Annotated in this window: 54 protein-coding genes and 3 tRNA genes (1 of these 57 cut by a window edge); 24 read left to right on the forward strand and 33 right to left on the reverse strand. The window is 52.6% G+C overall.

What is annotated here, in order from left to right; all coding sequences use genetic code 11:
- Positions 1-256 precede the first annotated feature (256 nt).
- From MO867_RS05180 to MO867_RS05195, 4 genes are all read right to left on the reverse strand, one after another.
- Positions 257-3031 carry a valine--tRNA ligase gene (locus MO867_RS05180; RefSeq protein WP_252465176.1) on the reverse strand — a complete coding sequence of 925 codons (2775 nt, stop codon included), beginning with the start codon at positions 3029-3031 and terminating at the stop codon, positions 257-259.
- Between the two features lie 148 nt (positions 3032-3179).
- On the reverse strand, positions 3180-4037 hold the full coding sequence (locus MO867_RS05185) for a hypothetical protein (protein ID WP_252465177.1): 858 nt from the start codon (positions 4035-4037) through the stop codon (positions 3180-3182).
- Between the two features lie 15 nt (positions 4038-4052).
- A complete protein-coding gene (locus tag MO867_RS05190) occupies positions 4053-4484 on the reverse strand; it encodes a DNA polymerase III subunit chi (protein WP_252465178.1) in 432 nt (143 codons plus the stop codon).
- A gap of 129 nt (positions 4485-4613) precedes the next feature.
- Positions 4614-6080, reverse strand: a complete 1467-nt coding sequence (locus MO867_RS05195) for a leucyl aminopeptidase (protein ID WP_252465179.1) — start codon at positions 6078-6080, stop codon at positions 4614-4616.
- Between the two features lie 189 nt (positions 6081-6269).
- Between MO867_RS05195 and lptF the strand changes: the two genes are divergently transcribed.
- Positions 6270-7403: an LPS export ABC transporter permease LptF gene (lptF, locus tag MO867_RS05200; RefSeq protein WP_252465180.1), complete on the forward strand. Its 1134-nt coding sequence runs from the start codon at positions 6270-6272 to the stop codon at positions 7401-7403.
- A complete protein-coding gene (lptG, locus tag MO867_RS05205; protein ID WP_252465181.1) occupies positions 7396-8457 on the forward strand; it encodes an LPS export ABC transporter permease LptG in 1062 nt (353 codons plus the stop codon). The genes lptF and lptG overlap by 8 nt, the downstream gene beginning before the upstream one ends.
- Before the next feature lie 161 nt (positions 8458-8618).
- Here lptG and MO867_RS05210 read toward each other — a convergent pair whose 3' ends face one another.
- From MO867_RS05210 to MO867_RS05220, 3 genes are all read right to left on the reverse strand, one after another.
- Entirely contained in the window at positions 8619-9113 is a 495-nt protein-coding gene (locus tag MO867_RS05210; RefSeq protein ID WP_252465182.1) for an RDD family protein, read from the reverse strand.
- A gap of 76 nt (positions 9114-9189) precedes the next feature.
- Positions 9190-9678: a hypothetical protein gene (locus tag MO867_RS05215; protein WP_252465183.1), complete on the reverse strand. Its 489-nt coding sequence runs from the start codon at positions 9676-9678 to the stop codon at positions 9190-9192.
- A 354-nt stretch (positions 9679-10032) separates the two neighbouring features.
- On the reverse strand, positions 10033-10731 hold the full coding sequence (locus MO867_RS05220) for a class I SAM-dependent methyltransferase (RefSeq protein WP_252465184.1): 699 nt from the start codon (positions 10729-10731) through the stop codon (positions 10033-10035).
- An 83-nt stretch (positions 10732-10814) separates the two neighbouring features.
- Here MO867_RS05220 and MO867_RS05225 point away from each other — a divergent pair, with 83 nt between their 5' ends.
- The 4 genes from MO867_RS05225 (at position 10815) to MO867_RS05240 (ending at position 14209) form a co-directional block, all read left to right on the forward strand.
- Complete coding sequence (locus MO867_RS05225) at positions 10815-12452, forward strand: GMC family oxidoreductase (protein WP_252465185.1); 1638 nt, start codon at positions 10815-10817, stop codon at positions 12450-12452.
- Positions 12449-13252 (forward strand): putative RNA methyltransferase, encoded by an 804-nt coding sequence (locus MO867_RS05230; protein WP_252465186.1) that lies wholly within the window; start codon positions 12449-12451, stop codon positions 13250-13252. The genes MO867_RS05225 and MO867_RS05230 overlap by 4 nt, the downstream gene beginning before the upstream one ends.
- A 77-nt stretch (positions 13253-13329) precedes the next feature.
- A complete protein-coding gene (gene tadA, locus MO867_RS05235; protein ID WP_252465187.1) occupies positions 13330-13785 on the forward strand; it encodes a tRNA adenosine(34) deaminase TadA in 456 nt (151 codons plus the stop codon).
- Positions 13772-14209: a potassium channel family protein gene (locus tag MO867_RS05240; RefSeq protein WP_252465188.1), complete on the forward strand. Its 438-nt coding sequence runs from the start codon at positions 13772-13774 to the stop codon at positions 14207-14209. Before tadA ends, MO867_RS05240 begins: the two co-directional genes overlap by 14 nt.
- Position 14210: 1 nt before the next feature.
- Here the strand turns inward: MO867_RS05240 and MO867_RS05245 are convergent, their stop codons facing one another.
- On the reverse strand, positions 14211-15143 hold the full coding sequence (locus MO867_RS05245; RefSeq protein WP_252465189.1) for a glycosyltransferase family 25 protein: 933 nt from the start codon (positions 15141-15143) through the stop codon (positions 14211-14213).
- Between the two features lie 442 nt (positions 15144-15585).
- On the opposite strand from MO867_RS05245, the gene MO867_RS05250 reads away from it, so the two are divergent.
- The gene (locus MO867_RS05250) at positions 15586-15753 is read left to right on the forward strand and encodes a hypothetical protein (RefSeq protein ID WP_252465190.1); all 168 of its coding nucleotides are present in this window, start codon (positions 15586-15588) and stop codon (positions 15751-15753) included.
- A 9-nt stretch (positions 15754-15762) separates the two neighbouring features.
- Positions 15763-16782: a multidrug effflux MFS transporter gene (locus MO867_RS05255; protein WP_309143295.1), complete on the forward strand. Its 1020-nt coding sequence runs from the start codon at positions 15763-15765 to the stop codon at positions 16780-16782.
- A gap of 70 nt (positions 16783-16852) precedes the next feature.
- On the opposite strand, the gene MO867_RS05260 is transcribed toward MO867_RS05255, so the two are convergent.
- On the reverse strand, positions 16853-17353 hold the full coding sequence (locus MO867_RS05260; RefSeq protein WP_252465192.1) for a lactoylglutathione lyase family protein: 501 nt from the start codon (positions 17351-17353) through the stop codon (positions 16853-16855).
- A gap of 93 nt (positions 17354-17446) precedes the next feature.
- On the opposite strand from MO867_RS05260, the gene MO867_RS05265 reads away from it, so the two are divergent.
- Positions 17447-18316: a LysR family transcriptional regulator gene (locus MO867_RS05265; RefSeq protein WP_252465193.1), complete on the forward strand. Its 870-nt coding sequence runs from the start codon at positions 17447-17449 to the stop codon at positions 18314-18316.
- Between the two features lie 31 nt (positions 18317-18347).
- Positions 18348-19181 (forward strand): nucleoside deaminase, encoded by an 834-nt coding sequence (locus MO867_RS05270; protein ID WP_252465194.1) that lies wholly within the window; start codon positions 18348-18350, stop codon positions 19179-19181.
- Between the two features lie 24 nt (positions 19182-19205).
- On the opposite strand, the gene MO867_RS05275 is transcribed toward MO867_RS05270, so the two are convergent.
- Positions 19206-20114, reverse strand: a complete 909-nt coding sequence (locus MO867_RS05275; RefSeq protein ID WP_252465195.1) for a LysR family transcriptional regulator ArgP — start codon at positions 20112-20114, stop codon at positions 19206-19208.
- Positions 20115-20243: 129 nt separating this feature from the next.
- On the opposite strand from MO867_RS05275, the gene MO867_RS05280 reads away from it, so the two are divergent.
- Positions 20244-20864, forward strand: a complete 621-nt coding sequence (locus MO867_RS05280) for a LysE/ArgO family amino acid transporter (protein WP_252465196.1) — start codon at positions 20244-20246, stop codon at positions 20862-20864.
- A gap of 247 nt (positions 20865-21111) precedes the next feature.
- Here MO867_RS05280 and MO867_RS05285 read toward each other — a convergent pair whose 3' ends face one another.
- The gene (locus MO867_RS05285; RefSeq protein WP_252465197.1) at positions 21112-22233 is read right to left on the reverse strand and encodes an acyltransferase family protein; all 1122 of its coding nucleotides are present in this window, start codon (positions 22231-22233) and stop codon (positions 21112-21114) included.
- 592 nt (positions 22234-22825) lie between these two features.
- On the reverse strand, positions 22826-23845 hold the full coding sequence (locus tag MO867_RS05290; protein ID WP_252465198.1) for a Vgb family protein: 1020 nt from the start codon (positions 23843-23845) through the stop codon (positions 22826-22828).
- A 469-nt stretch (positions 23846-24314) separates the two neighbouring features.
- Between MO867_RS05290 and MO867_RS05295 the strand changes: the two genes are divergently transcribed.
- A complete protein-coding gene (locus tag MO867_RS05295; protein WP_252465199.1) occupies positions 24315-25496 on the forward strand; it encodes an MFS transporter in 1182 nt (393 codons plus the stop codon).
- Between the two features lie 216 nt (positions 25497-25712).
- Here the strand turns inward: MO867_RS05295 and MO867_RS05300 are convergent, their stop codons facing one another.
- Both MO867_RS05300 and MO867_RS23925 read right to left on the reverse strand, forming a co-directional pair.
- The gene (locus MO867_RS05300; RefSeq protein ID WP_252465200.1) at positions 25713-26273 is read right to left on the reverse strand and encodes a disulfide bond formation protein B; all 561 of its coding nucleotides are present in this window, start codon (positions 26271-26273) and stop codon (positions 25713-25715) included.
- Positions 26274-26285: 12 nt separating this feature from the next.
- Positions 26286-26441 carry a DUF5993 family protein gene (locus MO867_RS23925; RefSeq protein WP_373565868.1) on the reverse strand — a complete coding sequence of 52 codons (156 nt, stop codon included), beginning with the start codon at positions 26439-26441 and terminating at the stop codon, positions 26286-26288.
- A 403-nt stretch (positions 26442-26844) separates the two neighbouring features.
- Here MO867_RS23925 and MO867_RS05305 point away from each other — a divergent pair, with 403 nt between their 5' ends.
- Together MO867_RS05305 and MO867_RS05310 are read left to right on the forward strand one after the other, a co-directional pair.
- A complete protein-coding gene (locus tag MO867_RS05305) occupies positions 26845-27552 on the forward strand; it encodes a SapC family protein (protein WP_252465201.1) in 708 nt (235 codons plus the stop codon).
- A gap of 152 nt (positions 27553-27704) precedes the next feature.
- Positions 27705-28778 carry a sulfite exporter TauE/SafE family protein gene (locus MO867_RS05310; protein ID WP_252465202.1) on the forward strand — a complete coding sequence of 358 codons (1074 nt, stop codon included), beginning with the start codon at positions 27705-27707 and terminating at the stop codon, positions 28776-28778.
- 125 nt (positions 28779-28903) lie between these two features.
- On the opposite strand, the gene MO867_RS05315 is transcribed toward MO867_RS05310, so the two are convergent.
- The 11 genes from MO867_RS05315 to MO867_RS05365 form a co-directional block, all read right to left on the reverse strand.
- Positions 28904-28978 (reverse strand) — tRNA-Gln (locus MO867_RS05315).
- Positions 28979-29017: 39 nt separating this feature from the next.
- Positions 29018-29094: transfer RNA gene (locus tag MO867_RS05320), tRNA-Met, on the reverse strand.
- 85 nt (positions 29095-29179) lie between these two features.
- Positions 29180-30139, reverse strand: coding sequence for a DMT family transporter (locus MO867_RS05325; RefSeq protein WP_252465203.1), 960 nt, complete (start codon positions 30137-30139; stop codon positions 29180-29182).
- Between the two features lie 58 nt (positions 30140-30197).
- On the reverse strand, positions 30198-31289 hold the full coding sequence (gene ychF, locus MO867_RS05330; RefSeq protein WP_252465236.1) for a redox-regulated ATPase YchF: 1092 nt from the start codon (positions 31287-31289) through the stop codon (positions 30198-30200).
- A 205-nt stretch (positions 31290-31494) separates the two neighbouring features.
- Entirely contained in the window at positions 31495-32091 is a 597-nt protein-coding gene (pth, locus tag MO867_RS05335) for an aminoacyl-tRNA hydrolase (protein WP_252465204.1), read from the reverse strand.
- 5 nt (positions 32092-32096) lie between these two features.
- A complete protein-coding gene (locus tag MO867_RS05340; RefSeq protein WP_252465205.1) occupies positions 32097-32717 on the reverse strand; it encodes a 50S ribosomal protein L25/general stress protein Ctc in 621 nt (206 codons plus the stop codon).
- Positions 32718-32901: 184 nt separating this feature from the next.
- Positions 32902-33831: a ribose-phosphate pyrophosphokinase gene (locus tag MO867_RS05345; protein WP_256473808.1), complete on the reverse strand. Its 930-nt coding sequence runs from the start codon at positions 33829-33831 to the stop codon at positions 32902-32904.
- Between the two features lie 328 nt (positions 33832-34159).
- A tRNA-Gln gene (locus MO867_RS05350) sits at positions 34160-34234 on the reverse strand.
- The gene (ispE, locus tag MO867_RS05355) at positions 34225-35151 is read right to left on the reverse strand and encodes a 4-(cytidine 5'-diphospho)-2-C-methyl-D-erythritol kinase (RefSeq protein ID WP_252465207.1); all 927 of its coding nucleotides are present in this window, start codon (positions 35149-35151) and stop codon (positions 34225-34227) included. The genes MO867_RS05350 and ispE overlap by 10 nt, the downstream gene beginning before the upstream one ends.
- Positions 35152-35215: 64 nt before the next feature.
- A complete protein-coding gene (gene lolB, locus MO867_RS05360; RefSeq protein WP_252465208.1) occupies positions 35216-35860 on the reverse strand; it encodes a lipoprotein insertase outer membrane protein LolB in 645 nt (214 codons plus the stop codon).
- Positions 35844-37652: a tetratricopeptide repeat protein gene (locus tag MO867_RS05365; RefSeq protein ID WP_252465209.1), complete on the reverse strand. Its 1809-nt coding sequence runs from the start codon at positions 37650-37652 to the stop codon at positions 35844-35846. The genes lolB and MO867_RS05365 overlap by 17 nt, the downstream gene beginning before the upstream one ends.
- A 236-nt stretch (positions 37653-37888) precedes the next feature.
- Here MO867_RS05365 and hemA point away from each other — a divergent pair, with 236 nt between their 5' ends.
- From hemA to MO867_RS05385, 4 genes are read left to right on the forward strand one after another with little or no spacing between them, the layout of a single operon-like run.
- A complete protein-coding gene (gene hemA, locus MO867_RS05370; protein WP_252465210.1) occupies positions 37889-39166 on the forward strand; it encodes a glutamyl-tRNA reductase in 1278 nt (425 codons plus the stop codon).
- Positions 39163-40245 (forward strand): peptide chain release factor 1, encoded by a 1083-nt coding sequence (gene prfA / locus MO867_RS05375; RefSeq protein WP_252465211.1) that lies wholly within the window; start codon positions 39163-39165, stop codon positions 40243-40245. The genes hemA and prfA overlap by 4 nt, the downstream gene beginning before the upstream one ends.
- A gap of 48 nt (positions 40246-40293) precedes the next feature.
- Positions 40294-41121 carry a peptide chain release factor N(5)-glutamine methyltransferase gene (prmC, locus tag MO867_RS05380; protein WP_252465212.1) on the forward strand — a complete coding sequence of 276 codons (828 nt, stop codon included), beginning with the start codon at positions 40294-40296 and terminating at the stop codon, positions 41119-41121.
- Between the two features lie 41 nt (positions 41122-41162).
- A complete protein-coding gene (locus tag MO867_RS05385; protein ID WP_252465213.1) occupies positions 41163-42065 on the forward strand; it encodes a cation diffusion facilitator family transporter in 903 nt (300 codons plus the stop codon).
- Between the two features lie 9 nt (positions 42066-42074).
- On the opposite strand, the gene MO867_RS05390 is transcribed toward MO867_RS05385, so the two are convergent.
- The 3 genes from MO867_RS05390 to MO867_RS05400 all read right to left on the reverse strand — a co-directional run bounded on the left by MO867_RS05390 (position 42075) and on the right by MO867_RS05400 (position 45970).
- A complete protein-coding gene (locus tag MO867_RS05390; protein WP_252465215.1) occupies positions 42075-43544 on the reverse strand; it encodes a succinylglutamate desuccinylase/aspartoacylase family protein in 1470 nt (489 codons plus the stop codon).
- A gap of 120 nt (positions 43545-43664) precedes the next feature.
- Entirely contained in the window at positions 43665-45095 is a 1431-nt protein-coding gene (locus MO867_RS05395) for an MATE family efflux transporter (RefSeq protein WP_252465216.1), read from the reverse strand.
- 161 nt (positions 45096-45256) lie between these two features.
- A complete protein-coding gene (locus tag MO867_RS05400; protein WP_252465217.1) occupies positions 45257-45970 on the reverse strand; it encodes an alpha/beta fold hydrolase in 714 nt (237 codons plus the stop codon).
- A 145-nt stretch (positions 45971-46115) separates the two neighbouring features.
- Between MO867_RS05400 and MO867_RS05405 the strand changes: the two genes are divergently transcribed.
- From MO867_RS05405 to MO867_RS05415, 3 genes are all read left to right on the forward strand, one after another.
- Positions 46116-46733 carry an HvfX family Cu-binding RiPP maturation protein gene (locus MO867_RS05405; RefSeq protein WP_256473809.1) on the forward strand — a complete coding sequence of 206 codons (618 nt, stop codon included), beginning with the start codon at positions 46116-46118 and terminating at the stop codon, positions 46731-46733.
- A 47-nt stretch (positions 46734-46780) separates the two neighbouring features.
- Positions 46781-48301 (forward strand): ATP-dependent RNA helicase RhlB, encoded by a 1521-nt coding sequence (rhlB, locus tag MO867_RS05410; RefSeq protein WP_252465219.1) that lies wholly within the window; start codon positions 46781-46783, stop codon positions 48299-48301.
- 607 nt (positions 48302-48908) lie between these two features.
- Positions 48909-50057, forward strand: a complete 1149-nt coding sequence (locus MO867_RS05415; RefSeq protein WP_252465220.1) for a hypothetical protein — start codon at positions 48909-48911, stop codon at positions 50055-50057.
- Positions 50058-50259: 202 nt separating this feature from the next.
- On the opposite strand, the gene cysZ is transcribed toward MO867_RS05415, so the two are convergent.
- The 5 genes from cysZ to gatC form a co-directional block, all read right to left on the reverse strand.
- On the reverse strand, positions 50260-51090 hold the full coding sequence (gene cysZ / locus MO867_RS05420; protein ID WP_252465221.1) for a sulfate transporter CysZ: 831 nt from the start codon (positions 51088-51090) through the stop codon (positions 50260-50262).
- A gap of 36 nt (positions 51091-51126) precedes the next feature.
- The gene (locus MO867_RS05425; protein WP_252465222.1) at positions 51127-51423 is read right to left on the reverse strand and encodes a PA4642 family protein; all 297 of its coding nucleotides are present in this window, start codon (positions 51421-51423) and stop codon (positions 51127-51129) included.
- A 66-nt stretch (positions 51424-51489) separates the two neighbouring features.
- A complete protein-coding gene (gene gatB, locus MO867_RS05430) occupies positions 51490-52941 on the reverse strand; it encodes an Asp-tRNA(Asn)/Glu-tRNA(Gln) amidotransferase subunit GatB (RefSeq protein ID WP_252465223.1) in 1452 nt (483 codons plus the stop codon).
- A gap of 11 nt (positions 52942-52952) precedes the next feature.
- Positions 52953-54398: an Asp-tRNA(Asn)/Glu-tRNA(Gln) amidotransferase subunit GatA gene (gene gatA / locus MO867_RS05435; RefSeq protein WP_252465224.1), complete on the reverse strand. Its 1446-nt coding sequence runs from the start codon at positions 54396-54398 to the stop codon at positions 52953-52955.
- Between the two features lie 71 nt (positions 54399-54469).
- Positions 54470-54757: an Asp-tRNA(Asn)/Glu-tRNA(Gln) amidotransferase subunit GatC gene (gene gatC, locus MO867_RS05440; protein WP_252465225.1), complete on the reverse strand. Its 288-nt coding sequence runs from the start codon at positions 54755-54757 to the stop codon at positions 54470-54472.
- A gap of 357 nt (positions 54758-55114) precedes the next feature.
- Between gatC and MO867_RS05445 the strand changes: the two genes are divergently transcribed.
- The 3 genes from MO867_RS05445 to mreD form a co-directional block, all read left to right on the forward strand.
- A complete protein-coding gene (locus MO867_RS05445) occupies positions 55115-56149 on the forward strand; it encodes a rod shape-determining protein (RefSeq protein ID WP_252465226.1) in 1035 nt (344 codons plus the stop codon).
- A gap of 140 nt (positions 56150-56289) precedes the next feature.
- Complete coding sequence (gene mreC / locus MO867_RS05450) at positions 56290-57132, forward strand: rod shape-determining protein MreC (RefSeq protein ID WP_252465227.1); 843 nt, start codon at positions 56290-56292, stop codon at positions 57130-57132.
- Positions 57119-57340, forward strand: partial view of a rod shape-determining protein MreD gene (gene mreD / locus MO867_RS05455; RefSeq protein ID WP_252465228.1) — the beginning only. It continues 258 nt past the right edge of the window; the window shows 222 of its 480 coding nt (coding positions 1-222); its start codon is at positions 57119-57121; the stop codon falls past the right edge of the window. The genes mreC and mreD overlap by 14 nt, the downstream gene beginning before the upstream one ends.

The raw sequence follows: 57340 nt of genomic DNA on the forward strand, positions 1-57340 counted from the left end.
CGAGCGGTACAGTGACTATGGGGCTATAGCTGCATGAAACTGTCCGAAGTGTTGACTTAGGTAATACTGATTTTGGAGCTGACAAACCCATAAGCGATGCAGGTACATTGCGCACATACTCGGGTTCTGAAATTGATAGAAAATCGAAAGACACTAGGGCAAGGGGGGGTTGCTTGATTTATATCAAAAAAAGGGGGCCGGGCCCCCTTTTTTTAAACTCAGATCCGCTCTTTATCGGAGCAGATTACCAGAACCATTAAAGGTTGCTGATTTCCTCAAGTTGCTGTTGCAAACGCTCTTGGGCACCTTTCATTTCTGCGAGCTTGTCCTTTTCCTTGGCAACAACGGCTTCGGGGGCTTTGTCTACAAACTTGGGATTGTTGAGTTTGCCTTCAACTCGTGCGAGTTCTTTAGATAGCTTATCAATCTCTTTTTGCAGACGCGCGCTTTCGGCTTTAACGTCGATCAGGCCGGCCATGGGTACTAGCAGTTCTAGTTCACCTACCAGGGCGGTAGCGGAAGCGGGTGCGGATTCGCCGCTTTCCAGCCAGGTGATCTCCTCAAGGTTTGCCAATTTGGTCAGAAGGTTACGGGATTGCTCTAGTAGTTCTTGATCTCTAGGAGAGCCATTTTTGAAGAAGAGAGGAATGTTCTTTTTCTCTGCGATCTTCATTTCACCGCGAATATTACGGATGCCATCAGTTACTTGCTTCAACCAGGCAATAGCCGCTTCGGCTTCCTCGTCGATCTTGCTGTTATCGGCCTCTGGGTACTGTTGCAGCATAATGGTGTCACCCTCGGCCCCGGCGAGGGTTTTTACACGCTGCCAGATTTCTTCGGTGATAAACGGCATCAGTGGGTGCGCCAGGCGCAAAATGGTTTCCAGCACGCGGATCAGGGTACGGCGAGTGCCTTTCTTGACTGCGTCGGAGGCGTTGTCGTCCCACAGTACCGGCTTGGACAGTTCCAGGTACCAGCTGCAGTATTCGCTCCAGATGAAGTCGTACAGGGCCTGGGAGGCGAGGTCGAAGCGGTAGGTGTCCATGGCTTCGCGCACGGTGATCTCGGTGCGCTGCAGCTGGGAAATAATCCAGCGGTCGGCGATGGTCAGTTCAAAATCCGTGCTGCCGTCCTGTCCACAATCGTGCTCTTCGCAGTTTTGCAGTACGTAACGGGAGGCATTCCAGATCTTGTTACAGAAATTGCGGAAGCCTTCGATACGGCCCACGTCAAACTTGATGTCGCGGCCGGTGGAGGCGAGGGAGTAGTAGGTGTAGCGCAGGGCGTCGGTGCCAAAAGCAGAGAAGCCTTCGGGGAAGTCCTTGCGGGTTTGCTTTTCGATCTTCTCGCGCAGGTGCGGTTGCATCAGGCCTGAGGTGCGCTTCTCTACCAGGGGTTCCAGGTCGATACCGTCGATGAGGTCGATAGGATCGATTACGTTGCCCTTGGATTTGGACATCTTCTGGCCGTGGTTATCGCGCACCAAGCCGTGTACGTACACGGTGCTGAAGGGCACTTCCTTCTTGAAGTAGAGGGTCAGCATCATCATGCGTGCAACCCAGAAGAAAATAATATCGAAGCCGGTGACCAGTACGGAGCTGGGGTGGAAGGCTTTCAGCGCTTCGGTATCTTCGGGCCAGCCCAGGGTGCCGAAGGTCCACAGGCCGGAGGAGAACCAGGTGTCGAGTACGTCGTCGTCCTGGCGCAGGCTGATGTCGGCGCCCAGGTTGTGCTTCTCGCGCACTTCTTCTTCGCTGCGGCCCACGTAGACTTTGCCTTCGTTGTCGTACCAGGCGGGGATGCGGTGGCCCCACCACAGCTGGCGGGAAATACACCAGTCCTGGATATCGCGCATCCAGGAGAAGTACATGTTTTCGTAGTTTTTCGGTACGAACTCGACGCTGCCATCTTCAACAGCGGCGATAGCCTCATCGGCCAGCGGCTGGGTTTTTACGTACCACTGATCGGTGAGCCAGGGCTCGATCACGGCACCGGAGCGGTCGCCATGGGGCACCTTGAGGGTGTGGGGTTCCACTTTTTCCAGCAGGCCGAGAGCGTCCAGGTCATCGACAACTTGGGTGCGCGCGGCAAAGCGCTCCATGCCCCGGTATTTTTCCGGGACGGCGTCGTTCAGGTGGGCGTCGGCATCGAGGATGTTGATCATCTCAAGATTGTGGCGCTGGCCCATTTCGTAGTCGTTGAAGTCGTGGGCCGGGGTGATTTTTACACAGCCGGTGCCGAATTCACGATCAACGTATTCGTCGGCAATAATCGGGATTTCGCGGTCTGCCAGGGGCAACTTGATGGTCTTGCCAATCAGGTGCTGGTAGCGCTCGTCTTCCGGGTGTACGGCGACGGCGGTGTCGCCGAGCATGGTTTCCGGGCGGGTAGTAGCGACTACTAAGTGGCCGGAGCCGTCGGAGAGCGGGTAGCGGAAGTGCCACAGGTGTCCCTGCTTCTCTTCGTTTAATACTTCCAGATCAGAGATGGCGGTGTGGAATTTCGGGTCCCAGTTCACCAGGCGCTTGCCGCGATAAATCAGGCCGTCTTCATACAGTTTGACAAAGACTTCCTGCACCGCTTTATAGAAGCCGTCGTCCATGGTGAAGCGTTCGCGGGACCAGTCGGGGCTGGCGCCCAGGCGTCGCAGCTGGCGGGTGATGGTGCCGCCGGACTCTTCCTTCCACTCCCAGACCTTCTCAATAAACTTGTCGCGGCCCAGGTCGTGGCGGGATACGCCTTCGGCGCCCAGCAGGCGCTCTACCACCATCTGGGTGGCGATACCGGCATGGTCGGTGCCCACTTGCCAGAGGGTGTTGTCGCCCTGCATGCGGTGGTAGCGAATCAGGGCGTCCATAATGGACTCCTGGAAACCGTGGCCCATATGCAGGCTGCCGGTGACGTTCGGCGGCGGGATCATAATGGAGTAGGACTTGGCTTCTTTATCCCCGGAAGGCTTGAAGTAGCCGTTCTCCTCCCAGGTTTTGTACCACTGCTGTTCGATGGCGTTGGGCTGGTATGTTTTGTCCATGCGGGCGGGAAACCTTGTGTTTAACTGACTGCGTGCGCGGCATTTTGGCTCAGGATAGTCTGGCACTTGCTCTGGCTGCGCGGAAAAGGTGGGGAATTATACCGCTGGGGTCTGGTGGGCAAAAGGCGGCATTTTCGGTTAGTGTCGATTAATCCCAAACACCGAGCTCATCTACGACCTTCTCAATCTGGGCGCGCAGTTGGCGTTCCAGGTCTGGAAGTTGCTGAGCGACCAATTGCTCAATCAAATCGTGACGTTGACGCTCCTTGACGGAGGGCTCTGCCTCTGCGGATGAACCGTCTTTTTCTGCCATGGCCTGCGCCATTACCAGTGCCTTGGTGCGCGTGTTCGAAGCGGTTGTCTTTTCTATGGCTTCGGAAGTTGCGTGAGAACGGCTGAGCGTTTCGGCACTTTGCCTTTTGGGGAGGCGCCCACCGGTAAGCCGGGAGCGGATATGATCCGGCAGGAAAGGATTTTCTACTCGTGCCTCGGGTTCTGCTCTGTCTGCAGTTGTGGGCAGGTTTGCAGTAGCCGGAAGGGGTTCAGATTTTGATGCTTGAGGGCTATTGGCGGGCACTTCGGATTGTTCACTTTTGGGGGCTGCCTGGGTTTGCTCAGTATCGTAGGTATCGGCTGGCTCATCACTCTCAACTGCCAGCTCCTGCAGCGGGCGTAGTAGGGCCAGGTCAGATTCCGCCAGCGACATAGACTGCTGTGCCAGCATTTCCTCCTCAACCGGTGAGAATAGGATTGGCAGGTCGACTTCATCCTCGAGTGCCTGCGTATCTTCCGTTGTGTCGGATGTCGGCGCTGTACTTGGCTCAGCTGTGGGACTTATTGGCGGCTCTTCGGGCTCGCCCTGGCTAGCAACCTGATTGAGCACAGGAATCTCATCGTCTTCGTCAGTGATGAGCAATTCATGCAGTGAATTGAGGTCGTCGAGTAATTCGCTGGGCTGCTTGCGCTGTTGTCCGCGATGCTTGTGTTTGTTTTTTCTGCCGGACATGACTCTTGGGAGTGGTTACATACTCTGGGTAATCTTATGGGATTGTAACGGATATCCGCGGTCGCGAAAGTGACCAAATCGCAATCGTGAGCGTTTTAGCGGTTCCGGTTGTTGGATAACGATTTCTGCAAGGCGTTCAAAACGGCTGAACCACTTGGGCACTTTACTGCAGAGGTTGATCAGAAGCCCATGATGATCTGCGGGATCTTCGCCGCTATTGATCTCCACGGCGGCCTGTTGCAGCTCGGCTTGCGGTGCATGGGGCAGGAAGCTGTCCTCGCGAAATGTCCACAAAAGCTGGTCCAATGCTTTGGCCCGCTCAGGATTGTCTACGGCAATTAATACCCGCATACCCGCACGGTAGGCCTTTTCTGTCAGGCGGCAGGCGAAAATATCGGCGTGCTCCGGCTGTTCGGAGGAAAGGATATAGAAATCAATTCGAGTCATTATCAATACGGGTCAAATATTTCTGGCCATGCGGTTGTGCCGCCTGTAGACAAAAGCGGCCCACAAAGTGGACCGCTCGGCTTGCCCGGCCCGCAAGTGCGGGCGCCGGCTATTGTGCGCTTTGGCTACTTATTTGCCCAGTAGATATTCAACCAGTAGCGGAACCGGGCGGCCGGTCGCGCCTTTCTGGGCACCGGACTTCCAGGCACTACCGGCAATATCCATATGTGCCCAGTTGTAGTCTTTGGCAAATCGCGCCAGGAAGCAGGCGGCGGTGACAGAGCCGGCTTCGCGCCCGCCAATATTCTGGATGTCGGCAAAGTTGGAGTCGAGGGAAGATTGGTACTCATCCCACAGCGGCATCTGCCAGGCGCGGTCACCGGTGGTTTCTCCGGCCTGGAGAAGACCTTTGGCCAGCTCATCGTTATTGGCATAGAGGCCGGTGGCGTGGTGGCCGAGGGCGATAACACAGGCTCCGGTGAGGGTGGCAATATCAATCACGGCGCTGGGTTTGAACTTGGCTGCGTAGGTGATGGTATCGCAGAGAACCAAGCGGCCTTCAGCATCGGTATTCAAAATTTCAATGGTCTTGCCAGACATAGAAGAAACGACATCACCGGGCTTACTGGCGCGGCCACTGGGCATATTCTCTGCAGCGGCGACCAGGCCGACAACATTAATAGATGGTTGCAGTTCTACCAGGGCATTCATGACACCAAATACGCAGGCTGCACCGCCCATGTCGTATTTCATTTCGTCCATGGAGAGGCCGGGCTTGATGCTGATACCGCCACTGTCAAAGGTAATCCCTTTACCGACTAACACCACGGGCTTTTCGCCGGCCTTTCCGCCTTTGTAATTCATGGCAATCAGTGCTGGTGGTTGATCGCTGCCTTTGGACACGCTGAGAAATGCGCCCATTCCCAGGGACTGCATTTTCTTCTCGTCCAGTACGCTGGTCGTCAGTTTGGGATGCTTTTTTGCCAGGGTTTTGGCTTGGGCTACCAGGTAGTTGGGGGTACAGATATTGCCGGGCAGATCTCCCAGGTCTCGGGCGACATTACTGCCCAGCGCTTGTGCTGCGCCTACTTCCATGCCGCGCTGGATGCTCTTCAGTTGCTTGCGGTCCTGAGCGTGAACGGTGAATTTTGCCAGAGGCAGTGGCTTGGCATCGGTGCGGCAGTGGGTAAAGCGGTAACTGGCCAGGCCGGCAGCTAGGGTAACTTGCTGTGCTTTCCAGCCACTGTCAGCTTCGTCGACATCGACTTCACACAGGTAGCTCACCGCTTCTTTAAAGTTTTTGACTGCGTTGGCGCTGGCTAGGGCCAGCTTGCGGAACTCTGCCTGGCTGGGAAGACCCTTGCCAGTGCGCACCAGGAGTACTCGCTCACTGGGAGCATCCATAAGATTGATCAGTTGGGTGCTGCCGGGCTTGGCTCCCAGGTCTCCCCGCTTGAGAATTTTTGCAATCATTCCCCCGGTTGATTCATCCAGGCTCTTGCCACTTCCGTTGAGGCCGTTCTTGGCATCTACTGAAATAATGGAGCAAGCACTGCGTTGTTTACTGATATCTGCGACCTTGGCGGAGAACTGCATTTTTCGCTTTCCTTAAAATCTGACAAAAGATTGCATGTCTCTGGGCCGAGACATAGCAAGAATTTTTAGTGATAATGCTTCGCACAAGTTTAACCCGCCTATCTATGGATTGCTGTACCCGGTGGGAAACTTGCCCATTTTTGGTTCAGACTCCATCACACCGTTGTCACCAAGGAATTTGTTCGCCCTGTGATTATTTTTCGCTATCTCTGCCGCGAGCTGCTGCTTGCCACGCTGGCAGTCAGCGCAGTTTTGCTGTTAATTGTGATGAGCGGCCGATTCGTTAAATACCTGGCGGAAGCTGCTGCAGGTGATATCTCGGCTAATATCCTCTTTTCCCTGATGGGCTACCGTCTACCGGGGTTCCTGGAACTGGTTTTACCGCTGGGCTTGTTCGTTGGAATTCTACTCGCCTATGGGCGCCTCTATATAGAAAGCGAAATGACAGTCCTGCACGCCTGTGGCTTCAGTGATTGGCGTCTGCTGATGTATACCCTGATACCGGCATTTATGCTGGCTCTGTTGGTCGCTTCTATGAGTTTGTATTTCTCTCCTGCGGGTATGGAGCGCTCGACTAGCTTGCTGAATTCTGAAAAAGCCCGCGGCGAGTTTGATCACCTAGTGCCAAAGAAATTTATATCCACTGAGGCGGGCCGCGCCGTTTATTACGCGGAGGGACTCAGCGAGGATAAGTCCACCATGCTGGGGGTGTTCCTGGCTGAGTTGGGGGGGGGCGAGGGAGATACTGAGGCGGGTCAGCAAGTGGTAATTCGTGCGCGGGAAGGGGTGCAGGAAATTGACCCTGAAACTGGTCTGCGCTACCTGGTATTGCGCGATGGCTTTCGATACGAGGGCGTTCCGGGGCAGCGGGACTATCGCCAGATGAAGTTCTCCAGCTACGCGGTGATTCTGGAGGTGCCCAGAGAACGCAATCGCTTGCGGGACCAAATGGAGTCGGCGTCTACCCTGGACCTTTTAAATGGTGAGAACCCTCAGCAAAAAGCTTACCTGTACTGGCGCCTGAGCCTTCCTATTTTAGTACTGGTGGTTGCGGTCTTGGCCGTACCCCTGTCTCGTACCAATCCCCGCCAGGGTCGGTTTGCAAAAATGATTCCGGCGATACTGTTGTATATCACTTACCTGGTGATCTTACAGGGGGTTCGGGGCGCTATTGAGGATGGCAAGATCGCCAATCCAGCGATGATCTGGCTGGTACATCCTCCTTTCTTACTTCTCGGTTTACTGCTATTGGCCGGGAGAAGCTGGCGCAGAGCGCCGCCCAAGCGGTTGCCTGAGGGCGTGAAGGAGTCGCCAGATGAATAAGCTCGATCTATATATTGCTCGCACTGTGGTCGTTGCTGTCGGTGGAGCTCTGCTGATTATTCTAGGTTTGACGGTTGTCTTTGCATTGGTCGACCAGCTGGGAGAATTGAAGAAGGGTTACGGCTTTGTCGATGCGCTCAAATACGTAGCCTGGACCTTGCCAGCGCGTATCTATGAGCAATTGGGTTTCTCAGCGCTAGTGGGCTGTTTAGTGGGCCTGGGTACGCTGGCTGGCACCAGCGAACTCACGGTAATGCGGGCCGCTGGGATATCCATAGGGCGAATTACCTGGGCAGTAATGAAGCCGATACTGTTATTGATTCTACTGGGCTTGGCCCTGGCTGAGTTTGTTATTCCCAAAACCAATGTGATTGCGGAAAGTGATAAGGCCCGCGCGCTTGGAGAATTGGAAGCCAGTGGACTTGAGAGTGGGCTCTGGCTGAAGGACAGCGGTGAGTTTGTCCATTTCAATGCGGCCTTACCGGATGGCGATCTATACGGCGTAACCCGCTATCACTTTGGTGCTGATCGAGAGCTTGAGCGGGTGGAGTTCTCTGAGCGAGGCCACTTTGACGGTGAGCGTTGGGAGCTGGAGAACAGCCGCATTACCACTTTTACTGCTGAGCACACCGGCAGTGAGTTGGTGCCGGCGAGCGAGTGGAAGGCGGAAATTTCACCGGAGCTATTTGCCCTGGTGGTGCCACTGCCTGCAGACCTCTCGCCGCGTAACTTATGGGCTTACGGCAACTTTCTGGATCGCAAAGGCGAGGACTCCAGCCGCTATTGGCTGCAGTTTTGGAAAAAAGTATTGCAACCGCTCACCATTGCCAGTCTGGTGATGGTAGCTATTTCCTTCATTTTTGGACCCCTGAGGGAGGTCACCACCGGACTGCGTGTATTTATCGGTTTGGTAGTTGGTCTGGTGTTCCAGTTTATTCAGGATATGTTGGGGCCTTCCTCCCTGGTATTCGGCTTTCCGCCCTTCCTTGCGGTTCTAATGCCGATACTGCTGTGTTTTGGCGCCGGCTGGTATTTGCTGAGGAGAGCTCGTTAGCAGGTTGTTGGCAATCTAGCCGGCAGCCGACAGTGTGCTGGCCTACAGGGCTGTCCGGCGACAAACCAAGCAGGTGCCCACTTGGTTTGTCGTAGAGGGTTTGAGGACATCAGCCGCAAACCCGGAGATTCTTTTTCAAGGGGCCGTTGGGCAGTAGAGCTTCACTGCTTTGTCTTTTTCGGAAGTACGCGTACCTGAGATTCTGAGATAAGGTCATGCCAAGTGGCCTTATCGGATCTGGCCCAGGCAGAGAAATAGCCCAGGCCCAGGCAGGCAATGGAGAGTGGCGCGACAATGGCGCGCAGAATACATTGGCGCCAAGTCAGCTGCATACCATTCGGACTGGCCAGCAACAACCGCCAGGCGCGCATTCCTACCGTTTGGCCAGCCGCGCGCCAAGACCAAAAGTAATATCCCGTGATTACCACCAGAGCCCCGAGTTGAAAGATGGGGCCGCCCACACAAGGGTTGTAGTCCATGGTTTCCGGTTGGCAGTTAAGACCGACTACCGTTGAAGCAACCATCATGGCGATAAAGCCATAGATCACCATCAGGCCCATCAATATCAGCAGGTCATAAACCAGTGCCGCCAGGCGCGGGCCTACCCCGGCAATCGGGAGTTCAGTGAAAGATTTGGGGGTGTTTAAAGTGCTCACGGTTGTCTCCGCCGGTTTCAATTGGCGGAGATTCTAACAAACCTGTTAGCGCGGAAGGAGGGGGAGTGCGACGGACTCAAAATTCGACTTCAAATGAGAACTTAAACTTGTCATTGGAGAGAGACACACCGTAGTCGACTGAGTTGCCGATTTTACCCTCGCTAGTGGTATAGCGCAGCAGGCCGCTGCGCGAAGCGCGGGAGTTCTGCGCCTTATAGGTTTCCAGGCCCATTCTCAGGATTTTGGAGAGCGCCTTGCCGCCCGTGGTGGGCTTGAATTTATCTGGGTTGGTATGCATTTGCAGCCACTGGTAGTTAAGACGCCTTTGTACATTGCTCATGTTGTTGGTGCGCAGGTACTCTGCAGATTGGATTAGAGCGGCGTTATCCATAGCAAATGCGGTATCGGAAAAGAGCAAACTATCGGACTCCATGTTCAAAGTTTGATGGGAGTCCGGAATAAACAAATCCTCGGCAGTACAGATACAGCAGGCGGGCAGCAGGAATAGGCCAAAAGCCCTTGGTACAAAGAGATTAGCGCTGTATCGGAAACTGCAGAGTGGCATTCTTTTTACCCCTGGGTGTTAACTTCTCATTTCGTTGGCCGCATGCGGTCGTTGAATTTATTATGGGTCACCCGTAACAAAGTATTTTGTCAGATAAATTAGGCGGCTCTTGCAACTTCACTCACTGGACAGTCCAGAAAATCCTGTCCTTTTACTGGAGGCCGCATGAAATGGGTACTTTTTCATTTTTGTCTAAGTGGTCGAGTCCGTGAGCAGGGGGCCGCCAATGTTTTTTTATTATCGTTTTGATATTTGAACGTCATATTTGATGAAAAAACTGTCTTATATTCCCACGGTTGGAACATCATTCGACAGTGCCAAGGCTTAGCCGCCAGGATTGAGTGCCAATTTGCGCTAGTCGGTATCAGCGTTGATTTTTCCGCAGAGGATTAGTGACGAGGGGTGAGGCAAAGAGGCGGCTTTGGGTTCACGAAGTGCCGCTAGCACAAATCCGTTGTCGGCAAATAACTGCAGCCAGCTTGCCAACGTTCGAAAGTACCAGGGCGCAGCGTCGTGAAAGTCACCCGCGATACCCTCCCAGGAACCGCGTCTCCAGCCATCGAGATAATCCGCGTCACCACAAGATTGGTAGGGATGCAAGGTTTGAACAATCAAATAACCATTGGGGTGAAGAATCTCGCCGGCATTTTTAAATATCTGTTCAACCGACTCTCTACCAATCAGTGAGAAGTTACATACGATAACTTCGAACTTCTGTGCCAGATTTTTGGCACAAATCTCTTGGTATTCAAACTGTCGATATGACTCATTGATCCCGGCGCGTTCGCTGGCTGTTTTTACCAGTGGCGCAATGCCATCAATGCCACAAACCTGAATACCTTGCCCGGCGAGTTTCCTGCTCAACCATCCTTCACCGCAACCGATGTCCAACACACTTGCCGGATTGTATTCCAGCACTGTGGCGACTATGGCGGCATCGGTGATTAACTTGCGGCTAGGAATGGCGCCGTTATCAACTACCTGGGTCCATGCTTGTGCATTCTTATGCCAGCTACTGAGAACCTGATCATCGCTAAATTCGGAATTAGGCATGTTTGGATGGCCTTCAGTCTGTCATTATTTTCTATGTGAGTGTACCGTCAGGTGACATCCAGCTACAAAGGTGCTGAGGTCCCATGTCCACTCAAATGATTTTTGATTATGTGATCGTAGGTGCCGGCTCTGCCGGTTGTGTATTGGCCAATCGACTCAGTGCTGATGAACAGCACAGGGTTTGTCTCCTGGAGGCGGGGCCCAGGGACAGAAGTCCGTTGATTAGCATTCCCTTAGGGATTGGCCAGTTGCTACCAGGGACCGGTTATAACCTTCACCAATATACTGCGCCGCAACGGCACTTGAATGAAAGGCGGCTGTTTTGGCCGCGTGGTAGAACCCTTGGCGGTAGTAGCGCTATCAATGCGATGGTTTATATCCGAGGCAATAGCGATGATTACGATGCTTGGGAGTCTGCTGGCAATCCGGGGTGGGGCTGGCAGGACTTACTGCCTTACTTTTTATTGGCCGAGGGCAATGAGCGGGGCACCGATGCCTATCACAGTGGATACGGCCCCTTGTCCGTATCGGACCTTAAGTGGAAAACTAAATCGGGGCAGGCGTTTGTGCGCGCCGCCCAAGCGTCGGGACATCGGCTGAATAGTGATTTTAATGGCAGCCAGCAAAATGGGGTGGGCTTTTATCAGGTAACCCAGCGACGAGGGCGCCGATGTTCTGCGGCTGCAGCCTATTTGCACCCGGTGGCCAATCGCCCCAATCTCTTTGTGCGCACTAATAGCCAGGTTGCCCGCGTGATATTCCGGGGGGAAAAGGCAACGGGTGTTGAGTTACTCAATGGCACAAAAATCCTGGCCAATAAGGAAGTGATACTGTCTGCGGGTGCTATCCAGTCTCCGCATTTGCTTTTACTCTCCGGCGTCGGGCATGAAGGGGCGCTACGCAACATGGGTCTGATGCCGCAAAATCACCTGCCCGGTGTCGGTAAGAACCTGCAGGATCACCTGGATATTATTCAGGTTGTGAAGGCTTCGGCAGCTGTCAGCTTTTCAGAGTCCCTTTGGCCGAAGGCGTTAACTGCACTGCGCTTGCCTGAATTGATTTTTTTAAACCGGGGGCCTTTGAGCAGCAATGTGGCCGAGGCCGGAGGATTTGCTAGTTCGAGTCTGGCGGGGGGCAATCCGGATATTCAATTTCATATGACGGCGTCACCGATCTTCCAGCACGGGTTTGAGAAACGCCCAGGCTACGGTTACTCCCTGCACGCCTGCGCTCTTCGCCCTAAAAGTCGCGGTGAGATTACCCTGGACTCCACTGATCCACGGGTACTGCCGAGGATTGAGCCCAACTATTTGAGTGAGCCTGAGGATCTGGAAGTACTGGTGGAAGCTTACGAGATGGCGAGGGATATCCTTGCCCAGGAGGAACTCAGTCGCTATCAGAAAAGGCACTGGCTGCCAGAGCAGAAGTTGACTGATAGAGACTCGATCATCCACTATATTCGCCAACATGCTGAGTCTATCTATCACCCTGTAGGTACTTGTCGAATGGGCAATGACGACTTGGCGGTGGTGGATAATGAACTAAAAGTACACGGTGTAGATGGACTGCGGGTTGTGGACGCCTCCATAATGCCGACCTTGATCAGTGGCAATACCAATGCGCCTGTGATCGCTATTGCGGAGAAGGCGGCAGATTTGATTTTGCAGCGATCTCCGCGCTCGTTTGTAAAAGAGAATAGACACACTCAGGAAGTTGAATGATCTGGCAATGCCCGCTTTGTGCTGCCCCTTTAACATTGGGAAAAGATACATGGCACTGTACTAATCGACACAATTTTGACTGCGCGCGGGAGGGGTACGTTAATCTATTGCCCGTTTATCGCAAACGTCGCAAAGATCCCGGCGATTCTTCAGAGATGCTGCACGCGCGGCGGCGTTTTCTCCATGCTGGATATTACCGCCCATTGGTGGATAGCATTGCTGCGTTATTGCCCTATAAACCTGGCCGCCGGTTGTTGGATATAGGCTGTGGTGAAGGCTATTACTTGCGAGAGCTCGAGTCCGCCGGTTGGCACGGGCATGCGCTTTCCGGCATTGATATCTCCAAGTCTGGCGTGCGTATGGCTGCCAAACGGGACAGCGGTGCTCAGTTTGTGGTTGCCAGTAATGTCAACCTGCCAATTGCCGCGGGTTCTGTGGATAACTTACTTAAAATCTTTGCCCCCGCCCCCGACCATGAAATGGAGCGCGTGATTAAAACCGGGGGGCACCTGGTGGATGTTTCACCAGGGCCCGATCATTTATGGACGCTCAAGCAGCACCTATATAGAGAACCGCGTAAACATACGGCTCCGAAAATTATCGAAAAATTGTCGCCGGAAGTTGATTTGCGTACCTGTTTCCAGTTTGAGCTGAAGGGTAAGCAGGCAATCTCCGATTTCCTTGCTATGACGCCTTTTGCTTGGAAGGGCAATCGTGAGGCGCGACAAAAGTTAGAGGAACGGACGAGCCTGACGCTGGAAGCGGACTTTGTCATTCGTCGATTTATCAAGCACAAATAGTAATAGTGCATCGTAAATGGCGGTACGCTCGGCTGGGGTGTTTGACAAAGATCAGATAGAGGTAATTGAAAAGCGTTATGGCGACTCCTAAAGACTATGGATTTATGCGCCGGGCTCTTGAGCTTGCGCAAATCGCGGCAGAGCGTGGAGAAGTGCCGGTTGGCGCTGTCTTGGTGCAGGACGGCAAGGTGATTGGTGAGGGTAGTAATCGGCCTATTGGCAACTGCGACCCCAGTGCCCATGCGGAGATTGTTGCCCTGCGTCAGGCTGCGGACAAGCAACAGAATTATCGCCTGCCCAACACCACACTGTTTGTCACGATTGAACCCTGCACAATGTGTTTTGGCGCCCTGGTACATGCGAGGGTAGGGCGTCTGGTATATGGTGCCACTGAGCCCAGGGCTGGAGTCGTTGAGAGCCAGCTGGCGTTGACTCAGGCCAGCTTCTTCAACCATAAAATTACCGTAGAATCGGGAGTGATGGCGGAAGAAGCCAGCCAATTGGTACGTGAGTTCTTTCATGATCGACGCTGAAATGGTCTTTGCTTTCATGGTGAATTCCATTGTCGTTGCGACGGTGGTTCTGATTCACCATGAGGCTCTCAGCGCCCTTGCTCGAATAGGACACTGGCTGCCCCTGAAGCGCAACCTGGCCATTGTCATGGGGGTGTTTGGTGCTTTGGTCGCCCATGTCGCGGAAATTTGGCTGTTTGCATACAGCTATTACTTTATGGTGAATTCGCCGTATTTTGGCACTTTGGTTGGGAATTTTGATGGCAGTTTAATCGACTGTGCTTACTTCTCTTTTACCACCTATACCTCACTCGGATTTGGCGATATCGAACCCCAGGGACATTTGCGATTTACAGCGGGACTTGAGGCCTTGACAGGGTTGGTGATGATCACCTGGACTGCATCATTTATGTTTTTGAAGATGCAGCGGTACTGGGATATTTAAACTAGCGTTTTATTCTCGCAGTTCGACCGATGCTATAGATGGGTTTTTGTGCGGGGTAAAATTCTCTCGCGTGGCGTTTCAGATAGAGGTGTCTCTCAACACTGCGCCATAATTTTCCGAATGGGTGCAACCAATATAGCCAGCGAGGTACATTGGCCCGGTGGATATTGGACTTGATAATGCTCGACGTGTGTTCACTTTCCCAAAGCAGGTGCGGTTCAATACCGTAGAGCTTTAAGTCAAACTGCCAGAAATGGTCAAATACCTTATCAATGGGCTCGAAGATGCGGTTAGCATAGTTCAGAACCTTCTCCATACCGGCCCGGTTGATCAGGTAACCTTGGGCCCCGCACCAACCACGCTCAGGCCGAACCAGCCGGTGAACGCCATCGTTCAGTGGTTGAATGATCTTGCGCTTCCTTACCTTTAGTCCCATCAGTCGAATCATTTCGATATCTTCTGGTAAGCGCTCCAGTTCCGCCAGGACCCGACCGAAAGAGGGCTCTAGCTGCACATCGTCTTCAAGAATACAGACCCTGTCCAAACCGGAGCGGTATGCCCTGCGAATAGCGCGCAGGTGAGCGAGGTAGCAACCGATTTCCGAGTTTTTAAGCTCACATAAATGTCGCCATCGGCTTGTCTCGTTATCAATAAATTCACCGTCAACCAGGTGCGGTCTACCAGCACGACCATCGACACCTATGATCGTGCTGACATGTAAACGCTGCATTTTGGCGGCACTGACCAGGTGATCTACGCTGTTGCTCCGAGGTTGAAGGGTGATAATCCAGCAGGGCGTATTGGCAACATAAGGTGCCAGGCGCCGTGGACGCGAAGTGATTGGGGTTCGAGAGCGCAGCGGCAGATGCTGCCGGGGTTTACCACGGGGTAGGGGGGGCTTGCGTGCGCGCTTGGGTTCGGCAGTAACCGACATGATACCGGCGCTAAACCGTGGTGCGGTTAGGAACGTTATCAATGCTAAAATGACAGGGTTTTTCCAAGCTTGTGAATAGGATATGGCTCCATTTTTGGCAGAAGCTTGAAGGGATCTACTTTGTGGGCAGGGAATCATGCCTGCTCTCCCTCTGTGTGGGCGATGATCAACTGCTTTAGGATGCCGCCCTCTACAGTACTTTTAGGTTCCGAAGCAGTCTGACTTTTCGACAGTCAATTTCTGCATACTACCCTGTCAAGATTAAGGTTCGACTCAAGAGTCCGGGATATTTGAAAATACATTGGGTGACGAGCTAGCAAGTCATTCTTGAATATCATTTGGAGCGACTTTTGTTAGCAGTCTTATCAATAAAAACATTTGGTGAGTGTGAAAATAAGCGGGTTAAATCACTAGGAACGGCAGGACAATATCAGGGCAGTGGATGAAATCTGATTTTATCAAAATGGCATTGATCTTAGGGCTGCTCAGCTCTGTGGGTCCTATGGCGATAGATATGTATCTGCCGGCATTGCCTGCGATGGCAAATGCTTTGGGAACCTCAAGCAAAGCCGCACAGTACACTTTAATGGCTTATTTTATTGCTTTTTGAGCCTGCCAAATTTTCTATGGCCCCGCTTCAGATATGTTTGGTCGCAAGCGGCCTCTGTATTTTGGCTTATCTCTTTTTACACTGGCTTCGCTTTGTTGTGCTCTCGCGAAGAGTATTGAATGGTTGATATTTTTCAGGTTATTACAGGGGGTTGGCGCTGCATCAGTGATGTCTATTCCCCGTGCGGTTATTAGAGATTCCTATACGGGTACTCAAGCTACCCGTCTTTTAACCACTGTGATGTTGGTCCTCGCGATTTCTCCGATGCTCGCTCCATTAATTGGTAGTCTTTTATTAATACCGTTTGGGTGGCGAAGTGTATTTGTCGGGATATCAGTCGCAACTTTTTTGGGTTTACTGCTGGCAATTACCAGTTTACCTGAGACATTAAAACCTGAGGACCGGATACCCTTTAAGGCCGAGGTGATGTTCAATGCATTTTCGACTTTACTGCGTGATCCTGTCTACATGGGGCTGGTATGTATTGGTGGATTTGGGTTTGCCAGTTTCTTTGCTTTCCTGGCTACGGCTTCATTTTTGTATATCGATTACTATGGATTAAGTCCTGTGCAATTCAGTATGGCGTTTGCACTGAATGCCCTGAGCTTCTTCCTGTCGAGTCAGTTTGCGGCAAATTTTGGCAGTCGCTTTGGGATACCAGTAATTCTCAAATGGGCGATAAGAGGGTTTATGGTGAGTTCATTGATTATGTTTGGCGTGATCACGGCCGGATTTGATCACTTTGCATTGCTGGTAGTGATGTTGCTGATGACTTATGGCTGTCTGGGATTGGTTCTTCCAACCACTTTAATTCTTTCTCTGGAACAGCATGGTTCCATAGCGGGAACGGCTTCATCGCTTGGTGGTGCGATACAGCTATCCATGGGGGCTGTAGCTATCGTCATCACCAGTTTAGTGTTTAATGGTACTCCCCAACCACTGGCTGCTGTAATAGCAGCCTGCGGCGTGCTGGCACTATTGATGTCAAGACTAACGTTACGCAAAGTGATTAAATCGGTGAAGGAATAGTATTTCCCCTTCATATTTTCACCCTGAACACTGAAGAAACGTCAGTATTCAGTTAATTTTTGGCTGGCTGTTAGTAAGCACCCGCGCTGTAGATCAGCTCATAACTGTGGCTGTACAGCTCCAGAATATTGCCAAATGGATCTTCCATATAAATCATGCGGTAGGGTTTTTCTCCCGGGTAGTAGTAGCGGGGCTTTGGCATGCGTTTTTTACCACCAGCGGCAACAATTCTATCGGCCAGTTCCTCCAAGTTGGGGTCTTGCACACAAAAGTGAAAAATTCCCGTTTTCCAGTATTCAAAATTGTTCTCTGGGTTTTCCTGGTTGTTAAATTCAAACAACTCTATGCCGATACGATCGCCTGTGGATAGGTGGGCAATGCGAAAGCTGCTCCAGTCGGGCCCAAAAACATCAGTACACATTTCGCCAATGGCACTTTTGTCTTCTTCAATTTCCGTGGGTTTCATAATCAAGTACCAGCCCAATACCTCGGTATAAAATTTCACGGCTTTTTCCAGTTTTGGCACCGAAATACCAATATGTGAGAAAGTCCTGGGGTATACATTGCTCATTGGAGTCTCCTTGATTTGAATTAGCGCCAACGTTACAGGGTATTTTTAATTACGTATAATTATCATTTGAAATATTATTGAGTATGTATCGTAATGATAAATCCGGTTTGGTTGCGTAGCTTTTGCGTACTTGTGGAGGAGGGGCACTTCACGCGGACGGCAGATAGACTCCATATGACCCAGTCCGGGGTAAGCCAGCAGGTGCGGAAGCTGGAGGAATACCTTGGAGTTGCTTTACTGGATAGGCAGGGGAAGCAATTTACGCTGACTGATGCCGGAGGCTGTCTGTATAAAGAAGCGCAGGAAATTGTCCAGGCTTTGTCGGACTTAGCCGAAAAGGTGGCAGCCGATCCCACCTATGAGGGAAATGTTCGGCTTATGTCTCCCGGAAGCGTTGGGCTTAAAATCTATCCCAAGTTATTGGCACTACAAAAGCGGCATCCGGGTCTGGCGATAGATTATCGTTTTGCACCCAACTCCGATGTGGAGCGATATATGGTGGAATACAATGCTGACATCGGCTTGATGACCCGGCCCTCATCTTTGCCGGAGGTCAACAGCCGACCAATGGCTAGTGAAGAGCTCTTGCTGGTCACACCCTTTATGAATAATGCTCCAGATTGGCAGGAGCTACTAACTTTGGGGTATATCGGTCATCCCGATGGGCATCATCATGCCAGTCTGTTACTCGGCGCCAATTACTCGCAGTTCCTGAATGTAAGTATGTTTGCGCAGAGGGGGTTTTCTAATCAGATCAGTTTAATTCTCGAACCAGTGAGTATGGGGCTGGGGTTTACGGTGTTACCGGCGCATGCGGTTCGGGCCTTTCACCATCCTAAACTAATTAGCGCGCATAGACTGGAAAACCCCGTTAACGAAACGCTCTACTTAATTACCCGGCGACACAGGAACCTTCCTGCTCGGATGAATATGCTGGTAGGGGAGATTAGGCGCTGGTTATAAACTAGAAACTTGATTTTATCGAGCCGGAGCTATGTATCGACTACTGATAATTGCAGTATTTCTGATTATTACACCTTGTGCCTACAGCGATCTTAGTGCTTCAGAAGAGCGTGAACAAGATGAAATATTAATGCTTCTGGCCTATTCACTTGTGATGAAAAATTGGGTGGTCCCCGGTGAAAAAAAAAAGCGAGGTTACAATATTGGAGCGGTTCTTTTCGATGAAAAATCGGACAAAATTATAGGTGTTCAACTGAATTCGATTGGCATGTGCCGGGATAAAACCCAACATGCAGAATTGCGGTTGATGCAACAATGCCTGTTTGCTAAATGTCGTGGTGAGGAAACTAACTCCCTGACAGGAACAACCATTTACACCACTCTGGAACCTTGCATGATGTGCGCAGGTATGATGGTGTTTCTCGGAGTTAACAGGGTTGTCTACGGCCAGTCAGACCCGGATTTTGGGAAAACTATTGAAAGGCTAAAGCAGGAGTATCGATCTGGGTGCAGTTATAAGGTTGCTGATAAAAATAGATTGGAGTCTATTTGTAGAATAGAAGTGCCGCCTAATTTCAGGGCCAGGAATATTGTCTCTAGACCTTCCGGTTTGCTGGAGAGAGAGCAGCTCGACAATAGTTTTTCTCTATATCGCTTACAGTTTGGTAATGTGATTACCAATTTCCTGATGTCTGGTGTGGCCGAGGAAGTTTATCGCCAGGCACGAAAAAAATTGAATGATTACAAGGTTATAAATAATGTTAATCAATCAATTTATCGGCAAGCCATATCGACTTTAAGAGATATCAAATTGGACAATATGGCATTGGATCAATGTGCTTTATGGCAAGGGCACAAGCATTAGTTCCTGCATCACCTCATTTATTTTTTACTCAAGTTGATGCAGGGATTTTTTAGCTTGAGCGGTAAGATTCAGGGTGATTTCTTTGATCAGCTTGGATTTTAAATTCCATACGTGCCAATAGAGAGGGATCTTTAAGTGCTGGTCTTCGGCAAGCTTAATCAACCTACCGCTTTTAAGTAAGCTGGCCACCTGAATGTCCGGCGCCATGCCCCACCCCAATCCCAATGTCAGGAAGCTGAGGAAACTCTTTGACGAGGGGATTTCATGAGAAGGATACTGGCCGGTCTCTACCCCCCAGAACTGTTTCAGGTAACGGCTTTGTAGCTGGTCTTTGTAGTTGAATTCAACTGCTGGAGCATAGCGAAATTCATCAAGATGAATAGGCTCCGAGAAGAACTTATCTTTAAATGACTGAGTGCAAACCGGGTAGTAGGCCATATGACCGAGAAGAACTGACTGACACCCCTGTAAGTTACTGGTCGTCGAGCTGATACAACCGATAACTTCCCCATTTTTTAGCAATTCGTGAGTAGCATCCTGGTCGTCCACCTTGAGGTCCACGAGTAATTGATGAGAGCGAATCAACGGAGTGATGGCTTCCAGGAACCAGGTATCCAGACTGTCTGAGTTGAGGGCAATACGAACTTTGTTCTGATTACTGTAAAGGGTTTTGCCACCTTCGGGGTCGATATCGGTAAGAAGCTCTTGCTGCAGAAGGTGCATTTGCTGGTAGTAGCCCAACACCTTCAAGCCTGCTTCGGTGGGCCTCAAGGGGGTGGACCTGATTAGCAGGGCTTGGCCGACCTGGCTTTCCAGGGCTTTAATCCGCTGGGAAATCGCCGACTGGCTGACATGCAATAGGGCGGCAGCTTTATCAAAACTGCGCTCCTCCACGACAAAGGCAAAGGCTTGAAGCTGTTTGAGGTCTAGCATAAGAAATACTTATGAGGGATCAGTATAATTAAATTTACTTATTATAGTTTCCCTCTTAATCTCGCGCCACCAATCAGGCCCGCAGCCCTGCGGGCAGTCCAAAATATAGAGTTAGTTAAAGGAGGCATCGTGGTTTCGGGGTTGTTACTGGCACCGCTCGCAAAAGGGTTTTTGACCACCATCAGTTTGATTATGGCGATTGGGGCGCAAAATGCGTTTTTATTGACGCAGAGCATTCGCCGTCAATATCACTTTAGCATTGCGGCTCTGTGTGTTCTGATGGATATTGCGCTGATTACCGCTGGTGTGTTTCTGGTCGCCAATCTCGCGCAGGCCGGTGGCCACTGGATGCTCTGGCTTACCTGGCTCGGTGCGGCCTTCCTTTTTTCCTACGGGGCCATGGCCTTCCGTTCTGCTTTTACCAACAAAGGGTTGAGTGACCAAAAAGAATGGATCAAATCCCGTCGCTCCGCGCTGATCACAGCGGTAGCGCTAACTCTGCTTAACCCCCATGCCTATGTGGATACCGTAGTTCTTATCGGTTCTGTGGGGGCCCAGTACGCCGGGCAAAGCTCCTGGTTCTTTGTGTTGGGAGCCTGTAGTGCGTCACTGCTCTGGTTCACTCTTCTTTCAGTGGGTGGCAGCATGATGCAACCGCTGTTTAAAAACCCCAGAACTTGGCAGGTTCTCGATGTTTTAGTGGGTATTATGATGTGGACCATTGCTGTTAGTTTACTGTGGGCTCAGTAATCCAATAAAAGGCCGGGGATGTGCTCCGGCATCCTGCTGACCCGAAAAGAGATATTCGCGCTCAAAATCTAGCATGCCGGTGCTTGATTATTTGTGACGTGTCTACGGATGTTTGCCTTACCGATTTATTGACAGAGCCTTTATAAAAGAGGCCACCTCAACATCTGCCGGTATGAATAGCGCCTGGATGGGAATGCCCAGGCGACGATCCCCCCGCAGAAAGATTACAGAAGGGTCCAGAGGCTCCCTAAGCTTTGGCGATAATTTTATAGCCCTTCTTTTTATGGGCGTTTTCGAAAGTAAGGGGATCACCGCTGAGAACGCGCCCAAGACGGATAAAAGGCCTTTCGATAAATCGATAAATGAAGCCTGCCAATGCAAGGCTGACCGCAGTCGTTACTGCCAAGTAAATGGCCAGAGGGTATCCAATAAACATTTCGCCCCAAGGTTGAGACATCGCCCACTTCATTAAGTACACCACTGTCAAGTGAAACAAGTAAATGGAATAGCTGATTGTTCCGGCGCTCGCCATAAATCGCAGGGGTCTAAAGGGGATTGATACAGTCATCAGGAAAATTCCCAGGGCGATCAGGTGCGATAGTGCAAAGCGAATGGGGTCATCACTGATTGGCCACCCGAGGATATACAGCCCCCACACCAATAGGGGAATGGAAAAAGTGGAAGCTACAGCCCAGAGCGTGTAATGACGACCCGTGTTGGTTTCATAGTTGTACCTTATCAAGGCACCGCAAAACATGACGGCAATAGCAAATGGGAGGTAAATAATGTAGGTGGGGAATTGAAAGTGGTGAGTTGCCGATTGCTCCAGGAGCTGTAAACTGATAAACAGAGACAGGCCGCCCCAGCATAGCAGTAACAGTTTTTTCGGACTTCCCAATTGTCCCTGGGCAAACATTACTGCGCATAGGCAATAGAAGATCAGTTCAGCGGTAAGAGTCCAGTACAGCAGCTGCACATTTCCAAAACCCAGCAGCCCCTGCAGCATCGTCGTGTTCGCCAGTATAGTGGACGCAGGTAAAATCTGATCGTGGAGCAGCCATGCCAAGACGGTGGCGACAGTGAGTGATACCCAGTAGGCTGGATACAGCCGGAAGAAACGGCGAATCGCAAAGTTTTTTAGAGATCGATTCGCTGCGAGCATACTGTGTGGAATGACAAACCCGGATATTAAGAAAAAGCAAAGAACCCCAATTTTGCCGAAATCAACCTGGCTGATAAAGCTCGCCAGTACCATGCCCTGGTGGGCTAGCTCGGGATTGTGAATAAATACTTCACTACCGTGTTGCCAAACAACTAAAATAGCAGCCAATCCCCGCAGGGTATCGAGGTTAAGTAAGCGCTCACTCATTGCCGGTGACCTTTATCCTTGGTCAGTAGTGCAGGGGACGGAATTGCCCCCCGCAATTTGCCTATTTCAAACACCATTAAACGATTGGCCAACACAATCCACTGGATAAATAAAAGCAGTGGTGTGGGACCGCTTGACACGGCGGTGTAGCTAGAGGTTGAACTCTACCATGAATCAGTTCTTCAGCTAGCCAAAAGGCATGTGATGGATGTCTATGAGGGGGCACAAATCTTCATGCCGCTATACTCAGAGGTTGTAATCTAACATTCGTTGACAATGTTTTTAGGCTGGAAGGGGCGCCAATCGATTATTTAAGCTTTACCGCTCGACGAAAGTTGGAAACATTGGTTTTAAAACCTTCAAAATTCCACTCTTCATAGCTAGGAGAAGCACACAATTTTCAGCGTATTTTATATGATGGATGGTTTCGTTTTCTGTATATAGACGAAACTGAGCCGCATACCGATGGCTAAAGCGAAGAAGGTTAAGCTAATTGGGGTTGTCCCTTTATTGGCTTCGACCCTCTTGCTTATTGTAATTTTTATTGAGTGTCAGAAAGTGTTCCCTGATCCTATTTGTTGCCATTTTTCAGCTATTTGTCAGGCTTTCCTTGATCCAAATATCCGGTATCAACCCCAAACCAAAAACTGTTGTCTGTATTGTCGAAATACATATACCGAATATTCCCACCGCTGGGTACTGTCGTTTTACTGATGAATTTCTCGCTTGATGTATCAAAGGCAAAGAGAATATTGGGTATCTCTCCGGTATCTGCAATCCATAGCTGCCCCTTATTGTCCAGTGCGGTGCCGTAGGGGCGGGGACTTTCTGTGGGGAGTTTCCATTCTTTAAATTCCTTGTTGTTGGGGGAGTAGCGACCTAGATATCCGCCTGTGTAATCGACATACCAGATATTGCCGCTCGGATCTATCTCAAGTCTGCGGGGGCGGGCATCAGGGCGGGGGAGGATGATTTCGGTCACTGCCATATTTGTTGGATCTACCCAGGCCAATTTATTGGTGCCAAATAGGGCTATCCAGGGGCGGTCTTGGGCATCAACTTTGATTCCATAAGGGCGGGCATTGGCCGTTGGCGGTGTGGCGACCTGCACCTGTCCATTACTCACATTTAACAGGCCGATACGATTGCTTTGTTGAGCGGTGAACCAGATATTGCCCTGCTGATTAAGCACCAGTGTGTGTGGATCGGCGACGCCTTGGGGCATGGGATATTGTCGAATTTTTCCGTTCTTGGGATCCATGCGTCCAATGTGGGCATTGCGGTTACCGGCGTACCAAACCTGACCTTGCTTATCCACAATCAGATTATGTGGGTGTGTTCCCTCAGGCACCTCATACTTTTTAAATTGCTGGTTTGAGGGCGCGAATCGGCCAATGTAATTACCGGCTTGCCCGCAGAACCAGACCTGACCGATGGTATCTACATGAGGGTCCCTGGGAAGTCCTTCCCAAGGTACTTTCCACTCGTTTAAGGAGAGCCGGCTAGGTAGGCTGTTTTCCTGTGCTGAAGAAACAGCAGGTCCTAGAGCGCAGAGGCAGATAATTAGTGTTATAAGCTGACAAGCGGACAATAGATTGATGTTAGTAGACATTTCCTGGCTCCTGAAAGGTATCTTATTGTTGGCCTAGTGGAGGTCGACTGGGTGAGAGCTCCACTTTAGGGTCGGTAAAGCATAGGCTAATAAAGCGGGGCTCTTTACAGCTTGAAGTCAGGCAAAGGGAAAAGGAGTTATTGGCAGATGAATGCGCCTAGCAAAGGACTTGTGATATTGGTCATCAATTCTCAATTGAGTAGAAATTTGGGCGTGTTACGGAAGAACTAAACGCTTAAAAATAAATGGAACTTCCATAAAAAATCGTTTGGGTAGGCTATGATAGGCTTGCTTTTGAGTTGGCTGAAGTTGGCTGAAGTTGGCTGAAGTTGGCACTAAATTTCAATTGGTGTATACCCGCCGAGCACTGTGGAATTGAATACAGGATATCAAGATATAAACGATTTTCTTGGTTTTACAGTCTATTGCTGAGAGCGTATATTGCCTCATCTGCAATAGGAGCTCATTAATGTTACAACGTCTTCGCCGGCCAGAGGTTCTGTTACTGATTCTGGCGGCTTCAATGCCACTCTCCTTTGCGGTCTGGAACACTCTGCTCAATAATTTTGTGATCGCCAAGGCTTCATTTACCGGGGTGGATATTGGTTTGCTGCAGAGTGTTCGGGAGATTCCCGGTTTCCTCGCTTTTACTGTGATCTTTGTTTTGCTGCTTATCCGCGAGCAGCGGCTGGCGCTGTTGTCACTGATTGTGACCGGAATAGGCGTAATGCTCACAGGGTTTTTCCCATCACTCACCGGCTTACTGCTCACAACACTGTTGATGTCGATCGGTTTTCATTTTTATGAGACCTTACAGACCTCCCTTGCTCTGCAGTGGTTTCCCAAACAGACTTCGGCCATCTGGATGGGGCGTATGGCTGCGGCGGGTTCGTTTGCGGCGCTAGTGGCTTATGCTTTGGTATGGTGCCTGATAAATCTGGTGGATTTGGATTATTCCTGGATTTACCTGGTAGGTGGTGGAGCCACGATAGTGATTGCTTTGTCGGCCTGGATACTTTTTCCGCAATTTCCACAGCGTCATTGTCAGCGCAAACATCTGGTGTTGCGAAAACGCTACTGGCTTTATTATGTGCTGACCATGATGGGCGGCGCCCGCCGACAGATTTTCATTGTCTTTGCCGGATTTTTAATGGTGGAAAAATTTGGCTATAGCGTGAGTGAAATTGCCGCGCTCTATACCGTAAATCACTTACTCAATTTATATATCGCGCCCAAAATAGGCCAGTTCATAGTGCGGTTTGGAGAACGCCGTATTCTCACTCTGGAGTACATAGGCTTAATACTGGTCTTTGCCGGATATGCATTGGTAGAAAGTGCCATGTTAGCGGCGGCGCTCTATATTATTGATCACTTGTTCTTCTCCATGGCGATTGCGATTAAGACCTATTTTCAGAAAATTGTCGATGAACGTGATATTGCTGCCTCGGCTGGGGTCAGCTTTACTATTAATCATATTGCTGCAGTTATTATCCCTGTATTATTTGGTCTGCTTTGGCTCACTTCCCCGTCTATGGTGTTCCTTGCCGGGTCCTTTATGGCCCTAATTTCCCTTGGGTTGGCGCAATTGGTACCAGAGCAGCCGGGGCCGGGTAATGAAGCGAGAGTCGGTCATGCTGTAAGTGCTACTTAAGCGGAGAGGCGCTATCGACAATTATGGTTAAGGGGTAATTTAAAGTGGAACTCAGGTAGCGCTAAATATCGCTCTCAAATGTCTATTGTTTTCTTGGCAAAGGAAAGAATAAGGTGCGTTTGAGAGCAAAGGGTTTCGTCAGCTCTTTTTGATTTTCTATTTTTTCCAGCATTACGGTGGGGCGTCCAATAATTGGTGCGCTCCTTTTTCTTGATTTCACAGGGTTCGATAAAATCCAAAAAGCCAGTAATCGTCAGGGTTATCTGGGCAGATGCTTGGGCCACATTCAGCAAAGGTTACCAGGATATTTGTGGCCACTATGGCAAAAGTGATAACTATAGCCGTTTTGCCTGGTTGGCTCTGATTGCGAAAGCTGATGAATGTCGGTTTTTTATATTGTTTTTCAAACGCACTGATAATAGCGATACCAGTAATGATCAGGCAGAAGAGAAGGAATGCCCAGGTGTAATAGTGATATCCCATTAAAGGGCCACCGTAGCCCGGCGTTCCAGGTATCACATGCAGGCTGATCTGCCGCAGAGCGGTGGCGGCACCCAATAGTGCCGCTAGCATGGCTAGACTGTAGTGTTGGGGGCGAGGGCCATAGATCAGGTTTAGCAGCAGGCCGAAGAGTACCCCGACTAATCCGGCGCGCTGTAGCAGGCAGAGTGGGCAGGGCATTTCCCCGCCGATTAGTTGAAAGTATTCGGTTAGAGCGAGTACGCCGCAGATGATAACCATGCCCAGGGCGTTCAGATTGCGAAATGTCCCGTCCATACCTTTCCTTTCTTAAAGAAGGATATCCAGAGTATCAGTGGAATGAAAACCCAGCCATGCAACACTCAGCGTTAATACGAAGACAAATGTCACTATAGCCAGTGGGCGGTGGTTGCTTATGGCCAGCGCCATTGCCGCTAAGTACATCAGAAATATCAGGCTCATCATTGATTGTGAAGCTCTGTTGCAGGCTGTATTAACGGGTGACAGCTGTCTGTTATGTATAAAAATCCACAGTTATTACGATAGCTGTTCAGCGGAGAATAGGGCTGACTGCCACGCCGAAAACAGTCGAACCCTATTGGATGCGAGCTTGCAAGATATTGAATCTGATGTTGGAGATTCTTATTGGTTCGATAGTCTTATATAGACGGAGGTTGTCAAAATAAATTTGCCTTTGAGGAGTTTGAGGTGGGCTTTGTTTGCCAGTTGGCCTTCTTACCTGTTTAATGCGGGGTTTGGTTCCGGTGATTACCGGAGGGCGCTTGTCATCGTTAATGCGCACAAAGAGTGGTACGTTAGGGTATCTCTGAAAATTAAGTAACTATAAAAGTAGCTAGGAGTTGTACTTATGGCACAGATCAAAGCTTTGGATAAGAAGGCGCATTCCGGCCTGAAACTTACTCAAGACATCACTTTTGACCATGTAAGCGGTAATCACATTCTGCCGCTGGTGGTTCAGGAGATCGTACAGGCAGCCCAGAGCTATCCGATCCTGTTCGTCAAAGATCAAAATACTGAACAATTCAAAGTGGTTGCACTGACCGGCCTGCGCCCCGGTGAAAATCTGTTCTCTGGTGCTGAGGGTTGGAATGGTAGCTATGTTCCTTTGCAGGTTCGCACCTACCCGTTCGTTCTGGTGAAGAATCCAGACAATGCCGATCAGGCAGTACTTTGTATCGACGAAGAATCCAAGATGTTGGGTGAATCCGGTGGTGAGCCACTGTTTGATGGCGAAGGCGAGCAGACTGACTACTTGAAGAACCGCGCCCAGGCCGTGGTTGAAACTGCCCAGCGTGTAGCGGTAACCGAATCGTTCATTGAGTTCCTGGTATCCAAGGATCTACTCGTTCAGAAGAAGCTGACCCTGCGCGTCAACGAAGACGACAAGCCTTATGACCTGACCGGTTTCTTTGTTATTGACGAAGAAAAGTTGAACGGCCTGTCCGGTGAGGACTTCCTGGAGCTGCGTAAGCGCGGTGCACTGCCGGCGATCTACGCTTCCATGATGTCCTCCATGCAGGTTCAAAATTTGATCCGCAAGAAACGCCTGAACTAATGCCAAAGCGCCCGGTAATTTAGGTTGCCGGGCTATTCTTACGGTACCGGTAATTGGGACTTGAGTATCAGTACTTTAGATCCCGCCTTGATCCCTTCCGACACTCGTACCACTATTAGCCCCCTCTGTTTTTTTAGTTCACGAATAATAAGATGAGATACCTAGCGCAGCACTCTCTCCGCTATTGGTTTGCCTGGCTGCTTCTTTTTTATGGCGTGTGGCTGTTCCTGATCGTTCAGGGAGATAACTTGACCCTGGCATTGGAACACGGGTCTATGGCGCTTGCTATGGCGCTTGGCAGCTATGCGGCAGGATCTACGCCGATGGGCGGCGGCACGATCGGGTTTCCCGTATTAGTGCTGTTGTTCGATATGCCGGCCAGTCTCGGTCGCGACTTCAGCTTTGCCGTTCAGTCGATAGGCATGGTCAGCGCGAGCATTTTTATTTTCTGCCGCCGCCAGCCGTTGGCCTGGTCCATGTTGCGAGGGGCCCTGCTGGGCGCTCTACTGACAACGCCGATGGGCATATTGTGGTTTGCGCCTTTGGTGCCTGAGTTGTGGGTGAAGCTTTCCTTTGCCGTCCTGTGGGGTAGTTTTGGTGTGTTTCATCTGTATCGGCTCGGCGAAATTACCGATTGCGAGTATTCGGGCGATCCTCAGTGCCCAACTGATTTCCGAGTGGGTTTATTGCTCGGTGCTTTTGCCGGTTTTTGTGTGGTCGCGGTAACGGGTGTCGGTGTCGATATGTTGGTGTATGCGGCGCTGGTGTTATTGAGTCGTGTGGACCTAAAGGTAGCTATACCCACCTCTGTGGTGGTTATGGCATTTTGCTCAGTGCTCGGCGTAGGGGTGAAATCATTGACGGGCGATTGGCAGCCGGACGTATTTGGCAATTGGTTGGCGGCAGCGCCGGTTGTGGCCCTGGGGGCACCACTGGGGGTTTTTGCGGTAAGTCTGCTGGGGCGCAAGCCCACACTTCTTATTGTGGCCTTCTTGTGTGTTGTGCAGCTGCTGTGGACCTGCATATCAGTAGGGGAGGCACTGCAGGGGTATGGCGGTTATCTGGTGTTGCTGGCGCTGTTGTGTTGCCTGGCGGGATTTGAGGGGTTGCGCGCGTTAGGTTTGCGCCGTGAGCGTGGCGATAGATCGTCTGGGGATACAAGGGGTTCGGAGGGGGAGAGTAAATCCACTGAAGTCGACGCAGTGCTAGTCCAGACTGCTGAGTAGTTTCTCGCGCAAACCTGTGGATAAGTGAAGCGTACACCGGTGCATTTCAATTATTTGAGGTTATTAGTATCAATGATTTTTTGAAGTGCTGCCCAGAGATGGGCCTGCTAGATAATTCGGGAAAATGGCTGGGGCGGAAGGATTCGAACCTTCGCATGACGGGATCAAAACCCGCTGCCTTACCGCTTGGCTACGCCCCACTTTCAAGATTCACAAAGAATAGTCTCTGTGGTTTGAAATGGTAGCAAGGGGGAGACTCGAACTCCCGACCTCAGCATTATGAGTGCTGCGCTCTAACCGGCTGAGCTACCTTGCCATTTCAATTTGTTGCCTCGGCTGTACCGAGGGCGCGCATTATCAGTCGATGTGCTGAGTGTGTCAACACCTTTTCTGTATTCTTTTCAGTTAGTTAGCGATTTTTTATCTGAACCCTGGGAGTGCTTGGATCGACGCTTGGATCGGATAGCCGCGAGGGTTGAGCCTACTACCACTGTGCCAGCTCCAGTCCAACTGATCCAGTTGAGAGGCTCAACGGCAATATAGTTCGGCCAGATACCGCTGACCAGTGTGCTAAATAGCAGAGTGATCACTGGCACCAAAGACAGGGTGGCACTAACACTGGATGCCTCCCAGTGGGCCAGGGCTTTACTGAAGGCACCATAGGCGATCAAGGTGTTGGCGGTGAGAAACGCGAGTAACCCCCATTCTAACCAGTCCAGGTGGACGACTTTCATGGGCTCTGCCATTGGCAGGAAACAAAGGGTGCCGGCGATGTAAATTACTACCAGCAAGTCTTGGGGTGTGGCGCGGCTCAGTATTTTTTTCTGGAAAAAGCCATAAACTGCCCAGGTGATGGCGGCGATCAATATATAGCCGAGCCCCAGCGTGTAATCACTTCCCGCACCACTGACCAAGCCGTCCAGGCGCTGGTTAAAAAACAGCAGCAGGCCAATCACCACCAGTACCACGCCGCCCCACTGGCGCAGCGAGAAGCGCTCTCCCAGCCATAGCACGCTGGAGATCAGGAGGAGTAGAGGAGCCAGCTGAATGACCACCTGCGCGGCGCCAGGAGTGATGTAATGCAGCCCACTGGCGTAAGCGAGATAGTTCACCAGAAGGCCGGTAACGGCTAGGAGCGTGAAGGGCAGCAGTGCGCGGCTAAATAGCGGGCGAAGTTTCAAGCGTCGCGCCTGGCCGTAATAAATTCCGGCCAGCAGTGCTGCACCGGCAAAGCGAAACCAGGTCGCTGTTCCGGGACTGATATGCTCGAGCAGCCCTTTGAGAGCAATGGGTAGTGCTGCCCACATAAATACCGTAACCAGAGCCAGGGGCAGGCCGATTTTCCAGTTTGATGGCGCCATGGGTTTTACGCTGCTGGGGTCACCTCCCCGAGGTAGGGAGGTGAAAAAGGGGAGGGGTTTAGACGTTGAAGCGGAAGTGAATGACGTCGCCATCTGCGACAACATAATCCTTGCCTTCCAGGCGCCATTTACCGGCGTCTTTGGCTCCGGCCTCACCGTTGTGATCCACAAAGTTGCTGTAACTGATCACTTCGGCGCGGATAAAGCCTTTTTCAAAATCAGTGTGGATCTTGCCGGCCGCATTCGGTGCGGTGGCGTCCAGCGGAATGGTCCAGGCGCGGACTTCTTTAACGCCGGCGGTAAAGTAAGTGTGCAGGCCGAGTAGCTGGTAGCCTGCGCGGATAACACGATTCAGGCCTGGCTCTTCCATACCCAGTTCTTCCAGGAATTCCTGCTTCTCATCGTCTTCCAGCTCGGCAATTTCTGCTTCGAGCTTGTTACAAATAGGAACCAGTACCGCGTTTTCTTCCGCGGCAATCGCGGCAACTGCGTCCAGGTGTGGGTTGTTCTCGAAGCCATCTTCGTCGACGTTGGCGATGTACATAGTGGGCTTAATCGTGAGTAAGCTCAGCTCGCGCAGGTCTGCCAGTTCGTCTTCGGATAACTCGAAGGAGCGCAGCGGTTTGGCTTCATCCAGGTGCGGCTGTATCTTCTCCAGCAGCGCCTTCATCTTGATGGCGTGCTTATCCTGCCCCTTGGCTGCGCGGGTAAAACGCTGCAGGGCCTTGTCAACGGTATCCAGGTCGGCCAGGGCCAGCTCGGTATTGATCACTTCGATATCAGCTACCGGATGAACTTGGTTGGCCACGTGAATCACATTGTCATCTTCGAAGCAGCGCACAACGTGGGCAATGGCATCGGTCTCGCGGATGTTGGCTAGGAACTTGTTACCCAGACCCTCACCTTTGGAGGCGCCTGCAACCAGGCCGGCGATGTCGGTGAACTCCATTGTGGTTGGAATCACTTTCTCTGGCTTGACGATTTCTGCCAGCTTATCGAGGCGGGTATCCGGCACCGGCACGATGCCGGCATTGGGCTCGATGGTGCAGAAAGGGAAGTTCTCTGCATCGATTCCTGCCTTGGTCAGTGCGTTGAATAAGGTGGATTTGCCCACATTAGGCAGGCCGACAATGCCGCAAGTAAAACCCATGGTGATATTTTTCCGTTTGCCTGAGGCGCGCACCGCGCGCACTGCTAATTGCGTTTGAGATCCGGTAGTGATTGCGCTGGCGGGAGTTTGGGTGGGCGGGGGTATCGCGGCCACCAATGATCCGGGCCAGCCGGGAAAATACCGGCAATTTGGCGCAGCACACTATCGATATTTCCGGGGCAAAAGGCAAGCCGACCGGAGGGATCTATTTAGTGGTGTGCAGCGTTTTCATGGCTGCGCCCCAGTCGCCGGAAGCGGCGGTGGGTGTTACGTCGATCGCGCGATCGATCGCGTCAGCCAGTGTTTCCTGTTCCGCCCGGGGGGCTCGTTGGAGTACAAACCGGGCCACTTCACTCGAGCTGCCGGGGTGACCGATACCGAGTCGCAGGCGCATAAAGTTCCGGTTATTGCCCAGTGCGGGAATGATGTCCCGTAGGCCGTTGTGCCCGCCGTGGCCGCCGCCAGCTTTCAGGCGTGCGATACCGGGGGCCAGGTCCAGCTCATCGTGAGCGACCAAAATGGCTTCCGGGGGAATCTTGAAGAAGTTCGCCAGCGGGCCGACAGATTGGCCACTGCGATTCATGTAGGTAGTGGGAATCAGCAGCCGGATATCCTGACTACCGATCCGCACACGGCCAGTAAGGCCGTGGTATTTGCTGTCGAGGCTGAGCTGAGCGCCGTGTTGGCGGGCCAGCTCGACAACAAAGTCGGCACCGGCGTTATGCCGTGTCCGGTCATATTCAGGCCCGGGGTTGCCCAGGCCGACAATTAACTGGATCGGGGTATCCGGTGCCGCAGCCAAGACGATTACTCTTCGCCTTCGCCAGCTTCACCTTCGGCTTCTACAGCGCCGCGAGGCTTGTGTATAGAAGCTACAACCAGGTTGTGGTTCTCACCGTGGCTCAAGTCTGCAGACTCAACATCTTCTGGCAGTTTCAGGTCGGAGATGTGCAGGACACCGTCCATATCCAGATCGGCCAGATCGACTTCGATAAACTCAGGCAGCTTGCCGGCTGGAGCGTTAATTTCCAGTTCGGTCAGGGTGTGAGAAACGATACCGCCAGCCTTGACGCCCTTACTGCTGTCTTCGTTGAGGAAGTGCAGGGGGACTTTTACATGTACTTTGGTATTGGCGGATACGCGCAGGAAGTCGATATGTAGCAGCAGGGCTTTGGCCGGGTGACGCTGCAGGTCGCGCAGGATGACTTTTTCTTCTTTACCGTCTACGTCAATAGTCAGCATGGAGGAGAAGAAAACTTCGTTTTCCAGGGCTTTGCTCAGGTCTTTGTGCATTACAGAGATGGAAGCAGGCTCTGCTTCGCCGCCGTAAATGATGCCGGGTACACGGCCTTCCAGGCGACGCAGGCGGCGGCTCGCACCTTTCCCTTCATCACTGCGGGCAATGGCGTTCAGTTTGATATCAGACATGGGATAAACCTCGGGTTGTCTGTCCAGAGTGACCTGCGACCGGACCGCTCTGGCATTAAAGTAAATTGGGCTTGGGCCCAAAAGTAATTGCCCGGCAGTACCGGGCGGGCGCGTATTCTACGGGAATCAGCGCTAAAGGCAAAGCCCCGGTATTTGGGGTGTTGGGATCTCCGGACCGGGCTCCTTATCGGAACATCGCGGAGAGAGATTCCTCATTACTGATGCGGCGCATGGACTCGGCCAGCATTGCCGCCAGGGTCAGTTGGCGGATCTTGGGGGCCTTATCTATCTTGTCGAGCAGGGGGATTGAGTCGGTAACTACAAGCTCGTCCAAAACGGAGTTGTTAAGGTTGCTGATGGCGTTGCCGGATAGCACTGGGTGCGTGCAATAAGCTACGACCTTTTCGGCGCCATGCTCCTTCAGGGCATTGGCTGCGTTGCACAGGGTACCGGCAGTATCGACCATGTCGTCTACCAGTAGGCAGGTGCGGCCGCTGACTTCACCAATAATATTCATCACTTCGGCAACGTTGGCAGCCGGGCGGCGTTTGTCGATGATGGCCAGATCGCAGTCAAGGCTTTTGGCCACGGCGCGGGCGCGTACAACACCGCCGATATCCGGGGAAACGACGACCATATTCTGGTACTTCTGGCGCTCGATATCGTCCAGGAGTACAGAGGAGCCGTAAACATTATCCACAGGTACGTCGAAGAAACCCTGAATTTGCTCTGCGTGCAGGTCGACGGTCAGAACGCGGTCAATACCCACGCTCACCATCATATCGGCAACCACTTTTGCGGAAATGGGTACACGCTGGGATCTTACCCGGCGGTCCTGGCGGGCGTAGCCAAAGTAGGGAACTACGGCAGTGACGCGACCGGCGGAGGCGCGGCGCAGGGCGTCTACCAGCAGGATCAGTTCCATCAGGTTGCGATTAGTAGGTTGGCAGGTGGATTGCACCACGAAAACGTCGCGGCCGCGCACGTTGTCGGTAATTTCTACTGCAATCTCGCCGTCGGAGAAGCGCTTAACCGTGGCTTCACCCAGGGGGATCGCCATATGGTCGACAACCTTCTGCGCCAGTTCCGGGTTTGCGTTGCCGGTAAAGACCATTAAGTCAGCCACTGCGAGTTCCTTTAATTCTGTCTTGAAGTGAGTTGAAGTGTAGATGCCTGCATTTTGCTAGCTGTCAGGGCTTTTTCTGCAACACTTTTGTGCTGGCAAGCGCACCGTTTCCCCCTTCACCCATAGGTTTGTTGCGGATTTTTGGATGCATCTGCACAGCCGTTAGGGGCTTGCGATCAATTCTGCTTACAGGATTCTTAAAAAATTGGGGAGAGGCTTTGCTAAGCCCTGTGCGAATGGCCTGGGCCGGTTGGATCAGCGCTGACTGAAGCATGTCGGGACCAGTTTGTGGTTGCGCCATTGCAAATAGAGAAATTGGCTGGGGCGGAAGGATTCGAACCTTCGCATGACGGGATCAAAACCCGCTGCCTTACCGCTTGGCTACGCCCCACTCGTGTTTCCTCTACCGCTCGAGGATATTTTCGACAGCGCTCGATGTGTGGGCGAAACCAGTACACCTGCCGCTGTAAATCCCTTCCATCCTTTCGGCAGCTTGGCAAACACCTTAAGGGCTGCCTGTGCCGAAGGGAATGCTGCAAAAATGCAGCCTCCTGAGCCGGTGAGTTGCGCCGGAGCGAATTGCTCTAGCCACTCTCTGGCATCGCGAATTTCAGGGTAGAGCTTCTCTACCAGTTTCTGGCAGTCGTTACCGGAAAGTGCTTCCAGTTTTGCACTGCTCAGAGACATCTCGTTGAGCTGTCCCTCGCGAAGGGCCGCTAATGTAATTGCGACGGAATCCCTTGTCAAACGTGAATCGCGAAAAATTTTCGCAGTGCTTACTTCGCAACCCGTAGAGATCACTAGATAGTGGCGTTCATCGGTTGTAATTGGGGTTAATTTTTCACCGATGCCCTCGGCCCAAGCGGTACGCCCGCGAACAAAAACGGGGATGTCTGCGCCTAACTGCTGGCCGATTTCAGCCAGCTGATCGATTGATAAATGGCATCGCCATAATTGGTTGAGTCCCAATAAGGTTGTTGCCGCATCGCTGCTGCCACCACCGATACCACCGCCGTGGGGCAGGTTTTTTATCAGGCGAATATGTGCGCCGGGTACACGCTTCAGTTGGGGTTTGACGTGCTGGCGCAACAGCTGGGCCGCGCGAAAAACCAGGTTGTCTTCCTCGGCCACCTCCAAACTACCGGCATCGACAGTGATAGTGCCAGCGGAGTTTTCACTGAATTCCAGGGAGTCGCCGTAATTGAGTAGTTGGAATAAAGTTTGTAATTCGTGATAACCGTCTGGGCGGCGACCGAGAACACGAAGGATCAGGTTGAGTTTTGCGGGGGCGGGTAGTGTCAGCAGCATGGGGCGAAATCGGGTGTGTTAGTTACAGAGCCGCCATAATACCGTCATGCTGCCTTTTCGGCATTTATAAACCCCAGTCTTTGATTACCAAAGTGACCAACACCGGCCCGGCGGGGCCATTGGTTTGCGCTTTGATTCGCGCTGGCAACATGAAGGAGCCCTCGCTGCGGTAGTCGCTAAAAGTCAGTGCCCAGCCAGATTGTTGCAAGCTTTGCAGCTGCCCCTGGGCGTTGCGCTGTTCACCGTTTTTCGCACCGGGCGCCGGTAAACCTCGCACCCAATAAAACATTTCGCGAGCCGGCAATGGCCAGCCGAGTGCCTCCTGGGTGAGTTCCGCAGGGTTGCGTGCGTAGATGGGGGGTTGGCCGCCGCGCACTAGGCTGACACCGCCCGCTGAACCGGTAATTATGGTAGTGCCGGCACCGAGGGGGCCGCTCAAGTGCAGGCGGAAATTCTCTGCGCCGCCCTGCAGCCATGCAAGGTTGGCACTGCCGTTTTCCTTGGGTGAGCGGACTCCCAATTTGCCTTTGAGATTCCATTGGGTGAACTCTACTACTGTTTGAGGTGCATTGTTTTCAACGGTTGAGCCCGGTTTCTCGGGTTGCTCTTTGGTTTTCTGTCCGGCGCAGGCGGAAATTAGCAGGGCCAGACTTGCCAGTAGTAACCAATGGAATTTTCGGGCTATTGTTTTCTCAATTGTCTGATGCATGTTGTTCCACTGAATCTTTGATTTGCAGGCGCTTCATCGCTGCCGGAATAATCTTGCTGTGGGGATTGAGTAGCAGGCCTTTCTTCCACACTGCCAGAGCCGCTTCGAGATCGCCTTGAGCCCAAAGCACTTCGCCAAGGTGCGCGGCAATTTCGTGATCGGGCAGTTTTTCCATAGCCTGTCGCAGATATTTTTCTGCGGCACTGTAATTGCCCAGACGGTACTCTATCCACCCCATACTGTCGATAATGGCCGGGTCTTCTGGCTCGAGTTCGAGGGCGCGGCTAATCAGTTCATAGGCTTCGGTATGCCGGGATTTATCTTCAATCAGTTTGTAGCCGAGTGCATTGAGTACGGTGGCGTTATCGGGGTTTTTTTCCAGTAGGTTTCTGAGATCCTTTTCGAATTGCTGCGCATTGCCGAGTTGGTCGTGCAGTAATGCCCGAGTGTACATTAAGCGGCCACTGGTACTATTGGTTTGCAGGGCTTGCTCCACCCGTTCAAGCGCTATGCTGGGCTCGCCGCTTTTACGAAGTATTTCGACCTCCATCAGGTAAAAATGTTCTTCTTGTTGTGGGTGTTTTTCTCTCAATGTATTAAACCAGTCCTGATTAACCCGATGTTGGCCCAGGCTTGCCAGTAACTCGGTGCCGCGAGTAATAGCTTCTACATAGTCGCTTCCGGGTCCCACTTTGCGGAAATGTTCGATGGCTTTAGAAAAATCCCCTGCTTTTACAGCAATACCGCCCAGATAAAAATGCGCAGCTGACTCGTGCTGTTCTAATTCGAGCAGCTTTGCAAATAGCGATGTTGCCTCTTCCACCTGATTGGTCTCGTATTGAATTAGAGCCAGGGACAGAATCAGGTTGCCATCATTTGGGCGCTGGGCAACCAATTTGGCGAACTGTTGGCGTGCCAGGGTAAGATCCTCGCGGATTAACAGGCGTGCATATTGCAGGCGCAGGCGGCTTTCCGAGGGGTGAATGCTGACAAGTCGCTCGAGCAGAGAGATGGCTTCTTTGCGTTTCCCCTGATCAACCAACAGGTGGCTCTCAAGCAGCGGTGCATCGAGTTGGTCTGGATGACGCTCCTGGATACGGCGCACCAGCGACAGGGCGTGCGAAAATTTCTTCTCGTCGCGCAGCACCATGACGTAACTGAGTACGACCTCATCGTCGAGGGGGTAATCTTTGGCCAGCCTGGAGAATTCTTGCCTTAATTGCTCGGTTAGTTGTTCGTGGGCAATGGCAGTTGCTGCGAGAGACTGCAGGGGGGGGCGGCCGCCGAGTTCAAGCGTTTTTTTCGCGTGGAGCAAGGCGGTTTGCAGTTTGCCCGCCAAGGTCAGTTCTGCGGTAAGGGCCAGTTGAGCTTCAGCATTTTGCGGTTCCAACTCCGCCCAGAGCTGAGCCGAACGCAAAGCGGCTTGGCGAGCGTTTAAAAAGCGTGCAATTCTGGTAGCGCGGGCAGCGACACCGGCATCTTTGGTGACTTCCGCCTGGTGGTAGTAATTGGCTAGGGCGACATCGTATTGTTCCCGGATACCGGCCACCTCAGCAACCAACAGGGTGTAAAAAGTGTCAATGGGAAAGGCCTTGGCCTCCGCTGGATTTGACTCCATGGTTTTCAGGCTGCGTGTTTCGATAGTGGCGCCTGTCAGGCCTTCCTCTGGCGCCGCAGGGGCCTGGACCTGTGCACAGGCGGTTAGCGCCAAGGCGGTCAACAGGAGTGCTGAAAATTTGGCCAGTAGGCCGAACGGCATGCATGTGGAGTGTTTTGCGCGAGGTGGGAGCATAGATCGTTTCCATACGTTGTCGCTGAAGGAAAGCTGGATACAGTTGGCGTGTTTTAAACGATTATCGCCATATAATTCTAGCTGTGAATCGGGTTTCGAATGGGGGGGGCTTGGGGATCTGCACCAAATCGGCGGAGAATATAACTGGCTCATGCGCTTGCAAGGGAGGCGGCTGCCCGTGAAAATGCGCCCCTGTGCGGTTTCCGCCTATCAAGATTTAATGTTAACGGAAGTCTATGCCAATTCTTACCCTGGGTATCAACCACGATAGCGCGCCGGTGGAGGTGCGCGAACGGGTGGCTTTTGCTCCTGAGGTGATGCCGGGCGCACTGGGAGATGCGCGCGCAGCACTGGGTTGCCGCGAACTGGCAATCCTCTCGACCTGCAATCGCACTGAAATTTACGGTAGCGTGGAGGCAGAGCCGCTGCTGCAGTGGCTGTCGGAATACCATCAGGTTCCGCTGGAGCAGCTGAAGAGCTGTGCCTATGTCTACAGCGAGGAGGAGGCCGTGCGCCATATGATGCGCGTCGCCTGTGGCCTTGACTCGTTAGTGCTGGGGGAGCCGCAGATTCTCGGGCAGATCAAGTCCGCCTACGCGGTGGCGCGGGAATCCGGCAGTGTTGGCAGCGAGTTGCACCGGGTCTTCCAGCGGGTATTTACTGTGGCTAAGAAGGTGCGTACCGAAACGGCCATTGGTGAAAACCCTGTCTCCGTTGCCTATGCCGCAGTTTCCCTGGCCTCACGCATTTTTACTGACCTGAAAAAACAGACGGCACTGTTGATCGGTGCAGGAGAAACGGTTGAACTGGTCGCTCGCCACCTATTGGATCAGGGGGTCAAGCAGGTAATTGTGGCCAATCGCACCCTAAGCCGCGCAGAATTGCTCGCAGAGAGCTTCGGTGCTGAGGCGATTTTACTTGCCGATATTCCCGAACATCTGGCGCGCGCGGATATTGTGATTAGCTCCACCGCCAGCCAGTTACCGATTCTGGGTAAGGGCGCGGTTGAATCGGCACTGCGCAAGCGCCGCCACAGGCCCATGTTTATGGTGGATATTGCGGTACCACGGGATATCGAATCTGAAGTTGGAGAGCTTGACGATGTCTATCTCTACACGGTGGACGACCTGCGCGGAGTTATTGATGAGGGCAAGCGTTCCCGCGAGAAAGCGGCGGAGGCAGCTCGGGAAATTATTACTGCGGCCGCGGCTGAGTTTACCCAGGATAGCCGTTCTCTCGGAGCAGTGGATAGCATCCGCAGCTATCGTCAGCGGGCGCAAAAAGTGAGTAGCGCCGAGCTTGAGCGGGTACTGCTACAGCTGGACAAGGGTGAGGACCCGCGACGGTTGATGGAGCAACTGGCTCGCTCTCTTACCAATAAATTAATTCATGCACCTACCGTCAGCCTGAAAAAAGCGACTGCGGAGGGCGACCTTGAGCGTTTGCGTATCGCTCGCGAGATTGTCGGCTTGGATGATCTCACCGATATCGAATCAGAGAAAAAACAACAATGAAAGAGTCGTTACTGAACAAACTGGACAATCTGCAGGAGCGCCATGAAGAAGTCTCTGCGCTGCTAGGTGATGCGGAAGTCATTGCCGATCAGAATCAGTTCCGTGATCTTTCGCGGGAATATGCTGAGCTGGAAGAAGTAGTCAAATGCTACGGCAGTTATAAGCAATTGCAGGAAGATATGGCTGCGGCGCGGGAGATGCTTCAGGAAAGTGATCCTGAAATGCGTGAAATGGCCAGGGAAGAACTGCGCGAGGCAGAAGCCCAGATTGAGCCTTTGGAGCGAGAGCTGCAAACGTTACTGCTTCCTCGCGACCCCAACGACAGAAAAAATGTATTTTTGGAAATTCGCGCTGGAACCGGTGGCGATGAGGCTGCAATTTTCTCCGGTGATTTGTTCCGTATGTACTCCCGCTATGCAGAAAAGCAGGGTTGGCGCATAGAAATTGTCAGCGAAAATATCGGTGAACACGGCGGTTATAAAGAGATTATTACCCGCGTTGCCGGTGAGGATGTTTACGCAAAATTAAAGTTTGAATCCGGTGCGCACCGGGTGCAACGGGTTCCGGAAACCGAATCCCAGGGGCGCATCCACACCTCCGCTTGCACTGTGGCTGTGATGCCGGAGCCCGATGAGCGCGACGCAATTGAAATTAGCAAAGCCGACTTGCGTGTGGATACCTACCGTGCATCGGGAGCTGGTGGTCAGCACGTTAACAAAACCGATTCGGCGGTGCGCTTGACTCATATTCCCAGCGGTATTGTAGTGGAGTGCCAGGATGAGCGTTCCCAGCATAAAAACAAAGCCAAGGCGATGACGTTGCTGCAGGCCAAGCTCAATACTGAGCAGGAAAATGCAGCGGCTCAGGAAATTTCCGATGCCCGCAGGAGCCTGGTGGGCAGCGGTGATCGCTCAGAGCGAATCCGTACATACAATTACCCTCAGGGCCGAGTTACCGACCACCGCATTGGTCTTACGCTCTATAAACTCGATGAGGTGATGCAGGGAGCACTCGCAGAAGTGGTCGGGCCCTTACGCACCGAATACCAAGCGGATCAGTTGGCCGCATTAGGTCAGTAACCTCGAATTATTGCGCTGCCCAGGGCGGCGATGCCATAGGTTTCCCTCATGACCAGCGTCAAGGAAAATATCGCGCGCTGCGCCGAGATAACAGCGAGCGACAGTGCGCGTCTGGATACAGAATTGTTGCTCGGCAGTGTGCTGGGTCGCGAGCGCACTTGGCTTTACACCTGGCCAGAATATGAGCTGACTGCTGTCGAACAGCAACGATTCGAACAATTGCTGCAACGCCGCCAAGCGGGGGAGCCAGTGGCACATTTGATCGGTGAGCGCGAGTTTTGGTCGCTGCCGCTCAAAGTAGACCCATCAACTCTGATCCCTCGCCCAGATACTGAATTACTGGTAGAGACTGCGTTGGAATTTTTTCCCCAGCAAAGACTGCGGGTGTTGGACCTGGGCACCGGCAGTGGTGCTATTGCATTGGCATTGGCATCGGAAAAGCCTGCTTGGCAAATTATTGCCGCAGAAAAATCACCCGCAGCTCTTGCCCTTGCTGAAGAGAATCGTCGCAGACTCGCCCTGAAAAATGTCGAGATGATCCAGAGTGATTGGTTTTCCAGTCTGGAGCAACAGCCTTTTTCCCTGATTGTGAGCAACCCTCCCTATATCGATGCCTCTGACCCCCATTTGGGTCAGGGGGATGTGCGCTTTGAGCCGCTCTCTGCTCTGGTGGCAGAGCGGCAGGGGTTGGCGGATATCGAGCATATTGCAGCAGTGGCTGGCGACTATCTGGAAGAGGATGGCTGGCTTATGGTTGAGCACGGCTGGCAGCAGGCCGACCGTGTGCGGGAAATCTTTACGGCAGTGGGATTTAAGGGGGTTGCCAGTCGTAGGGATTACTCCGGCTGGGAGCGGATTACGTTAGGGCAAAAATAGATTACTTAGGTAGCTGTCCTGGAATTCAACGGAGTGAGTGAATGCACGATCACGTCCATCACCGCAATGGCAATGGGGCTTTGCGCCCGCTGATTATTGCACTGATCCTAACCTTGGGGTTTTCAATTGTCGAAGCGATAGGCGGCTGGTTGTCTGGCTCCTTGGCACTCCTCGGCGACGCAGCCCATATGCTGACCGATACTTTCGCCCTGGCACTGGGGGCTATAGCCGCGGTGTTGGCGAAGAAGCCGGCTGACCGGGAGCTGTCTTTTGGCTGGGGGCGGGCAGAGGTCCTGGCAGCGGTTACTAACGGCTTGATCATGTTGCTGATAGTTGTCGGAATTTCCTTTATGGCCATCGATCGGTTACGCAATCCACAGCCGGTGCACGGCGGCACCGTAATGTTAATTGCGGCTGCGGGCCTGATGGTTAACATTCTGGCGGCGTGGGTTCTGTTGAAGGGTGAGCAGACCCTTAATATTCGTGGAGCCCTACTGCATGTAATGGGCGATATGCTGGGCTCTATCGCGGCACTGGCTTCCGGTGCGGTGATCTATTTCACCGGCTGGGTGCCTATCGATCCCCTGCTTTCTCTGTTGATTAGTCTGTTAATTCTTTTTTCCTGTATCCGTTTGTTGAGGGATGCAGTGGATGTATTAATGGAGAGGGTGCCGAGAGAGCTCAGTTTGCCGGTAGTGGGTGAGACACTGGTGAATGTGACAGGCGTGCGTTCTGTACACGATTTGCATATCTGGCGCTTGGATTCCAGCACTATTTCCCTGTCCGCCCATATCGTGGTTGACGACTTACTGGCTTGGCCCAGGGTATTGGAGCGCTTGCGGGAAACCTTGGGTAAGCGCTTCGATATCGAGCATATCACCCTGCAACCCGAACCTCTGGCAAAGCCTGAGGTGACCGTGGTTGATCGGGTTAGTGATAGATAAGGTACGAATTTACTCCTCTCCTTCAGTCGGTGCCTGGGTAGTATTTGGAGTGGCGGGTGCTTTGCTCTGGGATTTGTCCGCCACCGACTCCTCTGCCACCACTTCCTGCGGCGAACTGATTTGCTCCTGGGGTGCCTGTAGGCCGATATGATAGGCGGCGAAACCTGGCTGCACGACCTGATTCAGGGCCATACCGAGAATGCGGCCGTTGTGTTTCGAGCGAATTTCCGTGCGCACATTGGTGATCGGATTGGTGACAGTACCCAAAAGATCCCCTTTGCGTACAAATTCCCCCAGTTGTACTTCACTGAAAATAACCCCGCCGGTCGAAGTCCGCTGCCAGGTGGAGGTGTAATAGACGGGCTCTGGGTCTCCCCAGAGGCGAAATTTGCTTACCATGCCCAGTTGGTTGAGCAGGGTGCGGATACCTTTCACGCTGTGGCTTACCGATAATTCGTCGAGCACCATGGGGGCTCCGGCTTCCAGAGTGACGGTGGGGATGCCGGCCTCGACGGCGGCGCGGCGCAGAGTGCCTTTGGCTCCAGCGCTGTGCAGCACGACTGTTGACCCGAAACCCTGGGTCATTTTAACCACTTTAGGATTGCTCAGATCACCGCGCAGCTGCGGTAAATTGGTGCGGTAAAAAGAACCGGTATGCAGGTCCACGACCGCGTTGCAGCGGCTGATGACTTCGTGGAAAAACGAATTGGCAATTCGCGAAGCAGAGGAGCCATCGGGGTCGCCGGGAAAATGTCGGTTTAAATCGCGTCTATCGGTTAGGTAGCGGGAGCCTCGATGAAAGCCCTGCAAGTTTACGATGGGGACGCCAATAACAGCGCCGCTCAAGTGGTCGGCGTCGAGGTCGTACATCACTCTTCGCACTGTCTCCACGCCATTCAGTTCATCGCCGTGTACTGCGGCAGTGAGACATAATACTGGGCCGGGCTTGGCTCCATTGACCACCAATACCGCAGTAGGGCTGTAGACGCCTTCAAAATGTTGGCTGGGCGACCAGGCCAGACGCGTAGAGGTAGCGGGGGGAATTTCCGCTCCGAGTAAGCGCAGTGGCTTGGCGATTTTTCCCGGTACCAGGGAAATTGTGCCGGGTTCTGGCAGTTCAGCTTGCGCGTTTACTGCTTTCGTCTCAGCTACTGCTGCGGGCGCAGTTTCGTCTTTTGCCACGGGCTGCGGGTCCAGCTCCTGAATAGGCTGATCCAGTTGCAGGTTTTCTGCCTGCGGTAGAGAAATGTCCTCAGCGCTGTCTGCTGCCCTTGGAGTGTTTGCCGCTGCGGGTTTTACGCCGGCAGGGGGCCCCAGTTCGGTAATTACTGGCTGATCTAGCTGCAGGTTGGTTGCTTGGGGTACCGCTTCTTTTTGCGCGGCGCTAGTGTCGTCAGTCCCTAGAGCCTGGGTAGATGTCAGTAGCAGGGCGAGGCTCAACAGGCGTCGGGCCCTTTGGCGGGATAGGCGCGGGGTCATTAGGCACTCCGGTCAACTTCAACTATCGGGATGTGCCGGAGGGCCTTGTGTCCGGCACGGGTTGGGACTTGGAGCGCCAGTATAGTCAAAGCGTTCCCTGGGAATGTGATACACGCCGAATTACGCGTATCCATAGGCCCGTTTAATCGCCCTGCGGCTGGTCCGCCAAAAGCGGAAACCGAGCAGAATAGAGGCGACCCCCAGCCCGATACAGACTCCGGCCCAGTAGCCATATACTCCCCAAAAATTCTCTCCCAACCAATAGGCGCTGGAAAGTCCCACCAGCCAGTAAGAGAAAAGCTGGATACACATGGGCGCCCCCGTATCTTTGTATCCGCGCAGTGCGCCCCAAGTCATGGCCTGGGCGACATCTACCAGCTGAAAAGCGGCGCAGAGCAGTAGCAGGTTAGTTGCCACTGCGATAATTTCTGTGTTGCTGGTATAGGCCTGCACGAACAGGGTGCGCAGGGTAATCAGTAGTATTCCCGTCCCCAATGCATAAATAACGCCGCTGCCGATACCCACCTTGCCACAGAAGCGTGCGCGCTTTGGCCGCCCCTGCCCGAGAAGTTGGGCGGTGCGAATGCTTAGCGCTTGGGCCAAAGCCAGGGCGACCAAATAAAATACGGAGCCGACACTCATACCTATCTGATGGGCGGCGACAATAGCGGCGCCATAGGGGGCGAGTAGTATGGTGAGGCTGGCAAAAAAGGTTACTTCGCTGGCAGCGCCTACGCAGATAGGCAGGCCTACGGCCAACAGGTGTCGCAGAGTCGGCCAATGGGGGCGTGGCGGAATTAGCTTCAGTCTCAAGGTGTGGTATACGGGATCATTGTTGGCGTGCCAGAAAAGTGCCAGTGCGATCAGGCAGCTGACCGCAGCCGTAGCCCAGCCGCACCCGGCGCCACCCATCGCGGGTATGGGGCCGGCACCGAATACAAGAAGAATATCCAGCGGGATATTTAAAATCGCTGCGGTGATATAGATACGCATTACTGGGCGAACTTGCCCCATACCTTCGCAGTAGCCGCGCAATGCAGTGCCCAGAGCAAAGGGCAGAGTACCCACGGTGAGAGCCAGGACATAGCCTTCCAAAACCTGGCGAACAGGTTCTTCTGTATCGATCCAATGGCTCCAGATCGGAACAGCAAGTAATGCCGAAACGACGATAATACCGCCTATCAGGGCAATCCATAGGGCTTGCAGCAATTGCTTGGAGCAGCCTTCTTCGTCTCGCCCGCCGCGCAGGTGAGCGACCACGGGTGAAATCGCAGCGAGTAACCCAATCAAGGTGACCGCGCAAACTGCCCAGATGCTCGACCCCAAAGCCAGTCCGGCCAAATTGACCTCGCCGGCGCGCCCGGCCACCAGAGTATCGACAACGCCCATGCTGACCACTGCGAGGTTGCTGACCACCAACGGACCTCCCAGGGTAGTCAGGTGCGACAATTCGGTCTTGGTGGCGTTCCGGTAAAACTTGAACAAGGGGAAACCCAGGCTGTTGTCACTTGCGTTGGTGGATGATTGTGGGGTTTGGGCTAATTTCGACAACAAATTAATCCTGTTAAATGCTCCGCAGTGCGCAGTTGCAGCTGAAACAGGCGCTGAGCCGGGTATTTGGAAAAGCTTTCAACTTACTTGGGGCGGGCGGGGCGTTACTGCAAAAAGGCCCGACATTCTACGGCACGAATAGCTCTGTAGCCCAGTGCTAATTAAAGGGATTCCGCAAGAAGTTTGGCCACCAGTTGGGGCCTATTGATTATGCAGTCATGGTTCATCTTCACTTCCCGGTATCGCCAGCCACGAAACTGCCTGGCTTTTCGGCTGCTGTATACCGCTGGCGGGTACTGTGGCTGGGTGCAGTGGATGAAGGTACATGGCGGTCCGTCTTCAGGTTTCCGCCGAAGGTGAATAGGGTCGAGCAGGGTTTTCATTGGGTGTGGGGTCATCCGGCGCTTCAGCCATTGAATATCCTCGGGCTCAGTCACTCCCAACAGGCCTGGCTCTGGGGGCATCATACAAATAGTGCCATCTATCTTTCTTGCTTGTTTCAACCTTTCCTGCAAAGTGCCCTCGGGGAGCTGGATACTAAAAGGCTGGTCCGGTTCAGGTATTGCTCCGTCGAGATAGACCAGTCGCCGAATCCGTCCCGGTAGTGCATCGGCGGCACCGGCTGCTGCCATGCCGCCAAAGCTGTGCCCCACCAGAACCACCTGCTGTAGCTCCCGATACACAATCACATTGATCAGGTCTTGAATAAACGTGCTCAGCCCGATGTCGGGTGAAAGAAGGTGTCTGCGCTCCCCCAAGCCGGTTTGGGTCGGCGTAAAGACCTGGTGCCCGAGATTTTGCAGGTATCTGGCTACTTTGGCCCAGCACCAGCCTCCATGGAAAAGGCCGTGAACCAGTACGTACGTTTCTCCCACCTGATGACTCTCCAGCTGACCGCACTGTGCAAGCATAGATGCGCTTTGCCATGCCCTACTTCGGGTTGAGTGTAAGAGTTAGCGGAATCGCTCGACTAAAGTGAACAAAGACACTGATGAGAGAGTGATTTAAATGAGTGGTGCAATGAATTGCCTGAGCCGCGGGTATAACTGCTTTGTACATTATGTGCGCAAAATTGATTGGTCGGGGCCGCTGTTGCTGCGGATTTACCTGGCGCCAATTTTTATATTGGCTGGTTTGAATAAAATGAATAACATCGAACAGGTCGCGGCGTGGTTTGGAAATCCGGACTGGGGCCTGGGGTTGCCCGCGCCCATGCTGATGGCCTGGCTCGCAGCATTGGTAGAGTTTTTTGGTGGTATCGCTATTCTGGTGGGGTTTGCCACACGCTTGGTGGCAATTCCTCTGATGTTTGTAATGGCCGTAGCTGCGGTCACTGCCCACTGGGATAATGGCTGGTCGGCGCTGCCAGACAAGACCCTGAGTGTACCTTGGGAATGGCGCAAGGACCTGCTGGATGAAGCAGCTGTGCGTAAAGAAAAAATCGTTGATCTACTGAAGGAGCATGGCAATTACGAATGGCTGGTGGAGAGCGGGGGGGTCACGATCCTGAAGAACGGTATTGAGTTCTCCGCAACCTATCTCATTATGCTGCTGGCTCTATTTTGCAGTGGCGGTGGGCGCTTTTTTAGCGTGGATTATTGGTTGTGCCGCCACTATAGCGGGCAGGGTGCCACGTAGAGGTGGTATACTCGCCGATTATTTGAACATTTTAGCGAGTATTTCACTTGATAGGAAAGCTGTTCCGCCGTTCCTCCTCCAAAGAGGACAAGGATTCCCGCCGGGGAGAAGAGAGCTCCGGGCGCCGAGAAGAGGTGCAAAAGTCACCCGAAACGGCCTCCAAGGGGAGCGCCAAGTCCACGCAACAGGAGGGGAAAACGCGCAGGAGCGGCGACAGGGCGGCTCATAAAGGGCGGCAGCGCAGCAGAGAGCCACAAGAAGCCGCTAAGCCCTGGTCTCTGGATGAGTTTCAGGTGCCTGAACAGGAGGGTAAAGTACGCTTTCATGATCTGGGGCTGCCCCTCGAAGTGATGCGCGCAATCCACGATCTGGGTTTCGAATACTGTTCTCCCATTCAAGGGCGCTCTCTCCCGCACACACTCAACGGCCACGATCTGGTAGGCAAGGCGCAAACCGGTACTGGCAAGACAGCAGCATTCCTGGTGACGGTGATAGATGATCTCCTCAAGCATCCGTTTGAGGGGGAGCGCTATGCTGGTGAGGCACGCTCCTTGATTATTGCCCCGACACGCGAGTTGGTGATGCAGATTGCAGATGATGCCAGGGATTTGTGCAAATACACCGATCTGGAGATTCATACCCTGGTCGGCGGTATGGATTATGAAAAGCAGCAGCGCAATTTGAATGAACGATTGGTAGACATCCTGGTTGCGACACCGGGACGCCTGCTGGATTTCGTCGGCAACCGTGACTGCTATCTGGACCAGGCCGAAGTTTTGGTAATCGATGAGGCGGATCGCATGCTGGATATGGGGTTTATCCCCCAAGTGCGCCGTATCGTGCGTCAAACTCCTCGAAAAACCCACCGTCAGACAATGTTCTTCTCCGCAACCTTTACTCCTGAGGTCGATTCCCTGGTAGAGCAATGGACCGATGAACCGGTGGTGATTGAAATTGAGCCGGAAAGAGTTGCTACAGATTCTGTGGAGCAGCATGTTTACCTGTCTGCGAGTGAGGAGAAGTACTCGCTCCTTTACAACATATTGCAGCGGGAAGAAGTGGATAGCCTGATTGTGTTTGCCAACCGCCGCGATCAGTGCCGCCGTTTGCATGAGCGCCTCCTCGCACACGGGATTCCTGCCGGCTTACTCTCTGGGGAAGTGGCTCAAAACAAGCGAGTGCGTACCCTCGATGACTTTAAGTCAGGTAAAACTAAGGTCTTGGTTGCCACTGATGTGGCTGGGCGCGGTATCCATATCGACGGTATCAGTCATGTGGTGAACTTTACACTGCCGGAGGAGCCGGAGGATTACGTACACCGTATCGGCCGTACGGGGCGCGCAGGTAAAACAGGAACTTCTATCAGTTTTGCCTGTGAGGACGATGCTATGCGCCTCGAACCTATCGAGCAGTTGCTCGGCGGTAAGCTGAAGTGTGAAGTGCCGCCTGAGGAACTTTTGGTAGAGCCGCCCAAGGTACATATTCAGCGCAGCCATTCCGATCGTGATGGCCGTCGTGATGGTCGCCGGGGCGGTAGCGGTGGGCATCGCCGCCCACGGCGTTACTGAGTCGAAACGCAAGCGTGGTTTGGGAGACGCTTCTCCCGTACTAATCAATGTGCCGCGCTGTATCCCACTTCTCCTCTGAAACCAACTGGGGCTGTCGCCGGAAGCGGTGAGGGCTCTGGTGTGGCGCTTTAGTCGATAGTTGTAACAGGTCCCCGATCCGGCGATTGCAATACTGAAATAGCAGATCTCTGGGCTCCATTACCTGAAGTGGCTCCCTGCCACCTCATCAGAACTTGACCCCAGTGCCAATCCAGCCAAAGCGTTAAGACATGGCCATAGGCTCAAGTCTGCTTTTTATAGCTTTCAAATACCTCGCCAAATCCAGCTGTTTGAGTTGTGTGGTCAATATTGTCAAATACCGGCTATTGAAATTCGGGTATTAATATCCGTGGCTATTAAGCCTTTGGTACTTTGTTAAAGCCGATATTGTGACGAATGTACCAGAAGTGGCTATATTTTCTTCCCGCCTCTCTATTTTGTCCTAAAATTAATCAGGTTTAGTCTGCTACCCGAGTAATCATTCGGTAGCTAGGGAGCGCTCCAGCTGTATTGGGGCTTGCCTGGATTCGGTCATGTTTTTTTATTAAAAATTACAGTAATAATTCGGATGCGCACCCTCTATCTACATATTGGCTTCCACAAAACAGGTTCAAGCTCCCTTCAATTAGCCTTGAAAGAGCAGGTACAAGTGCTCGGCACAGCCGGCATTGAATTTCTGTCGCTGGGAAAAAAGGGAAATTCCTCAGGTTGTGTTGAAGTCTGTCGTCAAAATGACGAGGTTGTTTTTCGGCTGAATAAGCGCCTTGCCGCTCTTTTGGCCACAAGCAGCAGTGATAGAGTAATTGTTTCCGCTGAGCATCTGTGTTTTTTCCATCAGCGTGAAGATATCGAAGAAGTTCAACGGACTTGCGCTAAGTATTTTGATGATGTCCAGGTAATTGTTTACCTGCGTAGACAAGATCTGCAAGCAATTTCGTTTAAAAAACAGGGCGCGCGTGGCGCGGCGTCAAATCGAAGTTCCTCGAGTAAATTACTTGGACACGATAAGGGGGCTTTCCCAGCTTTTGATAAGAATATCGAAGCTTACTACGATTATTTTGCCAAATTGAAATTGTGGGAAGCAGTTTTTGGGACCGGCTCTCTTATGGTTAGATCGTTTACTCGTGCGACCTTACATGGTGGCGATATTATTAGTGATTTTTTATTGTTGCTTGGGGGGGGGGTGAAAATAAGTAGCCGATTCGTTAACGAAGGTGTGGGGCGAAAAGAGTTTTTGTTGACTCACGACTTGTTAAAGCTGGGGGTGGCCGAGTCCGATATTAATAAGCTGAAACCGATGATGTTGCGAGAGACTGCCGAGTTGCAGCCGTCAAGGAATGTTGCTAAGCAATTCTTTATGCGCTTTGAAGAGTCCAATCGGCACTTGAATGACATTTTTTTAAAGCATGATTCGGGCTTGGCCTTTGATGATGATTTTGAAAAATATCCAGATCAGGGAAATGACCGGATTACGATAGACGACTTGTCCAAGTGGATACCTCAGATTTTAAAAACGGGTATACAGAAGCCTGAAGGGTTGCAAAATGCGCTGTTGGCTGACAGGGTTCAGCAGATGGTGGACAGGAAGCTTCCAGTTGACGTGCTTGACAGAGAGTTGGAAGGTTTGGCGAAATGCCTATCAGCAACAGCTTACATTGCCAAGGAGCAGCAGCCTTGGTATAGAGCGCTTAAGAAAAAGAAGACTTCTGGTCGGTAGCCTGGCTGTTAAGCGTATCAGAACGAGTCATTGAAAGGCGGTTTCAGGTTTCACTTTTCGCCGCCTGTCTTCACTCTAGCCCCCTATAGATAAAGGGGAAAAGTGATCCTTGATATGTGCCCTGTGGAGAAAAATAAAAGCCCCCTGGGTGAGAGGGCTTTTCTCTTATCGATACTTTGCGGCATCAAATAAGACTGGCTGGCTACTGGAGGAGTTGCGCTGCGTTGCCAGGATCACCTTCCTGCCGCAGGCGTTCAATCCAAAGTGCGGTACCGCCAGCGACGGCGGCGGGCATCACAAAGATATTTAAAATCGGCACCATTTTAGCCAGCATTACCGTTCCGCCAAAAGCGAGGCTGGTTAATTTACGACGGCGCAAAACCGTTTTTAATTCATCAAATGGACGCTGGTGATTATCCAGTGGGTAGTCAATATATTGAATAGCCATGCACCAGGCGCCCCAAGTGGCGGTTAGTATCGCAGGGATAAAAATTGTCCAGCTGGTGATGGTGGCAATAATAAATACAATGATACCCCAAACTAAAAAGTAACCCAGCTTGCGTAATTCCCGGCCCAGAGTACGCCATACCATTTGCATTATAGGTTCCGCTGGTGGTGCTTTCCCGGTAAGAAGTTCTTCTACTTTTTCTGCGAGTAAACCGTTAAAGGGGGCGGCGATAATATTGGTGATAATGCTGAACAAATAGCCGTAGACGAGGAAGAAAAGGAAAAGTACCAGCAGTGCAACAGTCCAGGCTAGCCAACGAAAAACACTGGCTGTCCAGGCGGCGCCTTTGGCCATGATGGATTCCCACCAGGACATATTTTCCGTATTGACTGGCGCGTGTGAAAGCAGGCTGCTGATATAGTCGCTAAGCCCTCCCAGCTGTGAAATCATGATGCTACTGATAATAATAAATAGCACCAGATTGATCAGCAGGGGCACTAAAATAAAAGGGCGCAACTCACGCCGGGTTATTAAGTGGACACCGCGCACCAGTGCGTCGATACCGTGAACAGGATTTGAAGTCATATACTTACCTTTCGCTGGTGCGCTACCCGTGTTTTATCACTTAGCGCCAGCGGTCTTTAATATATCGCTGTATTCGTGGCTTTGGCGGTGATTACTGATCCGGGCCAGCAGGGTTTTCCCATCGGGACCGGTGCTATTTAGATCTAGGCCCTCGGCGAGAAACAATTGTACAAAAGTGGCAAAACTTTCAGCTTTCATACTGCGATAGGCGCGCTCGAGCAGGTGGTGATCCCGGTTAACCCCTTTGGGGGCTTCTCCAGTCAGGAAACCAGCGATACGCTCCTCGTCGAAAACTTCTCCGAGTACTTTTTGTTTGTCTTTTTTCAGGCTCAAAACTTTTTCCTTACTGCGTTAATGGTGGCCGGGTATTCCCAGCTCTGGCTATTTGAGTATTGGTCTTTAAAGTAGCTCGCCCAGCTTCTTCCTGAGCATGTTGTTGATCATCTGCGGATTCGCTTGGCCTTTGGAGGACTTCATGATTTGGCCAACAAAGTAGCCCATCATTTTGGGCCGTTTTGATTCGTCAGCCTTACGATAGTTTTCTACCTGGGTGGGACTTGCAGCGATAACATCGTCTACCATTTTTTCAATCGCGCTGGTATCAGACACCTGTTTGAGTCCGCGCTTTTCGATGACTTCATCGGCATTACCTGCCCCGTCAGCGATGGCTTCAAAAACCTGTTTGGCGGTCTTGCTGGAAATGGTGTTGTCCTTGATACGCGAGATAAGTCCGGCCAATTGTTCAGCGGAAACCGGCGACTGGTGGATGGTGATTCCCTGGCGGTTGAGCAGTGCCGCCAGTTCACCGTTAATCCAGTTGGCTGTAAGTTTGGGCTCGCCACAGGATTTGCAAACGGCTTCAAAAAAGTCTGCGCTGGCACGCTCCTGAGTCACTTGGTCGGCATCGTAGACTGATAACTGGTATTCGGACTGGAACCGTAAGGCCTTGGTGTCTGGCAGTTCCGGCAGAGTGCCGCGCAGCTGTTCGATGTAGTCGTCAGTGAGGGATACCGGGAGTAAATCGGGGCAGGGAAAGTAGCGATAGTCATTGGCCACTTCTTTACTGCGCATTGAGCGGGTTTCGTTTTTGTCTGCGTCGTAGAGGCGAGTTTCCTGCGTAATACTGCCGCCATTTTCAAGGATATCAATCTGCCGTTCGGCCTCGACTTTGATTGCGCGCTCGACAAAGCGGAAAGAGTTTATATTCTTTAATTCCGTGCGCGTGCCCAGCTTATCAGTGCCTTTTACGCGCACGGAAACGTTGGCGTCACAGCGAAGGGATCCTTGGGACATATCTCCGTCGGAAATACCCAGGTAGGTTACGATACTGTGGATTTTCTTCAGGAAGGCGACGGCCTCGACAGCGCTGCGCATATCGGGCTCAGAAACAATTTCTATTAGTGGTGTGCCGGCGCGGTTGAGGTCGATACCGGACATGCTCTGGAAATCTTCGTGTAGAGATTTTCCGGCATCTTCCTCCAGGTGTGCATGGTGCAGCCGAATCTTTTTGTGACTGCCACCTTCCAGGTGAATCTCAACTTCACCGGGGCCAACGATCGGTTGCTCCAGCTGGGTGGTTTGGTAGCCTTTAGGAAGGTCCGGGTAAAAGTAGTTCTTGCGCTCGAAAATGGAGCGCTTGCCGATTTCCGCATTCATGGCTAGGCCAAACATGACGGCGTAGCGAAAGGCCTCTTCATTGGGTACGGGCAAAGTGCCGGGCATGGCCAGGTCCACGGCACAGGCCTGGGTATTGGGCTCGGCGCCGAAGCGGGTACTGGCGCCGGAAAATAACTTTGACTGGGTGGATAGCTGGACATGTATTTCCAGTCCGATAACGATTTCCCATTCCACGATAGATCTCCTTATACGGCGCTGGCTTTGTGCCAGTCGGTTACCTGTTGATATTGATGGGCGATGTTGAGCATGCGCGCCTCATCCAGGTAATTTCCGGTGATTTGCAGGCCTACGGGCATATTGTTGACTAGGCCACAGGGGATAGACATGCCCGGTAGCCCCGCCAGATTGGTGGCGATGGTGTAGATATCTTCCAGGTACATGGCGATAGGGTTGGCACTTTTGGCGCCCAACTTGAACGCGGGAGAGGGCGTGGTGGGCCCCATGATGACATCCACCTTGTCGAAGGCCTGTACAAAGTCCTGCTTGACCAAGCGGCGCGCCTGTTGGGCTTTGTTGTAGTAGGCGTCGTAATAACCCGCTGACAGGGCGTAGGTGCCGACCAAAATACGGCGTTGAACTTCTTCGCCAAAGCCTTCGCCGCGGGAGCGCATATACAAGTCGCGCAGGTCACTGGGGTCTTCGCAACGGTGGCCGTAGCGCACGCCGTCGAAGCGGGACAGGTTGGCGGAGGCCTCTGCCGGTGCGATGACATAGTAAGCGGGAATGGCCAGCTCTGTGTGGGGTAAGCTGATATCCACCAGCTGGGCCCCGAGTTTTTCTAACTCCTTCAGTGCATCTTGCACCCGGCTCGCGGTTTCCGGGTTGAGTCCCTCACCGAAATATTCTTTGGGTACACCAATTTTGAGGCCTGCAACGGAATTATCCAGCCCGGCAGTAAAATCTGTATGCGGGTGGTCCAGGCTAGTAGAGTCCTTCGGGTCGTGGCTGGCCATGGCGGACAACAGGTGGGCGGCGTCCTCGGCATTGCGAGCTATGGGGCCGGCCTGATCCAGGCTAGAGGCATAGGCAACGACACCAAAGCGGGATACACGGCCGTAAGTGGGTTTTAGGCCAGTCGTGTTGGTCAGTGCCGCAGGTTGTCGAATAGAGCCGCCAGTATCGGTGGCGGTGGCGCCCGGTACCAGCAGGGCGGCAACGGCAGCAGCGGAGCCGCCAGAGGAGCCGCCGGGTACGTAACCAGTGTCCCAGGGATTCTTCACCGGGCCGTAGTAACTGCTTTCATTGGAGGAGCCCATGGCGAACTCGTCCATATTGGTTTTACCCAGTGTGACGGTGCCGGCTGTATTGAGGTTTTCTACCAGCGTGGCGTCATAAGGTGGAATAAAATTATCGAGCATCTTCGAGGCGCAACTGGTGCGTACACCGCTTGTGCAGATGATATCTTTGTGGGCAATCGGTACACCGCACAATACGGGCGCATCGCCATCGGCCAGGCGTTGGTCTGCGGCTTTGGCTTGTGCCAGCGCTTTTTCTTCAGTGATGCTGATAAAACTGTTGTAGCTGCCATCCAGCTGTTGGATGCGGCCGAGTAAATGACGGGTTAGCTCAGTGCTTGAGAACTCTTTGCTGCGCAATCCGCGGATGATCTCGGCGATAGTAAGCTGATGCATATTTTTCCCTAAATGGCTCTGGGCGGGCTGAGGGCTGGGTATTCGGGCAGACTTCGTGGATCTTTCGCCGTTTAGTCAATCACTTTGGGGACCAGGTAGAGACCATCTTCCGTCTGAGGGGCCAGCTCGAGGAAGTCCTTGCGGTTGTTGGATTCTGTTATTTTGTCGGCACGCAGTACCTGGATTTCATCCAGAGGATGCGCCATTGGGGCAATACCGTCGGTATTCACGGCTTGCAGCTGGTCCACCAACTGCAGCACATCCCCGAGGCGGTTGCTGACCTCCTCAATTGTTTGTTTGGATATGGCGATACGGGCCAACTCCGCCAGTTTTTCTACAGTTTGCGTATCCACTGCCATGGTGATGGGCTCCTCCAGCTTGAGTTGCGAGTCGAAAACTGCTCCGACGGTTAGCGTCAGGCAGGACCCGCAAATTTAGCACAGTGGGTTTATATTCTCACCGGTCAGGGCCGTATTGAATGCCGGCTCTGAATTGGCTCGCCTTCAGCCTTGCTCTGATGCGATGCCGTTGTTAGAGTTTGCCGAATCCTGCCGTGTGATGAGAGGCTCCGGTATATTACGTAGATTCCGATTCGAAATGCGGCTCGGAACTCAGAATTATTTGTGCGGACTAATTAGGATTTATATCCATAAAATAAGCCGCGCCCGCAGTACCCGACCTGGGGGCTGACAATTAGTACAAGGTAATTGAATTCCATGTTTAAACGTTTGCGGGGTATGTTTTCCAGTGATCTCTCCATCGATCTGGGAACTGCCAACACGCTGATTTACGTTCGCGATCGAGGCGTAGTACTCGACGAACCTTCTGTCGTCGCTATCCGTCACTACAATGGCCAAAAAATCGTTGAGGCTGTCGGTGTTGACGCCAAACGCATGCTCGGTCGGACTCCGGGCAATATCACTGCAATTCGTCCCCTGAAAGACGGCGTTATCGCGGACTTTCAGGTAACAGAGAAAATGTTGCAGCACTTTATCAAAACGGTGCACGAAAATAGCTGGATGCGCCCGAGTCCGAGAGTTCTGGTTTGTGTGCCTTGTCAGTCGACAGAGGTGGAGCGTCGGGCGATTCGCGAATCGGCTCTGGGGGCGGGAGCTCGCGAAGTCTCCCTGATCGAGGAGCCGATGGCGGCGGCGATCGGTGCTGGTCTGAATGTAGAAGAGGCGAGCGGCTCCATGGTGGTGGATGTCGGTGGCGGTACCACTGAGATTGCTATTATCTCCCTGAACGGCGTGGTCTACTCTGATTCAGTGCGTATCGGCGGTGATCGCTTTGACGAGGCTATCGTCAATTATGTGCGTCGTAACTACGGCAGTGTGATTGGTGATGCGACTGCTGAGCGTATCAAGGAGGAAATTGGCTGTGCTTACGCAGGCAGTGAAGTCCGTGAAATCGATGTGCGTGGCCGCAACCTGGCTGAAGGTGTACCCCGCAGCTTTACCCTCAATTCTGATGAAATCCTTGAAGCCCTGCAGGAGCCGCTGACCGGTATCGTGCAGGCGGTAAAAAGTGCACTGGAGCAATCCCCTCCGGAGTTGGCTTCTGATATCGCAGAGCGCGGTATGGTGTTGACCGGTGGCGGTGCTTTGCTGCGGGATCTGGATCGCCTATTGATGGAAGAGTCCGGCCTGCCAGTAATTGTGGCCGATGATCCTTTGACCTGTGTTGCCCGCGGTGGCGGCAAGGCCCTGGATATGTTGGATCGCAATCGACTTTACTTGATGTCGAATTAATGGCTGGCGCTGCGCGAGCCAGCAGGGCTTTCGGGGATGCTCGAAAGCCCCATGCTTATTGGGTTGCGTACACAATCGATGAGTCTGCGCGGCTTGCTTCTTCACAATAACAATCACTATAAATAAAGAGGGGGTTGCCTGTGAAACCGCTATTTACCCGCGGTCCCTCTGCTGAATACCGCCTGGGCCTCCTCGCTATACTTGCCATCGCGTTGATCGTTTCGGATCACTATACCCATTGGTTCCAGCCTGTTCGTGAAAAACTGTCCGGGGTTATCGCCCCTCTCTATTGGGTCACCGACGCACCTGAGCGTATCGGTGATTGGGCCGATAATCAGTTTCGCTCCCGCGAGGAGCTGCAAGAGGAAAACAGCCGTCTGCAACGCCAGGTACTGTTGCTGGAGCAGCGCAGTCAGTTGCTGGCTGCGGTAAAGGCGGAAAATACTCAGCTGAAAGAGCTGATGAATTCGGCTGAGGTGGTTGATGACCGGGTGTTGGTTGCGCAGGTTATCGGGGTTTCACCAGATCCGTTGGAGCATGTACTGCTGATCGACAAGGGGCGAGATGATGGCATTGATGTGGGCACACCGGTTATGGATGCCAGCGGTTTACTGGGGCAGGTGATAGAGGCCGGTGGGTCCTTCAGTCGTATATTGCTGATTACTGATTCTAGCCACGCCATTCCTGTGCAGGTGCTGCGCAACAGCATGCGCACGGTTGCTGAGGGTACCGGTGATCTCTATCGCTTGAAGTTGCGCCACCTGGCCAACACCAGTGATATCCGAGAGGGTGACTTGCTACTGAGTTCGGGGCTCGGTAGCCGTTTTCCGGCTGGTTACCCGGTCGGGGAGGTGATTTCGGTTCAGCGAGATCCCGGCAAACCCTTTGCGGAGGCAGAGGTGTTGCCCCGTGGACGCATGAATCGCAGCCGCTTCGTGCTGGCCGTGATTAGCAGCGGAGGTCAGGCCGTTGCAAGCGAATAACCGCTGGTTTATCGCGGTCACTATTCTGTTGTCCTTGCTACTTGCAGTAATGCCTCTGCCGCAACAGTGGCTGTGGTTTCGTCCCGCTTTCCCCGCATTGCTGGTGATATTCTGGATCACCCGGATGCCTCAGAGTCTGGGGGTGGGCTTTGCCTGGGTAATCGGCATACTGCAGGACCTAGCGACCGGGGCCAGTTTGGGCAGCCAT

Origin of the sequence: Microbulbifer okhotskensis (assembly GCF_023895975.1) — a bacterium.
In the GTDB taxonomy this organism is placed as follows: Bacteria; Pseudomonadota; Gammaproteobacteria; order Pseudomonadales; family Cellvibrionaceae; genus Microbulbifer; species Microbulbifer okhotskensis.

Coding starts and splice junctions, on each gene's coding strand:
- MO867_RS05305 (WP_252465201.1), top strand. CDS start 26,845: ATGGCACAGATCAAAGCTTTGGATAAGAAGGCGCATTCCGGCCTGAAA.
- MO867_RS05445 (WP_252465226.1), top strand. CDS start 55,115: ATGTTTAAACGTTTGCGGGGTATGTTTTCCAGTGATCTCTCCATCGAT.
- cysZ (WP_252465221.1), bottom strand. CDS start 51,090: ATGACTTCAAATCCTGTTCACGGTATCGACGCACTGGTGCGCGGTGTC.
- MO867_RS05300 (WP_252465200.1), bottom strand. CDS start 26,273: ATGGACGGGACATTTCGCAATCTGAACGCCCTGGGCATGGTTATCATC.
- MO867_RS05340 (WP_252465205.1), bottom strand. CDS start 32,717: ATGTCTGATATCAAACTGAACGCCATTGCCCGCAGTGATGAAGGGAAA.
- MO867_RS23925 (WP_373565868.1), bottom strand. CDS start 26,441: ATGATGAGCCTGATATTTCTGATGTACTTAGCGGCAATGGCGCTGGCC.
- MO867_RS05250 (WP_252465190.1), top strand. CDS start 15,586: ATGAAATCTGATTTTATCAAAATGGCATTGATCTTAGGGCTGCTCAGC.
- MO867_RS05185 (WP_252465177.1), bottom strand. CDS start 4,037: ATGTCCGGCAGAAAAAACAAACACAAGCATCGCGGACAACAGCGCAAG.
- gatC (WP_252465225.1), bottom strand. CDS start 54,757: ATGGCAGTGGATACGCAAACTGTAGAAAAACTGGCGGAGTTGGCCCGT.
- MO867_RS05225 (WP_252465185.1), top strand. CDS start 10,815: ATGTCCACTCAAATGATTTTTGATTATGTGATCGTAGGTGCCGGCTCT.
- MO867_RS05245 (WP_252465189.1), bottom strand. CDS start 15,143: ATGTCGGTTACTGCCGAACCCAAGCGCGCACGCAAGCCCCCCCTACCC.
- MO867_RS05220 (WP_252465184.1), bottom strand. CDS start 10,731: ATGCCTAATTCCGAATTTAGCGATGATCAGGTTCTCAGTAGCTGGCAT.
- ychF (WP_252465236.1), bottom strand. CDS start 31,289: ATGGGTTTTACTTGCGGCATTGTCGGCCTGCCTAATGTGGGCAAATCC.
- MO867_RS05295 (WP_252465199.1), top strand. CDS start 24,315: ATGTTACAACGTCTTCGCCGGCCAGAGGTTCTGTTACTGATTCTGGCG.
- MO867_RS05180 (WP_252465176.1), bottom strand. CDS start 3,031: ATGGACAAAACATACCAGCCCAACGCCATCGAACAGCAGTGGTACAAA.
- MO867_RS05230 (WP_252465186.1), top strand. CDS start 12,449: ATGATCTGGCAATGCCCGCTTTGTGCTGCCCCTTTAACATTGGGAAAA.
- tadA (WP_252465187.1), top strand. CDS start 13,330: ATGGCGACTCCTAAAGACTATGGATTTATGCGCCGGGCTCTTGAGCTT.
- MO867_RS05415 (WP_252465220.1), top strand. CDS start 48,909: ATGCGCACCCTCTATCTACATATTGGCTTCCACAAAACAGGTTCAAGC.
- MO867_RS05215 (WP_252465183.1), bottom strand. CDS start 9,678: ATGCCACTCTGCAGTTTCCGATACAGCGCTAATCTCTTTGTACCAAGG.
- lptG (WP_252465181.1), top strand. CDS start 7,396: ATGAATAAGCTCGATCTATATATTGCTCGCACTGTGGTCGTTGCTGTC.
- lolB (WP_252465208.1), bottom strand. CDS start 35,860: ATGCATCAGACAATTGAGAAAACAATAGCCCGAAAATTCCATTGGTTA.
- MO867_RS05260 (WP_252465192.1), bottom strand. CDS start 17,353: ATGAGCAATGTATACCCCAGGACTTTCTCACATATTGGTATTTCGGTG.
- MO867_RS05290 (WP_252465198.1), bottom strand. CDS start 23,845: ATGTCTACTAACATCAATCTATTGTCCGCTTGTCAGCTTATAACACTA.
- MO867_RS05390 (WP_252465215.1), bottom strand. CDS start 43,544: ATGACCCCGCGCCTATCCCGCCAAAGGGCCCGACGCCTGTTGAGCCTC.
- MO867_RS05285 (WP_252465197.1), bottom strand. CDS start 22,233: ATGAGTGAGCGCTTACTTAACCTCGATACCCTGCGGGGATTGGCTGCT.
- MO867_RS05325 (WP_252465203.1), bottom strand. CDS start 30,139: ATGGCGCCATCAAACTGGAAAATCGGCCTGCCCCTGGCTCTGGTTACG.
- MO867_RS05190 (WP_252465178.1), bottom strand. CDS start 4,484: ATGACTCGAATTGATTTCTATATCCTTTCCTCCGAACAGCCGGAGCAC.
- MO867_RS05405 (WP_256473809.1), top strand. CDS start 46,116: ATGAATTGCCTGAGCCGCGGGTATAACTGCTTTGTACATTATGTGCGC.
- MO867_RS05265 (WP_252465193.1), top strand. CDS start 17,447: ATGATAAATCCGGTTTGGTTGCGTAGCTTTTGCGTACTTGTGGAGGAG.
- MO867_RS05270 (WP_252465194.1), top strand. CDS start 18,348: ATGTATCGACTACTGATAATTGCAGTATTTCTGATTATTACACCTTGT.
- MO867_RS05345 (WP_256473808.1), bottom strand. CDS start 33,831: ATGGTCTTTACCGGCAACGCAAACCCGGAACTGGCGCAGAAGGTTGTC.
- prfA (WP_252465211.1), top strand. CDS start 39,163: ATGAAAGAGTCGTTACTGAACAAACTGGACAATCTGCAGGAGCGCCAT.
- prmC (WP_252465212.1), top strand. CDS start 40,294: ATGACCAGCGTCAAGGAAAATATCGCGCGCTGCGCCGAGATAACAGCG.
- MO867_RS05385 (WP_252465213.1), top strand. CDS start 41,163: ATGCACGATCACGTCCATCACCGCAATGGCAATGGGGCTTTGCGCCCG.
- MO867_RS05275 (WP_252465195.1), bottom strand. CDS start 20,114: ATGCTAGACCTCAAACAGCTTCAAGCCTTTGCCTTTGTCGTGGAGGAG.
- MO867_RS05240 (WP_252465188.1), top strand. CDS start 13,772: ATGATCGACGCTGAAATGGTCTTTGCTTTCATGGTGAATTCCATTGTC.
- MO867_RS05365 (WP_252465209.1), bottom strand. CDS start 37,652: ATGCTCCCACCTCGCGCAAAACACTCCACATGCATGCCGTTCGGCCTA.
- MO867_RS05195 (WP_252465179.1), bottom strand. CDS start 6,080: ATGCAGTTCTCCGCCAAGGTCGCAGATATCAGTAAACAACGCAGTGCT.
- hemA (WP_252465210.1), top strand. CDS start 37,889: ATGCCAATTCTTACCCTGGGTATCAACCACGATAGCGCGCCGGTGGAG.
- MO867_RS05310 (WP_252465202.1), top strand. CDS start 27,705: ATGAGATACCTAGCGCAGCACTCTCTCCGCTATTGGTTTGCCTGGCTG.
- gatA (WP_252465224.1), bottom strand. CDS start 54,398: ATGCATCAGCTTACTATCGCCGAGATCATCCGCGGATTGCGCAGCAAA.
- ispE (WP_252465207.1), bottom strand. CDS start 35,151: ATGCTGCTGACACTACCCGCCCCCGCAAAACTCAACCTGATCCTTCGT.